Origin of the sequence: Halobacillus massiliensis, from assembly GCF_900166625.1 — a bacterium.
GTDB lineage: Bacteria > Bacillota > Bacilli > Bacillales > Halobacillaceae > Halobacillus_A > Halobacillus_A massiliensis.
In genome coordinates, this window is sequence record NZ_LT800499.1 from 1 (window position 1) to 56,248 (window position 56,248).

At 42.4% G+C, this 56,248-nt stretch carries 62 protein-coding genes, 2 tRNA genes, 1 rRNA gene, 1 other RNA gene, 1 riboswitch and 1 other annotated feature; of the genes, 33 read left to right on the forward strand and 33 right to left on the reverse strand.

Annotated elements, in window-relative coordinates:
* The 8 genes from B7E06_RS00085 to tadA form a co-directional block, all read right to left on the reverse strand.
* Positions 1–87, reverse strand: a 16S ribosomal RNA gene (locus B7E06_RS00085); the annotation flags it as partial.
* A 340-nt stretch (positions 88–427) separates the two neighbouring features.
* Positions 428–691, reverse strand: a complete 264-nt coding sequence (locus tag B7E06_RS00090) for a pro-sigmaK processing inhibitor BofA family protein (protein WP_082231930.1) — start codon at positions 689–691, stop codon at positions 428–430.
* Positions 692–775: 84 nt separating this feature from the next.
* Positions 776–991 (reverse strand): YaaL family protein, encoded by a 216-nt coding sequence (locus B7E06_RS00095; protein ID WP_082231931.1) that lies wholly within the window; start codon positions 989–991, stop codon positions 776–778.
* A 14-nt stretch (positions 992–1,005) separates the two neighbouring features.
* The gene (gene recR / locus B7E06_RS00100; protein ID WP_082231932.1) at positions 1,006–1,602 is read right to left on the reverse strand and encodes a recombination mediator RecR; all 597 of its coding nucleotides are present in this window, start codon (positions 1,600–1,602) and stop codon (positions 1,006–1,008) included.
* An 11-nt stretch (positions 1,603–1,613) separates the two neighbouring features.
* Positions 1,614–1,931 carry a YbaB/EbfC family nucleoid-associated protein gene (locus B7E06_RS00105; protein ID WP_082231933.1) on the reverse strand — a complete coding sequence of 106 codons (318 nt, stop codon included), beginning with the start codon at positions 1,929–1,931 and terminating at the stop codon, positions 1,614–1,616.
* An 18-nt stretch (positions 1,932–1,949) separates the two neighbouring features.
* Positions 1,950–3,656, reverse strand: coding sequence for a DNA polymerase III subunit gamma/tau (gene dnaX / locus B7E06_RS00110; RefSeq protein WP_082231934.1), 1,707 nt, complete (start codon positions 3,654–3,656; stop codon positions 1,950–1,952).
* 188 nt (positions 3,657–3,844) lie between these two features.
* An RNA gene (ffs, locus tag B7E06_RS00115) (signal recognition particle sRNA large type) lies at positions 3,845–4,110 on the reverse strand.
* A gap of 64 nt (positions 4,111–4,174) precedes the next feature.
* On the reverse strand, positions 4,175–4,645 hold the full coding sequence (gene tadA / locus B7E06_RS00120) for a tRNA adenosine(34) deaminase TadA (protein ID WP_082231935.1): 471 nt from the start codon (positions 4,643–4,645) through the stop codon (positions 4,175–4,177).
* Between the two features lie 89 nt (positions 4,646–4,734).
* Here tadA and B7E06_RS00125 point away from each other — a divergent pair, with 89 nt between their 5' ends.
* Positions 4,735–6,024 carry a glycoside hydrolase family 18 protein gene (locus B7E06_RS00125; protein WP_082231936.1) on the forward strand — a complete coding sequence of 430 codons (1,290 nt, stop codon included), beginning with the start codon at positions 4,735–4,737 and terminating at the stop codon, positions 6,022–6,024.
* Positions 6,025–6,059: 35 nt separating this feature from the next.
* On the opposite strand, the gene B7E06_RS00130 is transcribed toward B7E06_RS00125, so the two are convergent.
* From B7E06_RS00130 to acsA, 4 genes are all read right to left on the reverse strand, one after another.
* The gene (locus tag B7E06_RS00130; protein WP_082231937.1) at positions 6,060–6,824 is read right to left on the reverse strand and encodes a DUF3891 family protein; all 765 of its coding nucleotides are present in this window, start codon (positions 6,822–6,824) and stop codon (positions 6,060–6,062) included.
* Positions 6,825–6,959: 135 nt separating this feature from the next.
* On the reverse strand, positions 6,960–7,475 hold the full coding sequence (locus B7E06_RS00135; protein ID WP_082231938.1) for a type 1 glutamine amidotransferase domain-containing protein: 516 nt from the start codon (positions 7,473–7,475) through the stop codon (positions 6,960–6,962).
* A gap of 77 nt (positions 7,476–7,552) precedes the next feature.
* Complete coding sequence (locus B7E06_RS00140) at positions 7,553–8,866, reverse strand: lysine N(6)-hydroxylase/L-ornithine N(5)-oxygenase family protein (protein ID WP_082231939.1); 1,314 nt, start codon at positions 8,864–8,866, stop codon at positions 7,553–7,555.
* Positions 8,867–9,055: 189 nt separating this feature from the next.
* Positions 9,056–10,765 carry an acetate--CoA ligase gene (gene acsA / locus B7E06_RS00145; RefSeq protein WP_082231940.1) on the reverse strand — a complete coding sequence of 570 codons (1,710 nt, stop codon included), beginning with the start codon at positions 10,763–10,765 and terminating at the stop codon, positions 9,056–9,058.
* A gap of 245 nt (positions 10,766–11,010) precedes the next feature.
* A riboswitch (PreQ1 riboswitch) is annotated at positions 11,011–11,058 on the forward strand.
* Positions 11,059–11,138: 80 nt separating this feature from the next.
* On the opposite strand from acsA, the gene queF reads away from it, so the two are divergent.
* Entirely contained in the window at positions 11,139–11,636 is a 498-nt protein-coding gene (gene queF, locus B7E06_RS00150) for a preQ(1) synthase (protein WP_082231941.1), read from the forward strand.
* A 41-nt stretch (positions 11,637–11,677) separates the two neighbouring features.
* Here the strand turns inward: queF and aldA are convergent, their stop codons facing one another.
* The gene (gene aldA / locus B7E06_RS00155; RefSeq protein WP_082231942.1) at positions 11,678–13,129 is read right to left on the reverse strand and encodes an aldehyde dehydrogenase; all 1,452 of its coding nucleotides are present in this window, start codon (positions 13,127–13,129) and stop codon (positions 11,678–11,680) included.
* 129 nt (positions 13,130–13,258) lie between these two features.
* On the opposite strand from aldA, the gene B7E06_RS00160 reads away from it, so the two are divergent.
* Positions 13,259–13,447: a hypothetical protein gene (locus tag B7E06_RS00160; protein ID WP_082231943.1), complete on the forward strand. Its 189-nt coding sequence runs from the start codon at positions 13,259–13,261 to the stop codon at positions 13,445–13,447.
* A gap of 27 nt (positions 13,448–13,474) precedes the next feature.
* Here B7E06_RS00160 and B7E06_RS00165 read toward each other — a convergent pair whose 3' ends face one another.
* From B7E06_RS00165 to B7E06_RS00175, 3 genes are all read right to left on the reverse strand, one after another.
* The gene (locus B7E06_RS00165) at positions 13,475–13,726 is read right to left on the reverse strand and encodes a hypothetical protein (protein ID WP_082231944.1); all 252 of its coding nucleotides are present in this window, start codon (positions 13,724–13,726) and stop codon (positions 13,475–13,477) included.
* Between the two features lie 95 nt (positions 13,727–13,821).
* Positions 13,822–13,920, reverse strand: a complete 99-nt coding sequence (locus B7E06_RS00170) for a YjcZ family sporulation protein (RefSeq protein ID WP_082231945.1) — start codon at positions 13,918–13,920, stop codon at positions 13,822–13,824.
* Between the two features lie 84 nt (positions 13,921–14,004).
* Positions 14,005–14,661: a M50 family metallopeptidase gene (locus B7E06_RS00175; protein WP_082231946.1), complete on the reverse strand. Its 657-nt coding sequence runs from the start codon at positions 14,659–14,661 to the stop codon at positions 14,005–14,007.
* Between the two features lie 315 nt (positions 14,662–14,976).
* On the opposite strand from B7E06_RS00175, the gene B7E06_RS21635 reads away from it, so the two are divergent.
* The gene (locus B7E06_RS21635; RefSeq protein ID WP_179133905.1) at positions 14,977–15,153 is read left to right on the forward strand and encodes a hypothetical protein; all 177 of its coding nucleotides are present in this window, start codon (positions 14,977–14,979) and stop codon (positions 15,151–15,153) included.
* A complete protein-coding gene (locus B7E06_RS00180; protein ID WP_082231947.1) occupies positions 15,150–15,662 on the forward strand; it encodes a hypothetical protein in 513 nt (170 codons plus the stop codon). The genes B7E06_RS21635 and B7E06_RS00180 overlap by 4 nt, the downstream gene beginning before the upstream one ends.
* An 87-nt stretch (positions 15,663–15,749) precedes the next feature.
* On the opposite strand, the gene B7E06_RS00185 is transcribed toward B7E06_RS00180, so the two are convergent.
* Both B7E06_RS00185 and B7E06_RS00190 read right to left on the reverse strand, forming a co-directional pair.
* A complete protein-coding gene (locus B7E06_RS00185) occupies positions 15,750–16,040 on the reverse strand; it encodes a holin (protein WP_425432172.1) in 291 nt (96 codons plus the stop codon).
* A 183-nt stretch (positions 16,041–16,223) separates the two neighbouring features.
* A tRNA-Arg gene (locus B7E06_RS00190) sits at positions 16,224–16,296 on the reverse strand.
* 158 nt (positions 16,297–16,454) lie between these two features.
* Between B7E06_RS00190 and B7E06_RS00195 the strand changes: the two genes are divergently transcribed.
* Both B7E06_RS00195 and B7E06_RS00200 read left to right on the forward strand, forming a co-directional pair.
* On the forward strand, positions 16,455–17,096 hold the full coding sequence (locus tag B7E06_RS00195; protein WP_082231948.1) for a deoxynucleoside kinase: 642 nt from the start codon (positions 16,455–16,457) through the stop codon (positions 17,094–17,096).
* Positions 17,093–17,776: a deoxynucleoside kinase gene (locus B7E06_RS00200; RefSeq protein WP_082231949.1), complete on the forward strand. Its 684-nt coding sequence runs from the start codon at positions 17,093–17,095 to the stop codon at positions 17,774–17,776. The genes B7E06_RS00195 and B7E06_RS00200 overlap by 4 nt, the downstream gene beginning before the upstream one ends.
* Positions 17,777–17,900: 124 nt before the next feature.
* Here the strand turns inward: B7E06_RS00200 and B7E06_RS00205 are convergent.
* From B7E06_RS00205 to guaB, 6 genes are all read right to left on the reverse strand, one after another.
* Positions 17,901–17,993: transfer RNA gene (locus B7E06_RS00205), tRNA-Ser, on the reverse strand.
* 679 nt (positions 17,994–18,672) lie between these two features.
* Positions 18,673–19,947: a serine--tRNA ligase gene (gene serS / locus B7E06_RS00210; protein WP_082231950.1), complete on the reverse strand. Its 1,275-nt coding sequence runs from the start codon at positions 19,945–19,947 to the stop codon at positions 18,673–18,675.
* A 53-nt stretch (positions 19,948–20,000) separates the two neighbouring features.
* Positions 20,001–20,224, reverse strand: a binding site (T-box leader).
* Between the two features lie 37 nt (positions 20,225–20,261).
* Complete coding sequence (gene pdxT / locus B7E06_RS00215) at positions 20,262–20,852, reverse strand: pyridoxal 5'-phosphate synthase glutaminase subunit PdxT (protein ID WP_082231951.1); 591 nt, start codon at positions 20,850–20,852, stop codon at positions 20,262–20,264.
* Positions 20,853–20,931: 79 nt separating this feature from the next.
* Positions 20,932–21,816: a pyridoxal 5'-phosphate synthase lyase subunit PdxS gene (gene pdxS / locus B7E06_RS00220; RefSeq protein WP_082231952.1), complete on the reverse strand. Its 885-nt coding sequence runs from the start codon at positions 21,814–21,816 to the stop codon at positions 20,932–20,934.
* Between the two features lie 120 nt (positions 21,817–21,936).
* Positions 21,937–23,274: a serine hydrolase gene (locus B7E06_RS00225; protein ID WP_245807642.1), complete on the reverse strand. Its 1,338-nt coding sequence runs from the start codon at positions 23,272–23,274 to the stop codon at positions 21,937–21,939.
* Positions 23,275–23,380: 106 nt separating this feature from the next.
* Positions 23,381–24,850 carry an IMP dehydrogenase gene (gene guaB, locus B7E06_RS00230; RefSeq protein WP_082231953.1) on the reverse strand — a complete coding sequence of 490 codons (1,470 nt, stop codon included), beginning with the start codon at positions 24,848–24,850 and terminating at the stop codon, positions 23,381–23,383.
* 165 nt (positions 24,851–25,015) lie between these two features.
* On the opposite strand from guaB, the gene B7E06_RS00235 reads away from it, so the two are divergent.
* Positions 25,016–25,726 carry a YaaC family protein gene (locus B7E06_RS00235; protein WP_082231954.1) on the forward strand — a complete coding sequence of 237 codons (711 nt, stop codon included), beginning with the start codon at positions 25,016–25,018 and terminating at the stop codon, positions 25,724–25,726.
* 524 nt (positions 25,727–26,250) lie between these two features.
* On the opposite strand, the gene gyrA is transcribed toward B7E06_RS00235, so the two are convergent.
* The 7 genes from gyrA to dnaA all read right to left on the reverse strand — a co-directional run bounded on the left by gyrA (position 26,251) and on the right by dnaA (position 35,311).
* A complete protein-coding gene (gene gyrA / locus B7E06_RS00240) occupies positions 26,251–28,797 on the reverse strand; it encodes a DNA gyrase subunit A (RefSeq protein WP_082231955.1) in 2,547 nt (848 codons plus the stop codon).
* 37 nt (positions 28,798–28,834) lie between these two features.
* Entirely contained in the window at positions 28,835–30,757 is a 1,923-nt protein-coding gene (gene gyrB, locus B7E06_RS00245; protein ID WP_082231956.1) for a DNA topoisomerase (ATP-hydrolyzing) subunit B, read from the reverse strand.
* Positions 30,758–30,789: 32 nt separating this feature from the next.
* Positions 30,790–31,074 (reverse strand): extracellular matrix regulator RemB, encoded by a 285-nt coding sequence (gene remB, locus B7E06_RS00250; RefSeq protein ID WP_082231957.1) that lies wholly within the window; start codon positions 31,072–31,074, stop codon positions 30,790–30,792.
* Positions 31,075–31,083: 9 nt separating this feature from the next.
* Positions 31,084–32,202 carry a DNA replication/repair protein RecF gene (gene recF / locus B7E06_RS00255; RefSeq protein WP_082231958.1) on the reverse strand — a complete coding sequence of 373 codons (1,119 nt, stop codon included), beginning with the start codon at positions 32,200–32,202 and terminating at the stop codon, positions 31,084–31,086.
* Between the two features lie 18 nt (positions 32,203–32,220).
* Positions 32,221–32,442: a S4 domain-containing protein YaaA gene (gene yaaA, locus B7E06_RS00260; protein ID WP_082231959.1), complete on the reverse strand. Its 222-nt coding sequence runs from the start codon at positions 32,440–32,442 to the stop codon at positions 32,221–32,223.
* 204 nt (positions 32,443–32,646) lie between these two features.
* The gene (gene dnaN / locus B7E06_RS00265) at positions 32,647–33,786 is read right to left on the reverse strand and encodes a DNA polymerase III subunit beta (protein ID WP_082231960.1); all 1,140 of its coding nucleotides are present in this window, start codon (positions 33,784–33,786) and stop codon (positions 32,647–32,649) included.
* 169 nt (positions 33,787–33,955) lie between these two features.
* Entirely contained in the window at positions 33,956–35,311 is a 1,356-nt protein-coding gene (gene dnaA / locus B7E06_RS00270) for a chromosomal replication initiator protein DnaA (protein ID WP_082231961.1), read from the reverse strand.
* 1,126 nt (positions 35,312–36,437) lie between these two features.
* Between dnaA and rpmH the strand changes: the two genes are divergently transcribed.
* The 8 genes from rpmH to B7E06_RS00310 all read left to right on the forward strand — a co-directional run bounded on the left by rpmH (position 36,438) and on the right by B7E06_RS00310 (position 44,169).
* A complete protein-coding gene (rpmH, locus tag B7E06_RS00275) occupies positions 36,438–36,572 on the forward strand; it encodes a 50S ribosomal protein L34 (protein ID WP_080871878.1) in 135 nt (44 codons plus the stop codon).
* Positions 36,573–36,641: 69 nt separating this feature from the next.
* Positions 36,642–36,995 carry a ribonuclease P protein component gene (gene rnpA, locus B7E06_RS00280; RefSeq protein ID WP_082231962.1) on the forward strand — a complete coding sequence of 118 codons (354 nt, stop codon included), beginning with the start codon at positions 36,642–36,644 and terminating at the stop codon, positions 36,993–36,995.
* Positions 36,996–37,073: 78 nt separating this feature from the next.
* Positions 37,074–37,835 carry a YidC family membrane integrase SpoIIIJ gene (gene spoIIIJ / locus B7E06_RS00285; protein ID WP_082231963.1) on the forward strand — a complete coding sequence of 254 codons (762 nt, stop codon included), beginning with the start codon at positions 37,074–37,076 and terminating at the stop codon, positions 37,833–37,835.
* Positions 37,832–38,452 carry an RNA-binding cell elongation regulator Jag/EloR gene (gene jag, locus B7E06_RS00290; protein ID WP_082231964.1) on the forward strand — a complete coding sequence of 207 codons (621 nt, stop codon included), beginning with the start codon at positions 37,832–37,834 and terminating at the stop codon, positions 38,450–38,452. Before spoIIIJ ends, jag begins: the two co-directional genes overlap by 4 nt.
* Positions 38,453–38,694: 242 nt before the next feature.
* Positions 38,695–40,071 (forward strand): tRNA uridine-5-carboxymethylaminomethyl(34) synthesis GTPase MnmE, encoded by a 1,377-nt coding sequence (gene mnmE, locus B7E06_RS00295; protein ID WP_082231965.1) that lies wholly within the window; start codon positions 38,695–38,697, stop codon positions 40,069–40,071.
* A gap of 31 nt (positions 40,072–40,102) precedes the next feature.
* Entirely contained in the window at positions 40,103–41,992 is a 1,890-nt protein-coding gene (gene mnmG, locus B7E06_RS00300; RefSeq protein ID WP_082231966.1) for a tRNA uridine-5-carboxymethylaminomethyl(34) synthesis enzyme MnmG, read from the forward strand.
* A gap of 15 nt (positions 41,993–42,007) precedes the next feature.
* Complete coding sequence (gene rsmG / locus B7E06_RS00305) at positions 42,008–42,724, forward strand: 16S rRNA (guanine(527)-N(7))-methyltransferase RsmG (protein WP_082231967.1); 717 nt, start codon at positions 42,008–42,010, stop codon at positions 42,722–42,724.
* 947 nt (positions 42,725–43,671) lie between these two features.
* Positions 43,672–44,169 carry a metallophosphoesterase family protein gene (locus B7E06_RS00310; protein ID WP_082231968.1) on the forward strand — a complete coding sequence of 166 codons (498 nt, stop codon included), beginning with the start codon at positions 43,672–43,674 and terminating at the stop codon, positions 44,167–44,169.
* Here B7E06_RS00310 and nei read toward each other — a convergent pair.
* Together nei and B7E06_RS00320 are read right to left on the reverse strand one after the other, a co-directional pair.
* Positions 44,151–44,978 (reverse strand): endonuclease VIII, encoded by an 828-nt coding sequence (gene nei, locus B7E06_RS00315; RefSeq protein ID WP_082231969.1) that lies wholly within the window; start codon positions 44,976–44,978, stop codon positions 44,151–44,153. The two genes, B7E06_RS00310 and nei, sit on opposite strands and share 19 nt — an antisense overlap.
* A 144-nt stretch (positions 44,979–45,122) precedes the next feature.
* The gene (locus B7E06_RS00320) at positions 45,123–45,992 is read right to left on the reverse strand and encodes an SDR family oxidoreductase (RefSeq protein ID WP_082231970.1); all 870 of its coding nucleotides are present in this window, start codon (positions 45,990–45,992) and stop codon (positions 45,123–45,125) included.
* 295 nt (positions 45,993–46,287) lie between these two features.
* Here B7E06_RS00320 and gvpQ point away from each other — a divergent pair, with 295 nt between their 5' ends.
* From gvpQ to B7E06_RS00405, 17 genes are all read left to right on the forward strand, one after another.
* The gene (gene gvpQ, locus B7E06_RS00325) at positions 46,288–46,848 is read left to right on the forward strand and encodes a gas vesicle protein GvpQ (protein WP_082231971.1); all 561 of its coding nucleotides are present in this window, start codon (positions 46,288–46,290) and stop codon (positions 46,846–46,848) included.
* Between the two features lie 22 nt (positions 46,849–46,870).
* The gene (gene gvpA, locus B7E06_RS00330; RefSeq protein ID WP_082231972.1) at positions 46,871–47,167 is read left to right on the forward strand and encodes a gas vesicle structural protein GvpA; all 297 of its coding nucleotides are present in this window, start codon (positions 46,871–46,873) and stop codon (positions 47,165–47,167) included.
* A gap of 70 nt (positions 47,168–47,237) precedes the next feature.
* On the forward strand, positions 47,238–47,501 hold the full coding sequence (locus B7E06_RS00335; RefSeq protein WP_082231973.1) for a gas vesicle protein GvpO: 264 nt from the start codon (positions 47,238–47,240) through the stop codon (positions 47,499–47,501).
* 17 nt (positions 47,502–47,518) lie between these two features.
* Positions 47,519–48,439, forward strand: a complete 921-nt coding sequence (gene gvpN, locus B7E06_RS00340; RefSeq protein WP_082231974.1) for a gas vesicle protein GvpN — start codon at positions 47,519–47,521, stop codon at positions 48,437–48,439.
* A gap of 12 nt (positions 48,440–48,451) precedes the next feature.
* Positions 48,452–49,216, forward strand: coding sequence for a GvpL/GvpF family gas vesicle protein (locus tag B7E06_RS00345; RefSeq protein ID WP_082231975.1), 765 nt, complete (start codon positions 48,452–48,454; stop codon positions 49,214–49,216).
* Entirely contained in the window at positions 49,213–49,464 is a 252-nt protein-coding gene (locus B7E06_RS00350; RefSeq protein WP_082231976.1) for a gas vesicle protein GvpG, read from the forward strand. The genes B7E06_RS00345 and B7E06_RS00350 overlap by 4 nt, the downstream gene beginning before the upstream one ends.
* Before the next feature lie 22 nt (positions 49,465–49,486).
* A complete protein-coding gene (locus tag B7E06_RS00355) occupies positions 49,487–50,302 on the forward strand; it encodes a GvpL/GvpF family gas vesicle protein (protein WP_179133906.1) in 816 nt (271 codons plus the stop codon).
* Positions 50,303–50,305: 3 nt separating this feature from the next.
* A complete protein-coding gene (locus tag B7E06_RS00360) occupies positions 50,306–50,563 on the forward strand; it encodes a gas vesicle protein (RefSeq protein WP_082231978.1) in 258 nt (85 codons plus the stop codon).
* Positions 50,544–50,843, forward strand: a complete 300-nt coding sequence (locus B7E06_RS00365) for a gas vesicle protein K (protein ID WP_082231979.1) — start codon at positions 50,544–50,546, stop codon at positions 50,841–50,843. Before B7E06_RS00360 ends, B7E06_RS00365 begins: the two co-directional genes overlap by 20 nt.
* Positions 50,844–50,858: 15 nt before the next feature.
* Complete coding sequence (locus tag B7E06_RS00370; RefSeq protein ID WP_082231980.1) at positions 50,859–51,176, forward strand: gas vesicle protein; 318 nt, start codon at positions 50,859–50,861, stop codon at positions 51,174–51,176.
* Positions 51,177–51,195: 19 nt separating this feature from the next.
* Positions 51,196–52,728 (forward strand): hypothetical protein, encoded by a 1,533-nt coding sequence (locus B7E06_RS00375; RefSeq protein WP_082231981.1) that lies wholly within the window; start codon positions 51,196–51,198, stop codon positions 52,726–52,728.
* 30 nt (positions 52,729–52,758) lie between these two features.
* Positions 52,759–53,130: a gas vesicle accessory protein GvpU gene (gvpU, locus tag B7E06_RS00380; protein ID WP_082231982.1), complete on the forward strand. Its 372-nt coding sequence runs from the start codon at positions 52,759–52,761 to the stop codon at positions 53,128–53,130.
* A gap of 85 nt (positions 53,131–53,215) precedes the next feature.
* Positions 53,216–54,148 carry a DMT family transporter gene (locus B7E06_RS00385; RefSeq protein ID WP_082231983.1) on the forward strand — a complete coding sequence of 311 codons (933 nt, stop codon included), beginning with the start codon at positions 53,216–53,218 and terminating at the stop codon, positions 54,146–54,148.
* Between the two features lie 76 nt (positions 54,149–54,224).
* Positions 54,225–54,656, forward strand: coding sequence for a DUF948 domain-containing protein (locus B7E06_RS00390; protein ID WP_082231984.1), 432 nt, complete (start codon positions 54,225–54,227; stop codon positions 54,654–54,656).
* 34 nt (positions 54,657–54,690) lie between these two features.
* Positions 54,691–55,140 (forward strand): DUF948 domain-containing protein, encoded by a 450-nt coding sequence (locus tag B7E06_RS00395; protein WP_082231985.1) that lies wholly within the window; start codon positions 54,691–54,693, stop codon positions 55,138–55,140.
* A complete protein-coding gene (locus tag B7E06_RS00400) occupies positions 55,137–55,409 on the forward strand; it encodes a hypothetical protein (RefSeq protein ID WP_082231986.1) in 273 nt (90 codons plus the stop codon). Before B7E06_RS00395 ends, B7E06_RS00400 begins: the two co-directional genes overlap by 4 nt.
* 52 nt (positions 55,410–55,461) lie before the next feature.
* Positions 55,462–56,013 carry a YtxH domain-containing protein gene (locus B7E06_RS00405; RefSeq protein ID WP_082231987.1) on the forward strand — a complete coding sequence of 184 codons (552 nt, stop codon included), beginning with the start codon at positions 55,462–55,464 and terminating at the stop codon, positions 56,011–56,013.
* The last annotated feature ends 235 nt before the right edge of the window (positions 56,014–56,248 follow it).

Consider the following 56,248-nt stretch of genomic DNA (forward strand, 5'->3'; position numbering starts at 1 on the left):
GGGATCGGTTAGCTTCCTGCGCTCGACTTGCATGTATTAGGCACGCCGCCAGCGTTCGTCCTGAGCCAGGATCAAACTCTCCAAAAAGTAGTTTGACTTGCTCATTTGCACACCGAATGTGCTTCTTGAAAATTCGATCTATATAATATAGAAAGAAATGTTTTGACGTACTGGTTGGTTCGTTCAGTTTTCAAAGATCAAATATTGTTTTCGTTGTTCGCCTCAAATTGGCGACTTAATTAATATATCACGGTAGCTTGTTTAAGTCAACAACTTTTTTCGTGATATTTTTTTGCTGTGCCGCTTTCGTTATGGCGACAAGAAATAATATACCATGGGTAAAAAATGAATGCAATACTTTTCGTGTATTTTTTTGAAGTTTTTTATGAACAAATGAAAAGACCGAGCTCAGAGTGAGCCCAGCCTCTTAAAGCACCCATATATGAATCGCCACTAATGACAGGACACCGGGAATTCCTAAAACGGCAGATGCAATGGTAGTGAAGCCGTTGATTGGTATGTGAAGACCGAACTCGGAGCCAAATAAGTTGATGAAAAATAATAAAATGACGGCAATCGCTATTTTCATAAAAGCCTGTCCCATCCATTTAATCGGTGATGCCGGCATTCCTACGATTAATAATAAAGGAATCGCCAAAGCGAGTAAAAGAACTACAAGCACCGGATCCATAAAAAACCCCCTGTCCTAAAATAACTTCTCTTAATAGAAGGTTATGTTTAAGAACAGAGGGATAGTACCTTTATTATGATTTATTTAAGATAGTGCATTGAGTTTTCGATACCTGGCTTCTCTCAGCAGATAAAAATACTTAGCTTTAGCAAGGGATAAATCAAGCAATCCTTCTTCACTGGGCTCAATACTATGCTCGATAATATTCTCCAGTGTCTCCCAATCATGCTTCAGCTTTTTAATATCTGTTAAAATCTGCTGATCCAATTCTTTTTTCGGAGACTTTCTTTTTGTTAACACGGCCATCACCCTTTTTACAAGTCTCTCCGGCCTTCCAGGGCTTTCGATAGTGTTACTTCATCGGCATATTCCAAATCTCCGCCAACTGGAAGTCCATGAGCGATTCTCGTCATTCGGATTCCTGATGGCTTCACCAGGCGGGAAATGTACATGGCTGTCGCTTCCCCTTCAATATTCGGATTCGTCGCCAAAATCAGTTCTTCTACTTCTTCATCTTTTAATCGGTTAATTAAGCTTGATACGTTGATATCTTCTGGACCGATGCCGTCCATTGGAGAAATTGCTCCATGGAGAACATGATATTTACCGCTGAATTCTTTCATTTTCTCCATGGCGATTACATCCTTAGGGTCCTGGACGACACAAATTATACTCTGGTCGCGGGACTCATCCTGACAGATTGAACAAGGATCTGAGTCGGTGATGTTTCCGCAGTTCGAGCAGTGAGTCAGTTCCCGCTTGGCGTTGACGAGCGACCGGCCAAATTCTAATACATCATCCTCTTCCATCTCGAGGACGAAAAAAGCCAGGCGGACAGCTGTTTTAGGTCCGATCCCTGGCAGCTTAGTAAAACTATCAATCAGTTTTGATATTGGTTCTGGGTAATACATGGAAACTCCTCCTAGAACATTCCTCCAGGCATACCTTTCGTGAATTGTCCCATAGTATCATTTGTTTTGTCATCTACTTGTCGAATAACATCATTTGTAGCTGTTAAAATTAAATCCTGCAGCATTTCCACATCATCTGGATCTACCACTTCTTCATTAATTTCCACATCTGTAATTTCCTTTTTCCCGTTTGCGATTACTTTAACCATTCCGCCTCCGGCAGTGCCTTCAAACGTCATTTCATAAAGCTCTTCTTGAGCCTTCATCATTTTCTTTTGCATTTTCTGCATCTGTTTCATCATATTGTTCATGTTTCCTCCACCACGCATGGTAAGTTCCTCCTTTATTTAATCCTGAATTTCGATCAGGTCATCACCGGCCAGCTTTCGTGCTTCAGAGATCAGAGGATCTTCTTCTTTTTCCTCGCCTGCAGGTGAATCTCCTGTTTCATCTTTAGTATTTTTTTGTTTCTTAACATACTCTTCACGCAGCTCTTTCCACTTCTCATAAGGAATCGGAATGATCGCTAATGGTTTACCGATAAATTCCGCAAGCAGCGGTTCAATGGTCTGTTGATGTTCAAGCGCCAGAGAGCAGTGAATATCATAACGGAACGCTAAAATTAAAGCCTGGGATGACGCAGCACTCGGCTTACTGTTTAATAGTGTCGCATGTGCAGGAGCATTCGTCTGCTTCAGCCGCTCCATAAAATTCGGCCACTGGTTTTGCACCTGTACGAGATCATCCTTAGAAGCATCGTTTAATATATTGCGAATCCGTTCATATGGAACATTATAACCGTTTCGGCTGGATCTTGCAGGTGTGCGCTTCTGCTTCGGAGTCTCCTGAGCTGCTGTACCTTGTGATGCCGGCGGGTTTGCTTTTAGCTGAGCAAGCTCCTGTTCAAGTTGTGTCAGCTTATTCGACAGCTGCTGTACCGCTTCGCTATCGGCTCCCCCGGTTGAAGCAGGCGGGGTATCGACAATATTTAAAATAGCGATTTCTATAAAAACTTTAGGACTTGTCGTCCACTTCATTTCCTGCTGGCACTTGTTCAGTTCACGAATGGTCTGCTGAACCCACCCTGCATTCAGTTCCTGTGCCATACCCTTGAACATTTCATCAGGGATAGCACGCTCAAGATGATGCTCGAGGTCCGGAGCACTCTGATATAAGAGCAGATCACGCAGATAATAAATGAGGTCAAATACGAACCGCCCTGGGTCTTTCCCCTGCTGAATGAGTTCATCAACTGCGGATAGTGCGTTATTTATCTTTTTTTCATGTAAAGCCTGAATAATCTCAGCCAGTTTCGCCTGGGAAACAGATCCGGTAACGGCCAGGACATCCTCGTCGGTCACCTTGTCTTCACTGTATGAAATCGCCTGATCCAGAAGGCTTAACGCGTCACGCATTCCTCCTTCTGCAGACAAAGCAACAATCTCCAGGGCTTCACGGGCAACGTCTACACCTTCAGCTGCTATAATTTTCTCCATTCGGTCAACCATAGCCTGCTGGGTGATTCGTTTAAAATCAAATCGCTGGCATCGTGAAATAATAGTCAGCGGAATTTTATGCGGTTCTGTCGTTGCTAAAATAAAGATCACATGCTTAGGCGGCTCTTCTAATGTTTTTAACAGCGCATTAAAGGCGCCCATTGAAAGCATATGGACTTCATCGATAATATACACTTTATAAGAAACAGCACTAGGTGCATATTTCACTTTATCTCGAATTTCCCGTATTTGTTCCACACCATTATTAGAAGCCGCATCGATTTCGATCACATCGGAAATGCTGCCATCCTGAATTCCAAGACAAGCGGAACATTCGTTGCATGGCTCCTTAATGGGAGCCTTCTCACAGTTGACCGTCTTGGCGAAAATCTTCGCTGCGCTTGTTTTTCCAGTACCTCGCGGACCGGAAAACAAATAAGCATGTGAGAATTTGTCCTGTTCAATCGCATTCTGCAATGTACGGGTGATATGCGTCTGACCTACTACGTCTTCAAAGTTTTTCGGGCGCCAAACACGATAAAGTGCTTGATAGCTCATACATCCGCTCTCCCTTTTTAGTCTCGTATCTATTATAACCGAATCAAGGGGTCGTGGAAACCATGAGAAAGACTCTGTTCATTTACAAAATTCGACTCAGTCCTTTTATATTTGATACTTATTTCGACCCCTATAAAAAAGAACCGCTATGATAAAAATCATAACGGTTCTTACTCAACATATGTATGCCGTGCACCCACTGTCGATGGCTCGATCCCGAGCGTTACCCATGTTCATGGCTCGACCCAGGCACTCCCGCGGCACACGAGATGATCAGCTTACTGCTGCTTCCTTCCGGATCTGACAGGGTTCACTGGTTCCCGTTGCGCAGGACCTGAGTGTCAACACCCCTCTCATGGGGCAGGCCTCGAAATCGAACCACCTCGAGTGGGAATTAGGCCTCGCTGTAGCGGATTGCGAGTACAGGGCACCGCTAATTCCCCGCTTAGCACGGTATTTCTTAGTATAGCGAGTTTTACCGAAAATTGCAATCATAAAATTTATCACGCAATACACATTTATTTCTTTTTCTTCATTTTTCGCAGCTCTTTGAAAAAAGAAGTGAGCAAGGCACCGCATTCACTCTCCAGCACACCGGCTCTCACTTCGCACTGATGGTTAAATCTTTCCTCTTGAAGCAGATTCATCAAAGTTCCGGCACAGCCGGCTTTCGGATCAGCAGCTCCATACACGACCGTCGGAATCCGTGACTGCACGATCGCTCCTGCACACATTGGACAAGGTTCAAGCGTTACATACAAGGTACAGTCTTCCAATCTCCAGCTTCCAATCACCTGATTTGCTTTTTCAATCGCTATAAATTCAGCGTGGGATGAGGCAAGCTGAGAAGATTCCCGCAAGTTATATCCCCGGGCAATCACTTCATCATTATGTACAATCACAGCTCCAATAGGAACTTCTCCAAGTTCTTCAGCCTTTCCGGCTTCTGCGATCGCTAATTCCATATAGTATTGATCTTTTTCTTCCATAAAAAAACCTCCTCCCTTTTTTTATCAATTCCGTATAAATAAACTAAGACGCCTCATATATTCAATATAGTGAGGAAGGAGTGTCGTACATGCAGATACACGTAGTCCAGCAGGGGGAAACCGTTTATGCCATTGCAAACCTATATGAAGTGACGCCAAATAGCATTATTGAAGCAAACGAGCTTGAAACCCCTGGTCAGTTAGTTGTCGGCCAGGCGCTCGTCATTCCAATTGAAGGCCAGTTTTATTTTGTTCAGCCCGGTGACAGCTTATACGAAATCGCCCAAAGGTTCAATACAACAGTTGAACAGCTGATTCAGCTAAACCAGCTTCAGCCCGGGGCCATGCTGCCTGTTGGATACAGGCTTTATATTCCCCAGCAGCCAAAAACCAATATTACTTCAAACGCGTATATTGAGCCATTTGGCGGAGAGGTATCGGAAGCTTTGCGGACCGCTGCGGAAAGAAGAGCTCCATATTTAACATACCTGGCTCCTTTCAGCTACCGCATAACAACGGACGCTTCTCTGCAGGCACCTCCGCTGGATAATTTCAAAGCAATTGCCCAGGCGAACAGTGCAGCTTTAATGATGGTTGTTACCAACTTAACAGATGAAGGGTTCAGTGATGAACTCGGCCGTCAGATTCTAACAGATGAACAGTTCCAGAATACGCTGCTCGATAATATTGTCGCTACTGCAAAAGAAGTAGGGTTCCTTGATATCCACTTTGACCTGGAATTCCTGCCTTCAAACTTAAGGGAAAATTATAATCGGTTTTTAAGGAAAGCAAAACAGCGGCTGACAAATGAAGGACTGCTGTTATCTACAGCGCTTGCTCCAAAAACGAGCGGTGAGCAGGTGGGGCAATGGTATGAGGCGCATGATTATGCGGCCCATGGGGAAATTGTAGATTTTGTTGTCTTAATGACCTATGAATGGGGCTACAGCGGAGGTCCTGCTATGGCTGTTTCGCCCCTTGACCAAGTGCGGCGTGTTGTCGATTATGCCGTGACGGTCATTCCGCCTCAAAAGATAATGCTCGGTCAGAATTTATATGGCTACGACTGGACACTGCCTTTTGTGCAGGGAGGCGAGTTTGCAAGAGCCATCAGCCCACAGCAAGCCATTCAGATCGCCAGGGAAAATAATGTGGCAATATCTTATGACGAGAAAGCTCAAGCCCCGTTTTTCACCTATACAGATACAGAAGGAAAAGAACATGAAGTGTGGTTTGAAGATGCCCGCTCCATTCAGGCAAAATTTAATTTAATTAAAGAACTGAATTTAAAAGGCATCAGCTATTGGAAGCTCGGCCTTTCTTTCCCGCAGAATTGGCAGCTGTTAAACGCACTGTTTAATATTGAGAAAAACAGGTAGCCCTGTAAAGACGGCCTTTTAGAAGGCTGTCTTTTTTATTCAGGGATAAACCTGACTTCCCGTTCTAGAACCTCTGCATCCTGATAAGCAGACTTCAAGCCTTTACTTTCAATATCAGCTTTTGACACAACACGATAAGGAATGTGAACACTGAACTCGTGTTCAAACGGAAAAGGATGTAAAGATACATGTTTCTTATCCGCCCAGCGAGGCATAATTCCATCTGGTGCTATATCAAATGTCTGCCGAAAACCATCTTTAAACCATGAAATTTCATTTTCTTTATTAATTCCCGGCTCCTGCATACAAATATATAGCGATAAATCGTCACAGAACTGCAGCCTCTCAAAATGAAGCTGATAAATATCATGCGGAACTTCCATCTTCATTTTCTCCGACAGCTTACGGCAGCGCTCATTTTCTTCCTCCAGGAACTGAACAACTCTCGGATCCTCACTGTCTTTTGAAAAGAAAGATTGGTAATGGCTGCTGCACAGTATGCCTGCATAATACGAGCGGTCCGCTGTTTCCTGTATCCCACGCTGATAGGCCTTTAGTTTTTCGTTTACTGGATAATCAATAAACGAATACGGACGCTGCTTTTCTTCATTCCATATCGGCTCTTCATCTAAAGGGATCCAGGCCCGGTCATGCTGAGAAATGGCCCAATCTGCCTCTTCACGCAGTTTAGAACGAAGCAAAAACTTGTTCTTCCAGTGAAGTACGATCTCTCCAGAGACGAGAGCGTGATCGTGTTGTGCAATCATGATGAATTGGTTTTCCTGCTCGTTTACAATCATCCTTAACACCCCTGCAAAACATAGTTACTACATATAGTATAGTAGAAATTTCCTTCTTTCTCCATAAATAAAAAACAAAAAGCCGCCAAGGACACTGATCCTTAGCGGCTTGCTTCCTTATAGGCAAGGATAGATTTATTGACTTAGTAATTTTGCAGCTTCATTGTTAAACGCTGGAATATCATCAGGCTGGCGGCTGGTAACAAGCTGATCACCACAAACGACCACTTCCTGATCTTTAAAGTTAACCCCTGCATATTCCATATCAACAGCAATCGATTTGAATCCGGTAGCTGTTCTGCCTTCCAGTGTTTTTGCAGTAATGAGAAGCTGTGGTCCGTGGCAGATCGCAAATACGGGCTTCTTCTCATCCATAAAGTGCTTCGCAAATTTAACGAATTTTTCATCTCCGCGCAGCTGATCGGGAGAGAAACCTCCTGGAATAAATAAGGCATCAAAATCCTGTGGCTGCACATCATCTATGGACTTATCAATTGTTACAGTAGTCTGACCCTGCTTGCCTTTAACCTGTTTACCGGCTTCCCATTCAATCGTCGTAACCTGATGGCCCTGTGTAGAAAAAGCATCTACGGGCTGAGTATACTCCACATCTTCAAACATATCTGTCATAACACATGCAATCTTACTCATATCTGTACCACTCCTTGAATGAATTGTTTAATATCGTCACAGAGGTTATGTTCCCGTACATACCAAAATTAAACATTTCATTGCTGCGAGTAATCCTGCATCGAAAATGTTTGAAACGCAGCCTGTTCGTGATTTTTATATATCTCTTTTCCAGCAACCGTATTAATGATGTGGACATTTCGGTGGACAGATAAGCCTAAATTCGTCGCTCCTGCTCCATGTGAAGAAACGAGATTCGTTAATGTAAAAAAGCGATGATTGTGGGGCTCCTGAAAGACGAGCTCGTAATCACGAGTCACTTTGTACGATTTTTCCTCTTCCCAGATAATTTTTTCTTTAAAACGATCCATAAACCAATCCGGGATATTAGGCTTATAACCTGTCGCCAAAATAACTTTTTCCGTTTTATAGGTGTAGTTCATCTCTTCCTGCCACTGCTGGCAGTGAAGAAGGTAGTCATTTTCATTCTTTTCAATGGAGTTTACTTCAGTCATTGGATTAATGGTGACCCGGCTTGGCTTTCCGCCTGCTGTTTTATGATAGAGATTTTTATAAAGGCGGGTGAGAGTGTCAGGGTCAATTCCTTTTCGCAAAGCTCCAAGCGTCTCAAGGTTTTTCTGCCGGTGTTCAAAGCTTAAGGAATGATAATAATCGACATATTCCGGTGTAAAAAATTCCTGGGCAAACTTCGCCTGATCAAGCTGAAAAAGCCCTCCCGTCCTTGATAAAAGAGTAAGATGCATATCATTCCTTCTCTGCTCTTCCAGAAGATCGAGGAAGATTTCAAGTGCGCTCTGACCCGAACCTACTACGGTTACATGCCTGGCATCGAGAAGCTGCTCTCTTTCCTCCATATATCTGCTAGTATGGATCACATCGTCTTCAGGGAATCCTTCCATTCCATCCAGAATGAGAGGTTCACTCCCCGTCCCCATGACCACATGTTTTGCCCAGTGACTTTGCTTTTCATTCGTCTTTAAATTATCAGTCACAACCTCATACAATTCTTCATTTTCGTGGTCGATCACATCCACGACCCGGTGATTGAAATAAAGACCATCTATTTGGTCTGCTGCCCACTGCAGGTAATGATTGTACTCCTGTCGTGGAATTTTAAACTGCTGGTAAAAGAAAAAAGGAATCATTCGATTGTGCTCATATAAGTAATTCATAAATGTATAAGGGCTTTTCGGATCAGCAAAGGTAGCTAAGTCAGCCATAAAAGGAGTCTGCAGATCCATTTTTTCTATTAGCATTCCCGGATGCCAGTTGAATTCAGGGGTTTCGTCAAAAAATGCTCCGTTTAGTTCTGTCTGGTCCAATAAAGCGGCCAAGCCAAGATTATACGGCCCTATTCCGATACCGATCACATCATATACTTGTTTTGACACGTCTTTCACTTCCTTTGGTTCTGCTTCTCTTAGTATGTGCTAATTCTAGGATTTGTTCAGATGCTTTCCCCTAATAGTAGCACATAAGACCCAGCAACTCGGAGTATATGTTTCACGTGAAACGGTTGAATGTGCAGGCGAAAAAAATAAGACTGCCCGGTTATCCTCCCGGCAGCCTAATTTCCTTTATTATTCTTCTAGTGTTGAAGTATCTCCTGTTGGAAGACCAAGCTCCCACGACTTGAGAAGACGGCGCATAATCTTACCGCTTCGCGTCTTAGGAATCGTATCCCGGATCTCGATTTCACGCGGTGCGGCATGAGCACTCAACCCTTTTTTCACGAATTGGCGAATTTCTTCAAGCAGTTCATCAGACTCTGTGTAGCCTTCACGCAGCGTAATGAATGCCTTAATGATTTCTCCTCGCTCAGGGTCAGGCTTACCGATAACACCTGCTTCTCCGACAGCTTCATGTTCAATAAGCTTACTTTCAACTTCAAATGGCCCTACACGCTCACCAGATGTGTTGATCACATCATCCAGGCGGCCCTGGAACCAGAAATAGCCATCTTCATCTTTATAAGCGCTGTCCCCGGATACATACCAGCCATTAATAAAATAGCTTTCGTATTTACCTGGGTTGTTCCATACAGCTCTCATCATAGACGGCCATCCTTCTTTAATGGCAAGGTTCCCCATTTGATTAGCAGGAAGCTCATTGCCTTCGTTATCTACAATATCTGCTTCAATTCCAGGGAAAGGTTTACCCATGGAACCTGGGCGGATGTCAACAGATGGATAGTTACAGATTAGCATTCCGCCTGTTTCGGTCATCCACCATGTGTCATGAATTCTTAAGTCAAAGGCTTTAAGTCCCCATGTGACAACTTCAGGGTTCAGCGGCTCACCGACACTGAGAATATGTCTTAAGGAGGATAGATCATACTGTTTTGCTGCATCTTCCCCTGCACTCAGCATCTTCCTGAAAGCTGTCGGAGCTGAATACCATACGCTCACATTTTGATCAGCGATTGTGCCATACCAGTCATCCGGACTGAAGCGGCCGCCGCGGACGACGTTCGTTACTCCATTAAGCCAAGGGGCGAAAATCCCGTAGCTTGTACCGGTAACCCAACCTGGGTCAGCTGTACACCAATACACATCATCTTCTTTTAAGTCCAGCACCCACTTACCTGTCTGGTAGTGCTGAAGCATCGCATTATGAACATGATAAACACCTTTTGGTTTTCCAGTAGAGCCGGATGTATAGTGAAGCAGCATTCCATCTTCAAGATCCACCCACTCGATATCAAACTCTTCAGAAGCAAAAGCCATTTCTTCATCATAGCTGATATGCTTCCCAGGGTCAGAGGCTCCAACTAGAATAATTTTCTCCAGATTAGGAAGCTCATCCTGAGGCACCCTGTCTAATAAATCAGGTGTCGTAATCAGAACTTTCGCTTCACTGTCTTCCAGGCGGTCACGAACAGCCTGCTCCATAAAGGCTTCAAACAGCGGTCCTGCGATCGCGCCGGTTTTTAAGATTCCTAGAAAAGAAGCATAAAACTCCGGACTTCTATGCATAAATAAAAAGACACGGTCGCCTTTATTTACATCATGTTTCTTTAAAACGTTCGCAAACTGATTACTGCGTCGTTTCAGTTGATCAAACGTCAGCACTTCTTCACGATTAGGGGCTGTATAGATGAGGGCTGCCTGGTCCTTTTTCTCAGGGTTTTCTGCATGCTTATCCACGGCTTCATAAGCAATATTAATATTCCCTGTCTCGCTCCAGCTGAAGGACGACTTCACTTCATCCCACTTGAAATTTTTGTATGTTTCTTCGTAGTTTTCTAAGTTGTGTTTTCCCGCTCTTGCTGTGATTGGTTGCATATCCATTAAATCACCTCATCGAAGATTTTTGTAAACGGTTTCTAACACTCTCTGAAAACGACCCTGCTTTAAGCATGCTTTTGCAGAGCGATTCTCATTTTTTTCAAAAAATTTCGTGAATTACTTCCTATTTTAGTAGAAAACGCTTCATTTTTAAAGTAAAACAGCTATTTTTTTACAGAATTAGTTCTAATTCCACCTTCTTTCATTGACTTTTCTAAGCTCTACTCCCTATAATAAAAATGCTTAAACTTAAAGAGGTTCTTAGCAATAAACCCTCTATAAAAAACTAAGGCAAAAAGCGAAATGTCTTATCACCGCTTCCTTAGGAGGCGGTTTTTTTATTGCTGCCCATTCTTTCACAACAGGAGGTCTTCAAGTGCCAGGACGAAAAGATGAACAATTGACAGATTTGAGCCTGCTTGGGAATCAAAATAACGACTATTCTTTTGAATATGATCCAGCCGTTTTAGAAACCTTTGATAACCACCACCCCAATAGGGATTATTTTGTAAAATTTAACTGCCCGGAATTTACGACGTTATGTCCAAAGACCCGCCAGCCGGATTTTGCTACTATTTATATCAGCTATATTCCTGATGTTAAAATGGTAGAGAGTAAATCATTAAAGCTATACCTTTTCAGCTTCCGCAACCACGGGGATTTTCACGAAGACAGTGTCAATACGATTATGAATGACCTGATCGAGTTAATGGATCCTCGCTATATTGAAGTTTGGGGAAAATTCACCCCAAGAGGCGGTATTTCCATAGATCCTTATTGTAACTATGGAAAACACGGCACTACATTTGAAAAAATGGCGGATTATCGGATGATGAACCATGACTTATATCCAGAAACAATCAATAATCGCTAATATGTAAATCCCCTCCTTAAACACCAGGAGGGGATTTCTTTTTACTGCTTATCTTTTTTAAACTGCATGTAGACAGCTTGTGTTACTAAGAAATCTTCCATTCCATGTTTTCCATCCGTGCCGCCAAGTCCTGATTTACGCATACCGGCATGATAGCCTTGTACAGCTTCAAAATTCTCGCGGTTAACAAATGTTTCACCAAACTTAAGTTCATCGACGACGCGCATCGCTTCATTTAAGTCTTCAGTATAAACAGAGGAAGAAAGACCATATTCCGTATCATTACCTCTTTCAATCGCTTCATCAAGTGTTTTAAAAGTGGTTACCGGTACGACCGGGCCGAAAATTTCCTCCTGTATGATTGTTGAATCCTGCTCCACATCCGTAATGATTGTAGGTTTGAAGAAATAACCTTTCTCCACATCTGCACGTTCCCCGCCGGCAACGACAGTAGCTCCTTCACTCACAGCTTGTTTTACCATATTTTCTACTTCTTCAAGTCGATCCTTGCTGACTAGAGGACCGACATCAACCTCTTTGTCGTTATTAGGATCGCCTATTTTCACAGATTCAAATGATTCTTTCAAACGATTGATAAACTCATCCGCAATGCTTTCATGCACATATACCCTCTCCGCATTCGTACAGGCCTGTCCATTGTTCGCCAGACGGGAGGTCTTAATGCTTTCTACGGCTACATCTAAGTCGGCATTAGCCGTAACAATCGCCGGAGCTTTACCGCCAAGCTCTAAGTTTACTTTCGTAATGTTTTGAGCGGCTGCTTCCATTACTTTTGTCCCTGCAGTGACACTTCCTGTCATCGTAACCATCGCTACTTTTTTATGGGAAGCAAGTGCATTTCCAATTTCAGAACCAGTACCTGTCACCACGTTGTAAACACCTTTAGGCAGTTCATCCATTTCATCGATCAGTTTGGTAAATTCCATTGCTGTATTTGGTGTCTGCTGGCTTGGCTTTAATACAATTGTACAGCCTGTTACAAGGGCTGTTGCTACTTTTCTAGCCAGAATAAATACAGGGAAATTCCAAGGCACAATTCCGGCTACAACTCCAATTGGTTTCTTATGAATATAAATATGTTCATTCGGGCGATCGCTCGGCACGATATCTCCTTCAATACGGCGCGCCCACTCTGACATGTAACGGAAGAAATCAATGGCCAAATCCACTTCACCGCTGGCTAGTTCATAATCTTTCCCCTGTTCCTCCTGCAGCAGCTCAATGAATATTTCACGCTTTTCTTCCATTCGGTCTCCCAATTTACGGACAATCTTGCCTCTTTCAATATTTGGCGTGTGTTCCCAGCCTTTTTGCGCATCAAAAGCAGCCTGGACAGCACGGTCGACGTCTTCTTTTGTAGCTTTTGGCGTTTGTGAAATGACTTCTTCAGTCGATGGATTCACAATATCCAGCCACTCATCACCAGTTGAATCGGTATATTCACCGTTAATGTATAATTTATGAGTAATCATTGAAATTCCTCCTTGCATGATTTCCTACGCAGGACTAATTCCTCTTATTGCCGGTTATTAAACTAATGAACTCGCTGATTTCATAACTGTCGATAGTTCCGTTATAATAGGCGAGAAAGGAGGTCTTGTATGAAAAGTGAAAGTCGCATGTTCTATATACTTAGCGCTGTCGGGATCGCAAATATGATAGCTGCCTTTCTACTCTCCGTCACCGTCAACGACCCTATGGTGGCTGTCGTGCTGTTTACTTCTGGAGTTCTGTTAATTGTTGGAGGATGGGCAGACCGCAGGGAACGAAGGAAAAGGAAAAAAAAATAAAAAGCCTCTTCCTTAATGAAGAGACTTTTACCATTCCAATATATATCCTTTAACTTCTTTAGAATCCCCTTCTCCTGCCTTTTGCCGGGCTTGAAAATAAGGGTCTTCCTGATTTAGTTGATAAGTTACGGATTCCGGCTCTAAATAAAGCTTGTACTCTAGATCGGTCACTTTATTCAATGAAATTCCCGGCACGGTTTCCTGATTCTTCTCCTCATCAATTAATAAAATATCGATATTATCGTACCCGTAGCTTTTTAGTTTTTCTTTTAAATTCATAGTATCCCCTCCAAAAGTTTCCCATTGTTTAATCCTATACCCTCCTCATTTTTCAGCAAAACCAAAAAAAAAAGCGAGGAAAGCTCCCCCGCTTTTTAATAAAAGCCACCGCCTACGTAAGACGCACCAATGATAACCAGCAAAATGAACAAAACAACTAGTAAGGCGAAACCTCCGCCGTATCCTCCGCTCATCATCTAACCCCCTCTCATAACTTTCTTTACTACAATATGTAAGATTGAAACGAAAGGGAGGGCTATAGCGGAATTTTTTAATTTTTATGGAAGAAAAATTCTTTGCAAAGACAATGAGGCGAAATAAAGGGCTTGAGCAAAAAACAATACACCCCATATTAACGCAGGGATAAAACCGGTTAGTGCCGCCAGGTTCGCAGCGTCTCCCGCCTGCTGAGGAGAATAAAAGCTAATCCACATAATCTCAAAGGCACTGGTCACCGCTTCAATCAATACAAGTGAAGCAATAAACACAAGCATATATTGAATCAGTGTCTGATTGCCGGAGCGAAGCAGCCAGATAAACAAAGCTCCAAAAGTAATGATCCAAAATAAGCCATATCCGTTTCGCACCCAGAAAAGCAGATTTATAATTAAAAAGCCTAGCAAAAGATAAATCATCCAGCGATAGTTACCCTTTGAAATCAAATAAAAAAATAAGTAACTGACAAAAGAAGCGAATACATAGCCGGATATACTAGTTAAAAATTGACTGAACCAGGAAGAATGACCCGTCATCGTTACACCTGACGTATTAGGAAATAAAGAAATGTTTCTTACATGCCCACCGGTCATTAACGCCATAAGTGAATGACCTGTTTCATGAATCATTGTATTAACCATAGCGAAGTATTTTCCGATAATCGGTGCCTGAGTTAAAATAAAAGCCAAAATTAAGCTTACAATTATTTGTAATTTCATAAAAAGTCCTCACCTTGCATTTTTTAGATGGTTGACCTTTTCTATATACGAAACATCTCCTCTTATTGTTTCATTTTTCTAATGCTTCATAAAACCATTAATTACTTTGTTGAACTTTGAAGAATTTTGAAAATGGCCATTAAATTCCCCGCATATGTACCATTATTTCCGGGGAAATATTTACTGATTATTCTTAAAGCTTACTCCCCCATGTTAATAAGGGGTATAAGTCCTCCTTTTTTGGAAAGTATTGATAATAATTTATGAATTCGTTACCCTTATAGAAGACAGGCGGGCTGTGTGGAGGTGTCCTGTGTGAAGAAAATGTACATAATTAGATTTTTTCAATGGCTGGGGATTGCTTTTTCCATTGTAATGATCATCATCGGACTGATCATTGCCTATTTATTTGTAGCCGATATTCTTTATGAAGAGGAAGATAAGCCATTTGATGAACGTGAAGAAGCCGTTTATGAGGAGGGAAACCGGTGAATACCGTATGGAAATGGTCAATAAGCATTATTGTTATTATCCTCCTGCTAATAGGAGCGGCATTTTTTTCTTATATTAAAATTACGAGTGAAAAGAGCCAAGAAGCCAGCATGGAAGAGATTAAGGAAACCTTCAAACCCGCTTCAGAGGCTGCGGGAAATGATGAATCTATGAATTTCGAAGGCTCAGTCCAGGATTTTGTAAATGAAGCCCACAATTTTTATAACGAGACTGTGGGGTGGGGCCGTGATGGTTCCTTAGATGAGGACTTGCACCTGGAATTTGCTGACTTAATTCAGCGTTATTTCGACAGTCATTCGACAGACCCTATTCGGTCAGAAGATATTGCATCTATTAACGAATTAGCGGGCTCCCTATCAAAAAGTCCGGATTTTCGAAAGAAAGTTGTTCAACTTCACCGATACTTTCACGATTTGGATATCGCGGTCAATGACTATAAAGATTTCGATAAAATATGGGGTGTTACTAAAACGTTAGAAGACGAATAATCCCCTGCCTTTTTGGAGGCAGGGGATTTTTTATATAAACAGCAGAGTCATCTGCTGAGTAGTTATAGAAAGAGGGAGAAATGCAAATCATTTTTCTTTTTTCGAAGATTTTGTATATCCTTCCCTTCGATTGACGATTTCAAAAAGACCTGTGCCTGATAAGCCGGCACCTGCTCCCGCCCATAAACGCAGCATGAGTTCCATATCCGTCAGTGGGTAGGCTAAGGACCCGAGTACAAGCCCAGCCCCTAAACTGATCAATGGGACATAGTTTTTCGGCAGATCAATTGTCCGCTTTAAAACTTCTACCATCCCCACGACAAAAGGACTTAATAAGGTAGCAAACAGTAACACTTGGTTCATCAACTCATTCTCCACAGGAAACACCTCCCTGCTGCCTGAAAAAGTTGGACGAAATCCATTTCACTCTTTCTATAGTAATAGAATACGAAGCTAGTCTATGATGAGTGATGGCATATACCACGAGAAGGAAAAATTATTTCATATGTAAAAGAGCCGTTTAGATAGAAAGTCTATCCAAACGGCTCTTTAGTCATTAAACGCCCCCGGCAGGATTCGAACCTGCGACACACGGTTTAGGAAACCGATGCTCTATCCCCTGAGCTACGGGGGCACATGAATCATATTATACAAAAATTGGCGCTGAATGAAAAGAGATTTAACTGCAAAAATCCGAACCGAGCAGTTACTTCCTATCACTTCGTATGGTAAAATGGTATCTGTCTGTCAAAAGGAATCGAAATTTGTTTGTATTTGTAAGGAGGAGAAGAGATGGAACCATTGCCTTTTATCGCCGTAGAAGGTCCAATTGGAGTAGGCAAAACGTCTCTGTCTAAAAAGCTGGCCTCCCACTTTGATTTTCATCTATTAAAGGAAATCGTTGAGGAAAACCCGTTTTTAGGCAAATTTTATGAGAATATTGATGAATGGAGCTTCCAGACGGAAATGTTCTTTCTGTGTAACCGTGTTAAACAGCTGGAGGACATTGATCAATATTACTTAAAGCAAGGAAAACCAGTCGTAGCTGATTACCATGTCTCTAAAAATATGATCTTTGCCCGCCGCACGCTGAGACAGGATCAGTTTGATAAATATAGCCAAATCTTTCATATTCTCACAGATGATATGCCAAAGCCGAATGTTGTGATTTATCTGCAGGCAAGTCTGGATACACTGCTTGAGCGGATCAAAATGCGAAATCGAGAAGTTGAAGAAAACATTCAGCCTTCTTATCTAGAGCAGCTGTCCCGTGATTATGAGGAATTCATGAGTCACTTTGAAGCCACTCATCCTGACATACCGGTTATTCGTATTAATGGAGATGAACTGGACTTTGTCAGACAACAGCAGGACTTAGAGTATATCGTTGAGCAAGTGAGAGATCATTTAAATAAAGGAGAAGTCATCAAATGAATGCAAGAGAACGTCACGGCATCCCGCATGACAGTGTCATCACAATTGCAGGGACAGTAGGGGTCGGAAAATCGACGATGACCCAATCACTGGCAAATGCACTGCAATTTAGAACATCATTGGAAAAAGTAGAAACAAACCCGTATTTAGATAAATTTTATAGTGATTTTGAACGTTGGAGCTTCCATCTTCAGGTTTATTTTCTGGCGGAGCGTTTTAAAGAGCAGAAGAAAATCTTTGATTATGGCGGAGGATTTGTGCAGGACCGTTCCATTTATGAGGATACCGGTATCTTTGCAAAAATGCATTACGAAAAAGGCACGATGTCAGAAACGGATTATAACACATATACGAGCCTTTTTGACGCCATGGTTATGACCCCATATTTTCCTCATCCCGACCTGCTCATATACTTGGAGGGCTCGTTTGATGATATCATCGAGCGCATTCAAATGCGTGGACGTACAATGGAGCAGCAGACACCGATTGACTATTGGAAAGAGATGTACGATCGCTATGAAAACTGGATCGATAATTTTAATTCTTGTCCTGTACTGCGCCTAAACATTGCAGATTATGATCTTTTAACCAATGAAGAGAGCATAGAGCCGATCTTAGACAAAATCGGGCACTTTATCCAACAGTCACGTAAATGGCGTTCAAGCCGCCAGCTGACATAATGAACCCCCCTTCTCGTTTTGACCGGAAGGGGGTTTTTGCGTAGAAAAAAACCGTTACACATCGTGTAACGGCTTCATGCTCTATAATCTCCAAATTATATGCGCGTTCATTTAAATAATTAAATGGCGGAGGAGGAGGGATTCGAACCCCCGCGGGCCGTGAAGCCCCTGGCGGTTTTCAAGACCGCTCCCTTCAGCCGGACTTGGGTACTCCTCCGCGTGACCGACAATAGATAATATATCATGGGCAGATTCTTCCGTCAATAATTTTGTCGACTTTTTTTGTGATTTTTCTTTGGTCTGCAACACGGAATGTTCCGTTTACTGTATTAGGAGGGACGAGGCTGGGAAATAGCTCGCTTTTAAGCGGGGAGCCGGTGAGCTAGCTCGTTGCACTCGCGGATCTCACCTCTGGCTCAATCTCCCTGCAGGAGTCTCGCCATTTCCCAGTCTCTTTAACTTTTATAGTGAAAACGGAACGCTATGTTTCTAGGAATCTCTTCTACATTTGTCCTCACGTAAGGGTTCCGTTACTCCTAATAAACGCAAAGGGCCAGGGAAACGGCGAGACTCCTATGGGAGGATAGAACAGGGTGAGATCCCGAAGGCTTTAGCCTGAGGAAGCTCACCGTTCGCCCATGGAAAGCGAGTTGTTTCCCCTGGCCCGCTTTTCTATATCCAAGTAAACGGAACAGGAGTCTCCTTTTTTGAGAATTAAATATGAAAGGATAGAACAGGTGAGATCCCGGAAGGCTTTATAGCCTGAGGAGGCTCACCGTTCGCCCTCGGAAAGCGAGCTGTTTCCCCAAGCCCGGTTACCTAAGTTAGGGAATGGAATCCTTTTTATTAAGTATATATAAAAAAGTCCGAGCCTAAGCCCGGACTTTTGTCAGCGATTATTTAATAACTTCTTTTCCTCCCATATATGGACGAAGCACTTCAGGGACGATAACTGAGCCGTCTTCCTGCTGATAGTTTTCGAGGATCGCAGCTACTGTACGGCCGATAGCCAGTCCGGATCCATTTAAAGTATGGACAAACTCCGGCTTGCCTTTTTCTTCGCGGCGGAAACGAATACCTGCCCGGCGCGCCTGGAACGCTTCAAAGTTAGAGCAGGAGCTGATTTCACGGTACGTATCGTTGCTTGGGATCCACACTTCGATATCGTACTTTTTAGCAGCTGTGAAGCCTAGATCTCCTGTACACATACTCATTACCCTGTACGGCAATTTAAGCAGCTGTAAGACCTTTTCAGCGTGTCCTGTCAGCGTTTCAAGTACTTCATAAGAATCTTCCGGCTTCACGAGCTGTACAAGCTCTACTTTATTAAACTGGTGCTGGCGGATAAGACCGCGGGTATCGCGTCCTGCAGATCCGGCTTCAGAGCGGAAATTTGTGCTGAACGCAACAAATTTTTGCGGCAGGTTCTCAGATTTTAAAATCTCTTCACGATAATAGTTGGTTACAGGTACTTCAGCAGTCGGGACGAGGAAATAATCCCAGCCTTCCACCTTAAAAGCATCTTCTTCGAATTTTGGCAGCTGTCCTGTTCCTGTCATGGATGTACGATTAACCATCTGTGGAGGAAGCATTTCCTGATAGCCGTGCTCGTCCGCGTGAAGATCCATCATAAAGTTAAGCAAAGCTCGCTCTAAGCGGGCGCCTAATCCTTTATAGAAAACAAATCGGCTTCCGGTTACTTTTCCAGCGCGTTCAAAGTCTACGATATCCAAATCGGCCGCTACGTCCCAGTGGGCTTTTGCTTCAAAATCAAATGCAGGAACCTCTCCCCATGTACGGGCTTCAATATTGTCTTCTTCATCTTCTCCGACAGGAACACTTTCATGCGGAATGTTAGGAATAGATAAGAGCATTGTATCGAGGCGTTCCTCCACCTGCCTGAGCTCATCATCTAATTCTTTAATGCGGTCGCCGACCTGACGCATTTCTTTAATTTTATCATCGGCATCTTCTTTGTTCTTTTTCAGCTGGGAGATTTCTTTAGAGACGTCATTTCTTCTGGCTTTCAGTTCTTCTGATTCCTGGATCAGCTCACGGCGTCTTACATCAAGTTCTTCAAAAGCATCGAGCTCAGAAAGATCTTCTCCCCGGTTTTGCAGCTTTTGTTTAACTTCTTCAAAGTTTTGTCGTAAGTATTTTAAGTCCAACATTAAAAGTTCCTCCTTTTTTTAAAAATTAAAAAACTCCCGCCCCCTTATGAAAATAAAGGGACGAGAGCTTGGTTATAAATTCCCGCGATACCACCCTGGTTGGAGATACTTATTGATCTCCCGGCTTTACTCATAACGGTGAGAACCGGTCGGCCTTACTCAACGTTCAGGCAGACAACTCAAGGATGGATTCACTATTTTCTAACGTCAGTTTACACCAGCCACTGACTCTCTTTAGAAAGAAAGAATAGCTACTACTTCCTATCATCGTGTTGGCTTTTTAGTTCTTGCCAATAAATATAGACGATCTGATGTTAAGATGCAAGTGATTTTTTAGACATTTCCACCATTTTTACGAAATGCTCCGTAATTCGGTGGTCATCAGTAAGCTCAGGATGGAACGAGCAGGCGAGTAAATGTCCCTGCTGAGCAGCTACGATATTTCCTTCATATGTCGCAAGCACCTCAGTATTTTCACCTACACCTTCTATATAGGGTGCACGAATAAAGACGGCATTATACTGATCGGCGATTCCTTTAATATCAAGGGGCGTTTCAAAGCTTTCTCGCTGACGGCCAAAAGCATTGCGGCGGACACGGATATCCATTAAACCTAAGTGCACATCATAAGAGCCATCAATTTCAGATGCCAGCAGAATCAATCCTGCACATGTACCGAAAATTGGTTTTCCCAGCTTGCCAAATTGATGGAGCGGCTCAAGAAAATTATATTTATCGATTAAACGGCGGATTGTTGTACTCTCCCCGCCCGGAATGATTAACCCATCGATTTCATCTAACTGTTCCACTCTTTTGACGATAACAGCTTCTGCTCCTGATGCTTCTACAGAACGGATATGTTCACGAAAAGCACCTTGAAGTCCTAAAACGCCAATCGTAGTCATGATGCATTTCTCCTTTTATTTATGCTTGTTGTCTAAACTCAAAGGTGCTAGCTTAACAGGGCTTTTCCGCTTTTCTGCCTTAGTGGCTTCTGTCCTGCATGCGCTGATCTGGAGTGAGGGTGTTCATTTCAAGACCTTTCATAGCTGTGCCAAGACCTTTGGAAATTTCAGCAATTAATTTATAGTCATCGTAATGTGTTGTTGCTTCAACGATCGCACGGGCAAATTTTGCAGGGTTGTCTGATTTGAAGATACCAGATCCTACGAATACACCGTCTGCTCCTAATTGCATCATTAGAGAAGCGTCTGATGGTGTGGCGATTCCGCCTGCAGCAAAGTTAACGACCGGAAGACGTCCTTCTTCACGGATTTCTAATAGAAGATCGAATGGTGCTCCGTTTTCTTTAGCATATACCATTACTTCATCATCAGACATGCTTTGAAGCTGACGGATCTGCGATTGAACTTTACGCATATGGCTTACGGCTTCTACGATATTTCCTGTACCAGGCTCTCCTTTTGTACGTAGCATAGAAGCTCCTTCACGAATACGGCGTGTCGCTTCTCCAAGGTCACGGCAGCCGCAGACAAATGGAACAGTATAATCATCTTTTTTAATGTGATAGATCTCATCCGCTGGAGTCAGTACTTCACTCTCATCGATATAGTCTACTCCCATTGACTCAAGAACACGCGCTTCTGTAATGTGGCCGATACGTGCTTTAGCCATAACTGGAATAGAAACGGCATTCATTACTTCTTCAACAATTGTCGGGTCTGCCATACGGGCAACCCCGCCCGCTGCGCGGATATCTGATGGAACACGCTCTAGAGCCATAACGGCTACAGCGCCTGCTTCCTCTGCGATTTTTGCCTGTTCTGCATTTACGACGTCCATGATTACGCCGCCTTTTTGCATTTCTGCCATACCGCGTTTAACGCGGTCAGTACCTATTTGAGACATAAGTGTTTCCTCCCTGGATTGATCTATATTTGGTGTTGCTTTATTTCTATCAGTTATTTCACCTATCTATTGTACCTCATTCATGCATTAAATCCTACCATTTGAATTGGATTTTTTATGTTAAAACCAGCCGTTTACCATATTTACGGCATTGTTGAAAATATCTCCAAAAAAGTCACCGACAGCGCCGATCGTGAGCATGAACCAATTGGCTTTTTCGACACCTGAAGTCGTTACCACGTCTACTTCTGTACGAAGGGGCTCACCTGTCTGAAGATCGTCATAAGACTGCTCTCCATTGTAAACGAGCTCGGCAGTACCTACTTTTTCACCTTTTTCAAAAGGCGCCTCTAAATTGCCACTTTTATCTAAAGCCTCTTTGGATAAATTCACTTTTACTTCATACTGCTTCTCCTCGCCTTTTTTAACAGGGGCTGTAATCGGAGCGGCAGTTTCAAGCTCTACAGAAGATTCCTTTCCTTTTGAAACCTTTACAGTGGAATTTTGATCCACCTGGTGGCCAGCCGGGAAAAGTTCCTTCTGTTCAAACTGTTCAAACCCGTAATCAAGCAGTTTTTTAGTTTCTTCAAAGCGAGCTTCTTCACTATTTGTCTTCATTACCACTGAAATTAGACGCTGGCCGTTACGTTCAGCCGTTCCTGTAAAGCAGAAGCCGGCTAAATCTGTAAAACCTGTTTTTAGTCCATCAAGCCCTTCATAGCCGAAATCTGCTAAATAGCCGGGCATACCTGGAAGCATCCAGTTATAATTATTTATTTCCTTTCCCCCAAAAGTAAAGGAAGTCATAGAAGAGATTTCTAACGCTTCAGGAAAGTCATTTACAAGATGGTAAGCAAGGATTGCAGCTGAACGAGCAGACAGCAGGTTAGTCCCGTCAGGATCTGTTCCTTCTGGATGATTCCCGCTTAAATCTTTATTTTCAAGTCCTGTAGCATTGACGAATTGGTAATCCGGCATTCCCAGCTCTTCCGCTTTTTCATTCATCCTTTTGACGAATTCACCTTCAGACCCGGCTACTAATTCAGCTAAGGCAATCGATGTACCATTGTCAGAATTAATCGCCATGGCTTCATATAATTCTCGTACCGTATAATCCTGGTTCTGTGTTAACCCTACCCCGGAAAACGTAGAGTTAGCCGATATGCTATATGGATAATTGCTTATTTGAGTCGTATCTTCCCAGGAAATTTCACCTGAATTAATTGCTTCTAATACGAGATACTCTGTCATCATCTTTGCCATACTAGCTGGAGGCAGCGTCAAATCAGAATCTTTCTCGTACAAAATTTTGCCTGAATCGGCATCTACTAAGATCGCGGAATCTGCTTTGATATCTACAGTAGCCGCATATGTAGATTCAGGGCTTCCAAAAACGGTAATCATGCATAAAACCAGGACCATCCCCAGGGCCCACGATGCGCGTAATCTTTCTTTCAAATCTCTCAACCTCCATGGAAAATAGTATGCATCTTTGTTATTTTACCATATGACTTCATAAAAAAATAGACAGGGAAAAGTCCCTGTCTATGTTTATTTTTCCGGGTTAAACGGAGTAATTTGGAGCTTCTTTTGTAATTTGTACATCGTGCGGGTGACTTTCTCTTAAGCCGGCACCTGTAATTCTAGTAAACTTAGCGTCATTGCGAAGTTCTTCGATTCCTTTCGTCCCACAGTATCCCATACCTGAACGAAGACCTCCAAGCAGCTGATGAATGGAATCACTAAGTGGTCCTTTATAAGGCATACGGCCTTCAATGCCTTCAGGGACAAGTTTTTTCGATTCTGAATCATTTTGGAAGTAACGGTCTTTAGAGCCGGACTCCATTGCTCCTACAGATCCCATGCCGCGGTAAACTTTAAAGCGGCGCCCCTGATAAATTTCTGTCTCGCCTGGACTTTCTGTTACACCTGCAAGCAGGCTGCCAAGCATAACAGCATGCGCACCTGCAGCTATCGCTTTTACAATATCACCTGAATATTTAATACCACCGTCAGCAATCACAGGAATATTGTGTTTAGAAGCTTCCAAAGCACAGTCATAAACAGCCGTAATCTGCGGTACACCAACTCCGGCTACTACCCGTGTCGTACAAATAGATCCTGGTCCGATCCCTACTTTTACTACATCTGCACCCGCTTCAATCAGTTCACGAGTCGCTTCAGGAGTGGCCACGTTCCCTGCAATAATATTGATGTTTGGATACTTGTCACGAATTCGCTTCACTTGGTCAATAACACCTTGTGAGTGACCGTGAGCCGTGTCGACAACGAGAGCGTCGACGTTGGCTTCAACAAGCTTATCGATACGAGTCATAGCATCTGCCGTTACACCAACAGCAGCGGCTACGAGAAGGCGGCCCTGCTCATCTTTTGCAGCCATTGGAAACTCGATTACTTTCTCGATATCTTTGATCGTAATCAAGCCTTTGAGTACACCATTATCATCTACCATTGGAAGCTTTTCAATTTTATATTCCTGAAGAATTTTTTCAGCTTCTTCAAGGGTTGTACCCACAGGAGCTGTTACGAGGTTATCTTTCGTCATAACTTCGTTGATCTCACGGGAATAATCATCCATAAATCTCAAGTCACGATTGGTGATGATGCCAACAAGCTTTTGATCCTCAATGTTATTTACAATCGGTACACCGGAAATACGGAACTTGCCCATTAAATGTTCTGCGTCAAATACCTGATGCTCTGGTGTTAGGAAAAAAGGATTAGTAATAACGCCGCTTTCTGATCTTTTCACACGGTCTACATGCTCCGCCTGTTCTTCAATTGACATGTTCTTATGAATGACACCTAATCCGCCCTGGCGTGCCATCCCAATGGCCATAGGTGCTTCTGTTACTGTATCCATCCCTGCGCTCATAATCGGTACATTCAGCTTCAGTGTAGGGGAAAGCTGTGTCGCAAGGGAAACATCCCTTGGAAGTACATCCGATTTAGCAGGAACTAAAAGAACGTCGTCAAAGGTCAGGCCTTCTTTTGTAAACTTGTCCTCTCGCATGCTTGATCCTCTCCTTAAATAGTTTATTTAAATATGGGTAAAGTAAGTGGGTAATGGTTTTATCAATTTTTCTTATTGTTATTTACAATACGACAATGATCTGCCTTTTTCAAGAACAAAAAACATCTTCCTCGTTGTAAAAAATAGGAAAGGAGTCCTGTGTAAATGAACGAAAGAGATGCTTTCCTAACATACTTAAATGCTGTTTCCCATGCTCGGAATTATCTCCACTCCCGTTATGAGCGAATTCAGGCAGACGATGCTAAGACCTTAGCCTACCAAAATGTCGAGCGATTTATGTATGGACTCAGACTTGGCGAAGAATATTTTGTAGCCGCCGAGCAGACGCCCTTAAGCGTTCAGCCGCTTCTTTACTATTACAGTCTGACCCATTTTTTAAAAAGCTGTATTTTAACAATCGATCCTACTTATCCTTCTTCTGTAAAAGTACTGGCCCACGGGCTTTCTACCCGTAAACGTAAAAAGCAGCATTATCGATTTTTAGAAGACGAAATTCGAATTCAGCCTCATGGGCTGTTTCCTTATGCTTCAAAGTGTCTCTTTCGCAAGAATGAGCTTCCGACAAAAGTTTCGATGAGTGAGTTGTTAGAACCGCTGCCTTTTATGAAGCCGATTTTTCAGTATAAATCAATGGCTGTTGAGAAGAGTACGGAAATTCTGCCTAAGTTAATGGCTGAGTTTGCGATTCTTTATAATTTGAGTATGCTTGTGCGCTATGAAGATGAGTGGTGGGGAGAGATGGAACAGCTTCGCGACAGGGAAGACTATGTCTTTATTAAATACTATCTTGAAAAAATGCCGGAGGAGATTCCTCAGCTTATTTCTTCCTGGCTGTATGAGCATGTAATTGATTAGGAGTTACCTTGCTATTCCATATTGAATAACGAAAGAACTGTTCGTAAGAGAATAAGACTGTTCTGTTTCCTGTATAAAGAGGAAAGAGGCTGGGAAATGACTCGCTTTCCGCGGGGAGCCGATGAGCTAGCTCGTTACACTCGCGGATCTCATCTTGGCTCTATCTCCCTGCAGGAGTCTCGCCATTTCCCACCCTCTTTACCATTTGTTATAAACAGAACGCTGTAGTTTCAGTAATCTCTCTTAAGGAAATAGTCTTTTCTTACTCAGCGTTCCGTTACTCCTAATAATCTCAAAGGGCCGGGGGAAACGGCGAGACTCCTATGGGAGAGAAGAACAGGGTGAGATCCTGGAGGGCTTAAAGCCCGAGGAAGCTCACCATTCGCCCATGGAAAGCTAGTCTTTCCCCAGGCCCGGCTCCCTATCCTAAAGTAAACGGAACACCGCTTCTCTTCACAAAGCACCCCAAAGGAATTAAACAACAAAAAGCCGCTCTCCTTTTAAATTAGAGAGCGGCTTAATAATTATTCTTCTTCGTTATTTAAATCGTCAGCGCTATCTGCTTCTGTGGAAACAGAACCTTCATTCGAAGATTCGGCAGCTTCGATGGCTTCTTCAATGATCTCTTCTTCTTCTTTTTCAGATTCGATCCGTGCCACGGTTGCTACTTCTTCATCTTCCTGAAGACGAATTAATCGTACCCCTTGCGTATTTCGTCCTGTTTCAGAAATGGTTTCTACAGGCATCCGAATCAGCACTCCATGTGCGGTAATGATCATGGCGTCTTCTTCGCCGGTAACGGCTTTTGTGGCAACTACATGCCCATTTTTCTCTGTGAGGTTACAAGTAATAATCCCTTTACCGCCCCGGTTAGTCAGGCGATAGTCCTCAGCAGGCGTCCGCTTTCCGAAGCCTTTGCTCGTAACGGTAAGCACCTGAAGATTGTCATCAATAATTTCCATGGAAACGACTTTATCATCAGAGCGAAGGGAGATCCCTTTCACCCCGGCAGCTGTACGTCCCATCTTACGAATCTGGGACTCGTTAAAGCGAATAACGTATCCATTTTTCGTACCGATCATTATATCCTGTTCGCCATCTGTCAGCTTAACAGAAATCAGTTCATCATCTTCACGAAGACCAAGGGCAATAAGTCCGCCGCGGCGAATGTTTGCGAACTGTGAAATGCTTGTCCGCTTCGTGATACCGTTTCGAGTCGTAAACACGAAGTACCAGTCATCTGCGAATTCTTCCACAGCAATTACAGCATTGATCCATTCATCACGATCGATCTCCAGCATATTAATGATCGGGATACCCTTCGCTGTCCGGCTGAACTCGGGCACTTCATAGCCTTTAGCTTTATAGACTTTCCCTTTGTTAGAAAAGAACAGCAGGGTGTTATGAGTAGACGTGGACAATAAATGTTCTACGAAGTCTTCTTCATGTGTGCCCATTCCCTGCACGCCTCGTCCGCCTCTTCGCTGAGAACGGTACGTCGTGGCGGGCAGACGCTTAATATAGCCCTGGTGAGTCAGTGTAACGATAACTGTTTCTTCCGGAATTAAATCTTCATCCTCAATGAAATCAGTGCCGCCGAGGACAATCTCTGTACGGCGTTCGTCGTTATACTGTTCTTTCACTTCCAGAAGTTCTTCACGAATAATTTCAAGAACTTTCTCTTCATCTGCTAAAATCGCTTTTAATTCAGCAATCAGCTTCACTAAGTCCTGGTATTCTTCTTCAATTTTTTCCCGCTCTAAGCCTGTTAAGCGCTGCAGACGCATATCAAGAATGGCCTGTGCCTGCTTATCGGAAAGACCGAAACGCTCGATAAGGCCGTTGCGGGCAATTTCTGTAGTCTGGGAACCGCGAATGAGTTGAATGACTTCATCCAGATGGTCTAAAGCAATACGCAGCCCTTCTAAAATGTGGGCTCTTGCTTCCGCTTTTCGAAGCTCATAGGCCGTACGGCGTTTAATGACCACTTTTTGGTGTTCCAGGTAGTATTCAAGACACTGCTTTAAGTTCAGAACTTTAGGCTGGCCATCAACTAATGCCAGCATATTGATACCAAACGTTGTCTGTAATGCCGTCATTTTATAGAGATTGTTTAACAGTACGTTAGGGTTTGCATCGCGGCGGAGTTCAATAACGACACGCATTCCGTTACGGTCGGATTCATCTCTTAGATCTGTAATGCCGTCGATTTTCTTATCACGGGCCAATTCAGCTATTTTTTCAACGAGACGGGCTTTGTTCACCTGATAAGGAAGCTCTGTCACAATCAAAGTAGATTTTCCGTTGGCATGCTCTTCGATGTCAACTTTGGCCCTGATGGTAATAGATCCTTTCCCAGTTTCATAGGCTTTTCTAATACCGCTTAGTCCGAGAATCTGCCCGTGAGTTGGGAAGTCAGGTCCATAAATATATTCTTCCATCAATTCCTGGATCGTAATGTCTGGATTCTTACTAACAGCAAGAACTCCATCGATAACTTCTCCAAGCTGATGAGGAGGAATATTTGTCGCCATACCTACAGCGATTCCTGCACCTCCATTTACAAGAAGGTTAGGGAATCTCGATGGAAGAACGAGCGGTTCTTTTTCCGTACCATCGTAGTTATCGCCATAATCTATCGTGTCTTTGTTGATATCACGCAGGATTTCCATGGAAATCTTGGACATGCGGGCTTCTGTATAACGCATGGCTGCTGCGGAGTCTCCATCGACAGAACCAAAGTTTCCGTGACCATCGACAAGCATGTAGCGATAAGCAAAATTCTGAGCCATCCGAACCATCGTATCGTAAACGGCAGAATCACCGTGCGGGTGATACTTACCGATAACTTCCCCAACGATACGTGCGGATTTTTTATAAGCTTTATCAGAGTGCATGCCTAAGTCGTGCATGGCATATAATATTCGCCGGTGTACCGGTTTTAAACCATCTCGTACATCTGGAAGTGCACGAGCGACGATTACACTCATCGCATAATCTAGAAAGGAAGTTCTCATCTCATTGCTTATATTGACTTCCTCTACGCGAGGGCGTTCAGGTTGATCAACCATTCCAATTACCTCCTAGTTACCAGTTCGCTTCTATTTCTTATATATCTAAGTTTTTCACGTATTGAGCGTTTTCCTGAATAAAGTTTCTTCGCGGTTCTACTTTATCACCCATTAAAATGTCAAACGTCTCATCGGCACTTATCGCGTCTTCAAGATTCACCTGCAGAAGTGTCCGTGTTTCTGGATCCATTGTTGTTTCCCACAGCTGCTCGGGATTCATTTCTCCAAGACCTTTGTAACGCTGAACGTTTGGTTTTGGCGATGCCGGAATTTCCTTAAGCAAAGCTTCAAGCTGCCGATCACTATACGTATAGTTCACGGATTTACCCTGCTTAATTTGATAAAGCGGCGGCTGAGCAATATAAATATAACCGTATTCGATCAATGGGCGCATATACCGGTAGAAGAAAGTAAGCAGCAATGTACGAATATGCGCTCCATCCACATCGGCGTCTGTCATAATTACAATTTTATGGTAACGGGCTTTGGATATATCAAATTCTTCTCCAATTCCTGTCCCAAGAGCGGTAATAATTGTACGAACTTCATTATTCGATAAAATTTTATCAAGTCGTGCTTTTTCTACATTTATGATCTTTCCTCGAAGTGGCAGGATGGCCTGAAAATGACGGTCCCGCCCCTGCTTGGCAGATCCGCCGGCAGAGTCACCCTCAACGATATAAAGTTCTGATATTTTGGCATCTTTAGAAGAACAGTCCGCCAATTTACCCGGCAAATTGGAAACTTCCAGTGCATTTTTCCGGCGTGTCAGTTCCCGTGCTTTTTTGGCAGCCATACGGGCACGTGATGCCATAAGTCCTTTTTCTACTACTTTTTTCGCCATATCCGGGTTCTCGAACATAAACCGTGACAAAGCTTCGGAAAAAAGCGAGTCCGTAATTGTGCGGGCTTCACTGTTACCAAGCTTAGTTTTCGTCTGTCCTTCAAACTGTGGATTCGGGTGCTTAATAGAAATGATCGCTGTCAAACCTTCACGGACATCGTCCCCCGTTAAGTTTGGATCTGTTTCCTTAAACATATTATTTTTTCTGGCATAGTCATTAATCACACGTGTCAAACCTGTCTTAAAGCCTGATTCATGGGTTCCCCCTTCATACGTGTGAATATTATTGGCATATGAATAAAGATTGCTTGCGAATCCATCGTTATACTGCATTGCAATCTCAATAGAGATTCCGTCCTGTTCATCCTCGATAAACAGAGCTTCATGAATGGGATCACGCGTACGGTTCATATGTTCCACGTAAGAGAGAATCCCGCCTTCATAATAATATTTCTGTATTTCACGATCACTGCGTTTATCTTCAAGAGTAATAGTTAACCCTTTATTTAGAAAAGCCAGCTCACGAATACGACTGGCTAACGTATCGTAGTTATATTCCTGAGTTTCAGAAAAAACTTCAGGATCAGGTGTAAATGTAACTTTTGTTCCTGTAATATCCGTATCGCCGATTACTTCAAGATCAGCTTGAGGAACACCACGGTGATATTTCTGGTAGTGGACTTTACCGTCACGGTGAACGAAAATTTCAAGTTTCGAGGAAAGGGCATTAACGACAGAAGCCCCTACACCGTGAAGACCGCCGGAAACTTTATATCCGCCTCCGCCGAATTTACCGCCTGCGTGCAGTACAGTCATGATTACTTCAACCGCTGGACGCCCCTGCTTCTCATGCATACCAACCGGGACACCCCTGCCGTTATCGATAACGGTAATGCTGTTGTCCTCTTCAATGATTACTTGAATATAATCACAGTATCCGGCCATCGCTTCATCAATACTGTTATCCACGATCTCCCAGACAAGGTGGTGAAGGCCTCTTTCGTTTGTTGATCCGATATACATTCCCGGACGCTTACGCACAGCCTCTAAGCCTTCAAGTACCTGTATCTGATTTTCATCATACGCCTGTTGTTCCTGTAAAATTTCTTCTTTCATGGTACTTCACCTACATTTCTAAAGGATATAAATTATTGCTCCAAATCCTCTGTATAATCTTCTAATCTATTTAAAGTCGAAATCATATTCGCCCGTTTTTTCAAAGTGTAGACCGATAAAGGACTAAAATAAATATAATCTTTAGTAATGACAATTGCTTTTGGTTCATGCTCTTGAGCTTCCACGACTTTTTTGTTTTTGCGCTGGTTAAAAATCATCTCCTCAATTATCGAAGAAGAACTTAACAGCGTATGATCAATAATACTTACTACATCCTTGGAATGGATGACATGGTCATCTCCAATGTGTATAAACAACTTGCCACCTCATTTCTGGACATCAATTGCGCCGTCCGTAACGTGAAAAATCTCGGCTTCTTTAAGGGCTTCGTGCTCAATGCCTTCAATACTCGTTGTGGAGACAAATGTCTGCACTTTCCCCTGAATGGTGTGAAGCAGATGGGATTGGCGATAGTCATCAAGCTCACTGAGTACATCATCCAATAGTAAAATCGGGTACTCCCCAACTTCACTGTGAATCAATTCTATTTCAGCAAGTTTTAAAGAAAGGGCCGTCGTACGCTGCTGGCCCTGTGATCCGTAGGTTTGAACGTCCTTCCCATTGACGAAAAAAACTAAATCATCTCGGTGCGGACCGGCAAGCGTTGTACCTCTTTCCACTTCTTTTGACTCGATTTCACGAAACTTTTCTTCAAAGCTTGTTCTTATTGTTTCCAAATCCATTTCCTCTGATACTTTGACACTAGCATCATAGGCAATTTCCAAGTCCTCAAGATTACGGCTGATTCCTTTATGGATGGGGGCAGCCCATGATCTGAGCAGGCGAAGAAACTTAAAGCGCCGTTCTACAATCGTTACAGCATGCTCAATCAGCTGGTCTGTCAATACATAGAGCATCGTTCGATCAGCTTTCGGTTTGCGCTGCAGCTCTTTTAATAAGTGATTTCTCTGCTTTAGAACCTTTTGAAATTGACCTAAATGGTAGATATAGCGAGGCTGTATCTGGCCGATTTCCATATCAATAAACCGACGACGCACCTGAGGACTGCCTTTTACCAGGTTCAAATCCTCAGGTGCAAACATGACGACATTAAGCGCGCCGATATAGTCGCTTAGTCTTTTTTGCTCTATATGATTGAGCTTCGCCTTCTTCCCTTTTTTTGAAAATACAATTTCCAAAGGGAATTTGCGATTACGCTTAAACACACTACCTTTTATTTTAGCATACTCTGCGTCCCATTGAATGAGTTCTTTATCACGGGGGGTTCGATGGGATCGGGTAAAAGCCAGTGCGTAGATGGCTTCCATTAAATTGGTCTTACCCTGGGCATTTTCACCAATAATAACGTTAATGGTATGGTCAAATGTTAATGAGAGTTGGTCATAGTTGCGATATGACCTTAACGACAGCTCTTGAATGTGCATAGTATTTGAAGAAGCCGCCTATTCTTCACGTACGACTTCAAAAACTCCAAACTCAGGAATTTCTACGACATCTCCCAGGTAAAGCTTTCGTCCACGTCTCTGCTCCCGCTCACCATTTACGTAAACATCAAATTCAGCTAAGAAAACTTTCACCATACCGCCGGACTCTACGACATTGCTTAATTTTAAAAATTGTCCAAGCGGAATGTATTCAGTATTTATTTCAATACGTTCACTCATAAATTCACCCTATTTTTCATGGTTTGTCTTATCTCTCTATTTTACTAAAGATATCGCTTTAAGGAAAGCAAACCAAAGAATATAACATAAATCGGTAATAATGTATGCATTTTCTCTACAAAAAGAAAAAAACCGCCATGATTTTCGATCATAACGGCTTTTTAAATTGTTTTCATACTATCAGCTTTTTAATCGCTGGTGAAATTAATACGTTCTGACCGGCAGGATAAGCTGAAGAATTTGATCATCATCTACTGGACGGATAAGAAATGGACGCATGGCGCCCGTAAATTCTATTTTCACTTGTTCATCATTGATCGCTTTTAAAGCATCCATCATGTACTTCGCACTGAAAGAGATTTTTAACTCTTCTCCCTCAATAGACTCTGCGACTATTTCTTCTACTACATTCCCAACCTCCGGTGAGTTCCCGTTAATTTCAATTTGATGGCCTTCCTGTGTAATAAGACGTACCACATTGTTACGGTTCTCTTTCGCAAGGAGGGAGGCACGGTCAATCGATTGCAGAAGATCTTTTGCATCAATGATCATAACCGTTTTGCTCTGATCAGGAATTAACCGGGAAGTTTCCGGATAATTGCCGTCTAACAAACGAGATAAGAAATACAAATGCTTCGTTCTAAATAAAACCTGATTCTCCGTTACACTGATCTCAATTGGTTCATCAGAGTCGGAAAGAATTTTATTTAGTTCCGTCAGGCTTTTACCTGGAATAACGACAGCAGGAATTTCTCCTTGTGTTTCACGCTTTAATGGAATCTTTCTTGATGCAAGACGGTGGCTGTCTGTTGCCGTGAAATGAAGCAGCTCATCACTCAGTTGAACGTGAACTCCTGTCAAAATCGGGCGCGTTTCTGAAGAAGAAACAGCAAACACTGTCTGACGAATTAAATTTTTTAGAAGATCAGTTGGAAGTTCAAAACTGTCCTCAGTATGTAATTGAGGCAGCTGGGGATACTCTTCTGCATCCTGTCCATTCAGATGAAATTCTGCTTTTCCGGATTTAATTGTAACGTTTCGTTTATCATCGCTTTCAATATCGACATTTTTCTGTGGAAGCTTGCGTACAATATCAGGGAAATACTTAGCCTGCAAAACTATGCTTCCTGTCTCAATGTTTTCTACATACACGATTCCATCTTCCTCTGCAGGAATAAAAGATTCAATAGAAATATCTGAATCACTTCCCGTCAGCTTTACTCCGTCTGATGTAGCTTCCAACTTAATTCCTGTAAGAATTGGAATAGTGGTTCGTGAAGAGATGGCTTTCATTACATTTTGGACACTTTCCATTAACTGATCTCTTTGAATCGTAAATTTCATGGGAGATATTCCTCCTGTATATATTAATTATTTTTATTTAAAAAATAGTAATAGAAGTAATAGGGCCTGTGGATTTGTGGATAACCGTTTCGCACGCTTGTTTTGGCTAGTTATCCACATGTGGATAGGCTGTTGATGTATCTGATACTATTATCCACACTATTCAGGGTTAGTGAGCTTTCAACTGTTCGGTAATCTCATCAATTTCTCTTTGCAGCTGCTGATCTGTTGCAATCATTTTAGAAATCTTTTCATGGGCATGAATAACGGTTGTATGATCACGTCCTCCAAACTCCTCACCAATTTTAGGGAGAGAGAAATCGGTAAGCTCTCTTGAAAGATACATAGCAATCTGACGCGGGAATGCTATGGATTTGGTCCGTTTCTTCGCAGGGAAATCTTCCAGGCGCACATTATATTTTTCTCCTACCATCTCCTGAATGGATTCTATCGTTATTTTACGAGGCTTGGAGCTTGGAATAATGTCTTTTAATGCTTCTGCAGCCAGGGAAGCGTTGATATCGTGATTAATTAAAGAAGAGTAAGCAACAACACGAATTAAAGCCCCTTCTAATTCACGAATGTTTGTATCGATTTGATTAGCGATGTACAGCATTACTTCATTAGGGATATCAAGCCCTTCTGCTTTAGCTTTCTTCCGTAAGATTGCAATCCGTGTTTCTAAGTCAGGTGGCGTAATATCTGTAATGAGTCCCCATTCAAATCGGGAGCGCAGTCTATCCTCCAGTGTGGGAATTTCCTTAGGGGGACGGTCACTTGAGATCACGATCTGCTTGCTTTCTTCATGAAGCGTATTAAACGTATGGAAAAACTCTTCCTGTGTTTGTTCTTTTCCGGCAAGGAATTGAATATCATCTATGAGAAGAACGTCGACACTTCGATATTTATTTCGAAAATTGACAGCTTTATTGTCACGAATTGAGTTAATAAATTCATTAGTAAATTTCTCAGAAGATAAATAGACCACCTTGGCATTTGGATTATGATCCAGGACATAGTGTCCTATGGCATGCATAAGGTGGGTTTTTCCAAGTCCGACTCCCCCGTAAATAAACAGCGGGTTATACGCTTTAGCCGGAGCTTCTGCGACTGCTAATGATGCGGCATGAGCGAATCGGTTTCCAGAACCGATAACAAATGTGTCGAAAGTATATTTGGAATTCAGCATACTTTGAGGAGACTCTTCGCCGCCGTTATTTCTCATATCAGGCATTTTCTTATCCGAAAGCTTCACATCATCCAGGGAATCATCCTTGGTCTCTGGAATGATAAACCTGGTGGTAAGCTCGGCCCCTGTCACTTCACTTAATGTTTCTCTTATTAATCCTTCGTACTGGTTCTCCAGCCAGTCTCTGGCAAATTCATTTGGAGCTACAATGGTTAACGTATTTTCCTGCAGAGAATCAGCTTTAGTAGCTTTCAGCCATGTTTCAAAACTCGGCTTACTGATTTTTTCTTTCATATTCTCCAGCGTGTTGTCCCATAATTCGTGTATATTCTCCAAAATATCACCCCTTTCTCCTAAAAAGGAAAACAAAAAAGCCTTTCGTTCTTTTTTCCGAACGTAACCAAAAGATCGAAAGGTGATTGTACAATATTTGTATAACGTGCATATGTGATTTTTTACCCACTGGAATGTGGACGCATTTTCCCTATTAAACTAGTTCTAGTAAGAGGTTATTTTCATTATCCACACTACTGTTGATAACCTTTCAAACAACCATGTTAATAAATGTCCACATGTTATCCACAGATTGTGAATAATTTTACGTGGGTTCATCTTTATTCCAGAGTTAAACACAAATATAATACCAGATAAAATTACTTCATGCAATGGTCTTATGTAACTTATCCACAGACTCTACACCTTGTAGATAGTTTTTTTCCACAGTACTAGATTTTGTGATTAACCTGTCGATATTTGTTGTGGATAGTCTGATTCGCTCGTTTTAATTATACACAAGGGGTGTGGATGTTCGCTAAAAAAGAAAGATTACGAGGGTTTAAGTGTTATGTAACAGAAGCTGTTATATAACTGTCGGGGTTTTCTTGAGAATAAGGTAGTATGAAAATGAAATGGTAAAAAGAGAAATGCGGCTGGGAAATGACTCCCTTTCCGCGGTGAGCTAGCTCGCGTTACTCGCGGATCTCACCCTGGCTCTATCTCCCTGCAGGAGTCTCGCCATTTCCCAGCCTCTTAATCGTTAGTAGTGGAAACGGAACGCTGTAGGTTCATTAAACGTTCTGGTGGTAGAGATTTTCTCTTATATAATGTTCCGTTACGCCTAAAAATATAAAGGGCCGGGGGAAACAGCGAGACTCCTATGGGAGAAAAGAACAGGGTGAGATCCCGCAGGGCTAAAAGCCCGAGGAAGCTCAGCGTTCGCTCATGGAAAGCGAGTTGTTTCCCCAGGACCGGCTCTCTATTTTAAAGAAAACGGAACACGTCTCTTATCGCATTATTAGAAACTCTTAACTGGACGCTACGAACAAATATCATCAATAGTAAATAGCTTATTATTTAAAAGAATGCATTGACACAAATTCACAGATTGATTATAATTATCGGGACTGCCTTTTAGATATCGTTTTTGTATTCGATAGCAAACTACCTCAGGAGGTGTATATATATGAAACGTACATTTCAACCAAATAACCGTAAGCGTAAGAAAGTACACGGCTTCCGTGCGCGTATGAGCACTAAGAACGGTCGTCACGTACTAGCTCGTCGTCGCCGTAAAGGAAGAAAAGTATTATCAGCCTAGGCCACTGAACCAATCAGTGGTCTTTTTTCTAGTTAAAGAATAATCGAAGGATTTTAGGAGCTTGATTCCATGAAGAAAACTTACCGAATTAAAAAGAATGAAGAATTTCAACAGGTTTTTCAACATGGTGAGTCGTTCGCCAATCGTCAGCTTGTTCTTTATTACTTAAAAAAGAAAGATCAGCCACACTTTCGAATCGGTTTATCGGTAAGTAAGAAGATTGGAAACGCCGTAATGAGAAATCAAATCAAACGATACTTAAGACAAGCCTTTCACGAATTGGAAACTCAAATTAAGCCTGACTACGATTTTGTGATTATTGCGAGAAAACCAACCCATAAAATGGGTTTTCATGAAATAAAAAGCAGCTTGACCCACGTTTTATATAAATCACGGCTTCTCGATAAGAAGATGAGAAACTGACAAATTATATAGGCACGTCTTATAGAAAAGTGCTACACTATTCTATAGTGAAATGTGAAAGTGTAAGGAGGAAGTACGTTGCGTAAAAAATGGATAGCATTACTTGCTATGACAGGTATGCTGACCTTCCTAACCGGGTGTATGGATGTCAACAAAGAGATCACCTCGGAAAGTACAGGTTTTTGGAATGAATATATCGTTTATCCGTTATCACAAACATTACAATTTTTTGCTGATTCTACAAATGGAAGCTACGGATTAGCTATCATAATCGTTACGATTATTATTCGTCTTATTCTTCTGCCGTTAAACGTTAAACAGCTGAAAAGCTCTAAAGCAATGCAGGACATTCAGCCGCAATTGCAGGAGCTTCGTCAAAAATACAGTTCTAAAGATGCTCAAACACAGCAGAAGCTTCAGCAGGAAACAATGCAGCTTTTCCAGAAAAATGGAGTCAATCCACTGGCCGGATGTCTTCCGATTATTGTGCAAATGCCGGTGTTAATTGGTTTCTACCATGCGATTATGCGTACAGAAACCATTCAGAGCCATAGTTTTCTTTGGATGGAGCTTGGCTCACCGGATCCGTTTCTTGCGATCCTCACGGCGGCCACAACGTTCCTTCAGCAGAAGCTGATGATGGCTGGAAACACTGCGGCTCAAAACCCGCAGATGCAGATGATGCTTTACGTAATGCCGTTAATGATCGGTACATTTGCATTCTTTTTCCCATCTGCGCTGGCTGTATACTGGATCGTGGGTAACCTTGTAATGATCCTGCAGACATTGTTTATTCGTAAACCAATGATGAAAGAGCAGACAGGAGGCGCGAGCAAGTGAAGCAGATGACTGCTACTGGCAATACAATTGATGAAGCGGTCCAATCAGCACTAGATCAGTTACAAACATCAAAGGACCAAGTTAACGTTGAAGTCATTGATGAAGGTAAAAAAGGTTTTCTAGGAGTATTTGGTACGAAACCAGCTATTGTGAAAGTCTCTATTGTAAAAGATCCTGTGCAGGAAGCCGAGTCATTTGTTAAAGAAGTAGCAGCACAAATGGGGGCGCCTGTCGAAGTTACCACTAAACTAGATGGAAAACATTTATTTATGGAATTAGAAGGCGAGAAAATTGCCATGTTAATCGGCAAGCGGGGACAAACCCTCAATTCTCTGCAATATCTTGTACAGCTTGCGGTCAACCGTGAATCTGATCAGTTTTACAACGTGCTTCTGGATGCGGAAAATTACCGGTCCAGAAGGCGGGAAACGTTAGAAACCCTGGCGAACCGTTTAGCAGAAAAAGCGATCAGAACGGGAGAGTCGGTTCATTTAGAGCCTATGCCTTCCTATGAAAGAAAGGTCATTCATTCGGCTCTGCAGAATCATTCAAAAGTAGAAACAGATTCAGCTGGAAATGATCCGAAACGCCATATTGTGATTCATCCTATTCGTTAAACATTCGTTTATGTGAGCTGGCCCACACCGGGCCGGCTCTTTTTATTTTTGATAGATCATAGAGAATCAGGACTTCAGCCAGTCTTTGCATTTTTGAAAAAAAGTTATCAACATGTGGATAATATGAAAAGATCCCCTTTCCAAATATACCTTTCATGTGTTAATCTATTATGTTAGTGAGTTTAAATTTTACCACCTTGTGGATAACTATATACTACTAAATTTTAAGGAGGTGACCGCGTGTGGAAATGGATACGATTACTGCCATATCAACTCCAATGGGAGAAGGGGCCATTGCTATCGTTCGATTAAGCGGTCCGGAGGCTGTGGACAATGCAGCAAAGCTTTTTAAAGGAAAAGATTTAAATGAAGCGGATTCTCATACGATGCACTATGGAAAACTGATTGACCCGGAATCCGGTGAAGTAGCCGAAGAAGTAATGGTCTCTGTCATGCGTGCACCGAAGACGTTTACGAGAGAAGATGTTGTGGAGATTAACTGTCATGGAGGGCTCGTCTCAGTCAATCGAGTGCTCGAGCTAATATTGGCAAACGGGGCAAGACTAGCAGAGCCAGGCGAATTTACGAAACGTGCCTTTATGAATGGGAGAATTGACCTTTCCCAGGCGGAAGCCGTCATGGATCTAATCCGTGCGAAAACGGATCGGGCGATGAACGTGGCTTTAAAACAAATGGATGGACGTTTATCTCATCTCATCCAGAACCTTCGTCAAAAGCTGCTTGAAACGCTTGCCCATGTGGAAGTGAATATCGATTACCCGGAATATGACGACGTGGAAGAAATGTCGAATGAGATGATGCGAGAGAAAACGAGAGAGGTTCATACAGAGATTGAGAAACTTCTCGAAACCGCTCGTCAGGGTAAAATTCTTCGTGAGGGGTTAGGAACAGCCATTATCGGACGTCCAAACGTAGGGAAATCTTCTCTTATGAATGCCCTTGTTCACGAAAATAAAGCAATTGTTACGGAAATTCCAGGTACAACGCGCGATGTTATCGAAGAATATGTAAATGTCCGCGGTGTTCCTTTACGACTGATAGATACAGCTGGGATCCGCGAAACCGAAGATATTGTTGAACGTATTGGGGTGGAGCGTTCTCGCCAAGTATTAAAAGAAGCCGATCTGATCCTCCTTGTGTTAAACTATGGAGATGAGCTCACTGATGAAGATCGGAAGCTTTTTGAAGCCGTTAACGATCTGAATATCATCGTTATTGTTAATAAAATGGATCTCGATCCGAAGCTTGATCTTGAGGAAGTGAAGAGATTAACTGGAGATCACCCCGTCGTGTCGACAGCCCTTATTCGGGAAGAAGGCATTGATCAGCTTGAGAAAGCGATCGCTGATACCTTCTTTGAAGGTGATCTTGATGCCGGAGACATGACCTATGTGTCCAATGTCCGTCATGTGCAGCTTTTAAAGCAGGCGAAGCAGGCATTAGAAGATGCACAGGAAGGCATGGAAATGGGAGTACCGATCGATGTCGTCCAGATTGATGTCACCCGTACATGGGAGCTGCTGGGCGAGATTATTGGTGATGCTGTCCATGAAAGTTTAATTGATCAGCTGTTTGCACAGTTTTGCTTAGGGAAATAACTATATTGAATATAAAGGAGAGACAACCAAAATGACTTACGATGCAGGGCATTACGATGTAATTGTTATTGGTGCCGGTCATGCTGGAGTGGAAGCTGGTTTAGCGGCCGCGAAACGCGGGGCAAAAACCTTAATGCTTACACTGAATTTAGATTTGGTTGCTTTTATGCCGTGTAACCCGTCAATTGGCGGTCCGGCAAAAGGAATAGTTGTACGTGAAATTGACGCGCTTGGAGGAGCAATGGGGAAAGTTATTGATAAAACCCATATCCAGATGCGATTGTTAAATACAAGAAAAGGCCCGGCTGTCCGTGCGCTTCGTGCACAGGCAGACAAGCCGCTCTATATAAAAGAAATGAAACGTCTTCTTGAAAGCCAGGAGAACCTGACCCTTCGCCAGGGAATGGTAGAGAAGCTTCTTGTAGAAGACGATCAGGTAAAAGGTGTAGTAACGGAAACGAAAGCGGCTTACTATGCACCGACAGTTATCGTAACGACAGGAACGTTTATGCGCGGCCGTGTAATCATTGGGGATCTTTCCTATGAAAGCGGTCCGAACAACCAGAGAACTTCTGTTTCTCTTTCTGAACAGCTTGAAGAGCTTGGAATTGAAATGGTCCGTTTTAAAACAGGTACGCCGATGCGTGTGAACAGCCGTACCATTGACTATTCCAAAACAGAAATCCAGCCCGGTGAAGAAGAACCGCGTTTCTTTTCATATGAAACAACTGAATATATTACCGACCAGATTCCTTGCTGGCTCACTTACACAAACGAACACACCCACAAAGTCATTAATGATAATCTAGGTCTGTCTGCGATGTATTCTGGAATGATCAAAGGAACCGGGCCGCGTTATTGCCCATCTATTGAAGATAAAATTGTGCGGTTTAACGATAAACCGCGCCACCAGATTTTCTTAGAGCCGGAAGGACGCGACACAGAAGAGGTCTATGTACAGGGAATGTCTACATCCCTGCCTGAATATGTCCAAAAAGAAATGATGGAAACAGTACCCGGACTTGAAAATGCTGAAATTATGCGGGCCGGCTATGCGATAGAGTATGATTCCATCGTGCCTACCAATCTATGGCCAACACTTGAGACGAAAAAAATCAGCGGCTTGTTTACAGCCGGTCAGCTGAATGGAACGTCCGGCTACGAGGAAGCGGCAGGACAAGGAATTATGGCCGGAATTAATGCGGCAGCTAAAGCGCTGGACTTAGAGCCGCTAATCCTTGACCGTTCCCAGGGGTATATCGGGGTTATGATCGATGACCTTGTTACAAAAGGAACATCCGAGCCTTACCGTCTGCTTACATCTCGTGCCGAATTCCGACTGATGCTGCGTCACGATAACGCTGACTTAAGACTTACAGAAATCGGGCACCGTATCGGAACCATTTCCGATGAGCGTTTTGCACGCTTTGAAGAGAAGAAACGCCTGATTGAAGAAGAAAAAGAGCGTCTAAACAAACTTATTTTAAAACCGACAGAAGAGGTGCAGGAAGTTGTGGAAGCAGCGGGAGGCAGTCTGTTAAAAGATGCCATCCGCGCCATTGATCTTATGCGCCGTCCTGAAATGAAATATGAAGCGATCGAAAAATTATCGCCAAGCGAAAAACAACTGGACGATGATGTAAAAGAACAAGTGGAAATTCAAATTAAGTATGCAGGATATATTAAGAAAGCTCTTGATCAGATCGAGAAAATGCGTAAAATGGATGCAAAATCGATTCCAGAAGATATTGACTATGGTCAAATCAATGGATTGGCAACAGAAGCACGTGAACGTCTGAAAAAAGTACGTCCGCTTTCTGTCGGTCAGGCCTCCCGTGTATCTGGTGTAAACCCTGCCGATGTTTCCATTCTGCTCGTTTATATCGAACAAGGAAAAATTGCAAAAGTATCAGGCGAATAAAGAAAGGACGGACCTATGGATAGAAATACCTTTCTCGAGGCGTTAAAAAAACAAGGGATACAACTTAATGATCAACAGCAGGAGCAGTTTCACAAATACTACGAAATTTTAGTGGAGTGGAATGAGAAAATGAATTTGACCGCCATTACCGATGAAGAAGGCGTGTACTTGAAGCATTTCTACGATTCGTTAACGGCTGCTTTCTATCATGATTTCACAAAACCGCTGCGGATGTGTGATGTAGGGGCGGGGGCCGGTTTTCCAAGTCTGCCGCTGAAAATTGTATTCCCTGAATTGAAAGTTACGATTGTCGATTCATTGAAGAAACGAATCACCTTTTTGAATCACTTAGCCCATGAATTAGGGTTGAAAGATGTCGCATTTTATCATGACCGTGCAGAGAATTTTGGAAAGAACCCTAATTTTCGAGAAGGGTATGACCTGGTTATGGCCCGTGCTGTGGCCAGAATGTCTGTCCTAAGCGAGCTCTGCCTTCCACTTACAGCCAAAGGAGGAACCTTTATGGCCATGAAGGGACCAAACCTGGCAGAGGAAATGGAGGATGCACAGCTAGCCATCCAGACCGTAGGCGGAGAAATTCAAGAGGTATTCACATTTGAGCTGCCTGAAGAGGGCAGTGAGCGTAACATCGCTTTAATTGAAAAACGCCGCAAAACACCTAAAAAATACCCGCGTAAAGCGGGAACACCAAATAAAGAACCTATACAATAAGCTGCCATTTTTATGGCAGCTTTTTTTATTAGGTTAAGAAGCACGAGGGGGATGATATTTTTTTCTTTCGACGTGTCTAAGCTCATATAAATAAGGGTATTATCCATAGTAAGCTAGCTCCTTTCGTAATGTAGCTCTGATAGGGTATAGGGTCTTATATCCCATTAACCTACGACTTTACGAGTAAGGATCTAGCTTTTTCGTTCATAATAACTCAGGCTTTTCTTCCATAGAGATTTTCCGGCTAGGTTCCGATTAACTTTATGAAGAGAACAGGGCCGGGGGAAACAGCTTGCTTTTTTGGGTAAAAAATGAGCTTTCTCGGGATTTGACCTCTAGTATCTTCCCTATGTTCTATGCGGCTAGGATCCGTTTACCTTAATGAAGAGAGCCGGGACTGGGGAAAGACTCGCTTTCCATGGGCGAACGGTGAGCTTCCTCGGGCTTTTAGCCCTCCGGGATCTCACCCTGTTCTATCCTCCCATAGGAGTCCCGCCGTTTCCCCTGGCCCTTTATGTTTTTTTCAGTAACGGAACCTTAACTTAAGAGGAATGGTGTAGAGTCGAAGCATAGTGTTCCGTTTACACCATCAACGGTAAAGAGGCTGGGAAATGGCGAGACTCCTGCAGGGAGATAGAGCCATGGTGAGATCCGCGAGTGTAACGAGCTAGCTCATCGGCTCCCCGCGGAAAGCGAGCTATTTCCCAGCCTCGTTCCTATTTACTATAATAACGGTATTTTCTTTTTTTCCCTTCTCAGAAATAAGGAAAGAAAGGGAAATGGGGAGCTTCCTGCGGCAGGGAGAGAAAGAGCCATGGTAAGATCAGCCAGTGTAACGAGCTAGCTCACCAGTTCTCCGCGGAAAGGGAGTCATCTCCCAGCCGCTTTTCTCTTTTTACCGTAAACGGAAACATAACATCAAATCTAAATTTCAGGAGGAGATAAATATGCAGCTCGTAATCCTCTCAGATACTCATATGCCCAAAAAAGCAAAACAACTGCCCAAAAGGCTGGTCAAGGAATTACAAGAAGCCGATCTCATTATCCATGCCGGTGATTGGCAGACGCTTGATGTCTATGAAGAGCTGAAGCAGTATGGCAGGGTGGAAGGAGTGTACGGGAACGTGGATGGAGAAGACATTACAAAAGTTTTTCCACGCTCTCAAATTCTTGAGCTTAATGATTACCGAGTTGGCTTAGTCCATGGACATGGGGATAAAAAAACGACCGAAAAGCGTGTGATTGAGGAGTTTGAAGGTGAAGAAATCGATCTTATCATATTCGGTCACTCTCATCTGCCGCTTTTACGATTTGTAAAAAAAACCTTGCTCTTTAACCCCGGGTCTGCGACAGACAAACGAAGGCTTTCTCATTACTCTTTTGGAAAAATAAGCATCAATGACGGCATTCACGCCGAGCATATTTTTTATGACTCCTTCGATTGACAGGTAGGACAGTAATAACAGCGGCGTGATCCTGCTTTTATTTTAATGATTTCTGACCCGTCCACACGGCAGGGCTGTCCTTCACGGTTAAAAACCCAGTGTCTGTACTCATTCCGTTTAGCTCCTTTTGCCTTTAGCCGATGTGCTAATTCAAGGTCTGTTGTAATTCCTTGATGTTTGTAAGAGCGCCACATAAGCTCTATACAGGCGTTTGCGGCTTTCTTTAACTGGTTTTCCGAGCAGTCTATCGGCCTTAATTCCGGGTGAATGCCGGCTGTAAATAAAATTTCACTCCTTAAGTAATTTCCCACTCCCGCAATAAATCCCTGGTCTAATAAAAGAGCCGTCCATCGTCTGCGGTGAAAACGAGAGCTTTTAAAACGATCCACTAGCTCTTCTTCCGTCACGTGATCATTTAATAAGTCCGGGCCTGCTTTGACGATGAAAGGGTGAAGCTCGACTTCTTCGTCACGTAAAACTTCTATATCAGAAGCACTGTAAAGCAGTGCGGATTTTTTCTCATTATGTATGGCAAAACGAAGCTGGCGGTTTGTCTTTGGATAATTATAGGGATTTCTAACATACCACTTTCCGTAAAGCTGATTATGAGAATAGACGGTATATCCGTTATTAAAGCGGATCAGCATGGCTTTTCCTTTTGTTTCTACTTTGAGGACTTCTGAGCCTCTAAATAATGTCTCATAGTCTTTAAAATGATCAAATGCAAAAAACACTTCAAGGACAGGTTTGTCCAATAGAGCCTTTTCTACTTGATCGGCTGCCTTTCGAATTTCTGGTCCTTCGGGCATTTAAGCTTCACTTCTTTCTACTTTATTTATATTGATATTGTAAAAGGTAACAAAGGCTGGACAAAAAGCAAGCTGCATGCTTTTCTTTGCCGTAAAAAAGCACCTGCTGTAGTATTCAGCAGGTGCTTTTGTTTATAAGCTGTATTAGCTTGTCATCAGCATACCGCCGTTAATGTGAATGAATTGGCCGGTAATATACGTAGAGTCATCAGAAGCTAACAGTACATAGCTTCCCACATGCTCTACAGGCTGGCCAGGACGTCCCATAGGCGTTTGTGTGCCGAACTCTTCTACTTTATCTTCATCAAATGAAGCTGGGATCAGCGGTGTCCAAATCGGACCTGGTGCTACTCCGTTTACACGGATTCCTTTATCGACTAACTGGGCGGCCATTGATCTCGTAAAGGCTACGACCGCTCCTTTTGTTGCTGTGTAATCGACAAGCTGAGGATTTCCTTTATACGGATTAATAGAAGCCGTATTGATGATCGCACTTCCTCGTTTTAAATGGGGAATAGCCGCTTTTGTCATATAAAACACAGAGAAAATATTTGTTTTAAATGTTCTTTCCAGCTGTTCTGCGGAAATCTCGGTAAGGTCATCGGTTGGATGCTGCTCTGCCGCGTTATTAACGAGAATATCGAGTTTGCCAAGTTCATTTACTGTTTGTTCCACAGCATCTCGGCATACAGATTCTTCCCCAACATCTCCTGGAATTAATATCGCACGACGTCCTTCTTCTTCAATTTTTTGCTTCGTATATTCGGCATCTTCATGCTCATCTAAATAAGAAATAGCAACATCGGCGCCTTCCTTCGCATAACCAATCGCTACGGAACGTCCGATTCCACTGTCCCCTCCAGTAATTAAGGCAACTTTTCCTTTTAATTTATTTCCACTTGTATAATCCTCATCTGCCTGCAGCGGCAGAGGTTCCATTTCATTTTCATAACCAGGCTGTCGGTCCTGTACCTGTCCAGGCTGTCCATCGGTCTGTCTATCCATGCGGCTCATATATAAATACCTCCTTGAAAAATTGCTTTCACAAACAATAGATTCCACCTGGGTAAATTTTCAAACTTTGGAAGCGTATTTATTATGTTAAAAAAAGGATGTAATGCAATTTAATACATCTGCCTCAGGCGGTTTCAAATACTAGTAAAAAAGGGTATGGAAGAAGTATGCCTTCAGGTGTGAAATATCTCCTAATTTAAAAAAAACCTTTCTAATATAGGTTTTAAGTTTTTATACATGGGAAGGTGTTATAAAAGCCTGGATCCCAATGCTTGAAAAAAAGTAGGTGATGAACATGAGTCGTAAAGAAAATGAACACGACGATTCATCAGATAATATCTTCGAAAAAGTTGAAGGGGGTGTTAAGAAGTCAGCAAGAGCCGTCAAAAAGCAGTGGCCCCGTGTTAAAAGAGTAGCGAAGAAGTCAGATGATCCATCAGATGTTAAAGAAAATGTGGAAGATGAAGTAAAAGATGAAATTGGAGACCAGGTGAAGAAGCAGTTTAAAACCAAGCTTCAGTCTGGCGCAAGTAACTTACAGAATAATCTCCAGGAGAAGAAGGAAGAAAACGCAGAAAAAGTTCACAGCAAAGCAGAAGATGCTAAAGAGAAATTGCAGGATAACTTACTGGAATTTAGAGAAGGTGTTAAATCCTTCAAGGAATCTGGAGAAGAGCTTCAGGAGAAGATAAGTGGAAATGCGCCTACCGGTGACAAGAGTAATAAGAAGAATGGAACAAAGGTAAAAAACAGCAGTGATATTAAAAGTGCGAATGATTTAAAAAGCTATGATCAAGTAAAAGGCCCTAATGATATTAAAGGGGTTTCAAATATTAAATCTTACTTTAGTGATTAATTGAAAGGAGCATGATCGAATAATGGCTATTCAAAAATCAACTGATAGTTCAAGCTTGGCAGAGGTAATTGACCGTATTTTAGATAAAGGTATTGTTATTGATGCTTATGCACGTATTTCAGTAGTAGGTATTGAACTTATAACGATTGAGGCACGCGTTGTAATTGCCAGTGTGGATACTTGGTTGCGTTATGCTGAGGCTGTCGGCCTTCTTCGCGATGAAGTGGAAGATGAAGGTCTGGGCGGCCGCTTGAGTGAAGATACTTCCCAGTCATCTCAAGGATCCCAGCAGAATGAACGCGCTCAATTTAATATTTAAACAAAAAAGAGGGCTGGAGTTCAACCTCTAGCCCTCTCATTTAATGTTTAGGATAGTGAGGGATTAGCTTATGAAAATTATGGACAATGTGACGAATTTTTTTAAAGACCATATTGCTCCGCCTCATAAAGTCATTTCCGTAAAAAAGCGGGAAGAGGAAGAAGGCTGGAGAGTGCTTGTGGAAGTCGTTGAAGAGAGAGAATATATGCGTAAATACGCCCATGATGAAATGGTTGGATTGTATGAAGTGTTTGTGGGCAGTGATAAAGAAGTTGAGGAATTCAACCGGATCAGCTTGAGGTTCCGCAGTGATTTGGAAGAACAGGAACAATAATATAGGGAGGGGAGAGCATGTCAACATTAAAACCCACCAGGCTTTCGCCTGACACACCGCAAAACGTGTACGACCATCCCTATTTTAAAAACCTGATTAAGCGGTCACAAAGGTATTTAGCCGCAGGATACCCTGTTCATTATACAGGTCCTTCAGGGATAGGGAAGACGACACTTGCCCTCCATCTTGCTAAAAAGCGCAATCGTCCTGTTCTGCTAATTAACGGCAATAAAGACTTATCTAACGAGGACTTAATTGGAGCTTATACAGGCTACCGGAGGAAAAAACTGAATGACAATTTTGTTAGAACCGTTCGAAAGATTGAGGAAAGTGTTTCGGAAGAGTGGGTAAACGGCCGTTTGTATGAAGCAGTCAAAGAAGGATATACGGTAGTTTATGACGAATTCACCCGTTCCCAGCCGGAAACTAACAACTTATTTCTTTCTATTTTAGAAGAAGGTATTCTTCCTCTCTATGGAACGAAGCGTACGGAATCCTATATAGATGTACACCCTGATTTCTCCATTATCTTTACGAGTAATCCAGCGGAGTACGCAGGAGTATATCAATCCCAGGATGCCCTGCTCGACCGAATGATTACACTGTCTCTTCACTCAATGGATGAAGAAGCGGAAATTGCGGTCGTTGCAAGCAGAACTTCCTTGAGTAAGGAAAAATCAGAAAAAATTGTAAAATTCGTAAACCGAGTCCGGGAAATAGTTGAAGGAGCAGATGGAGAGGAAAATTTAAGCTTAAGAGCCTCTCTTATGATAGCGGAAGTCGTCCGCAAATATAACTTGAAAGTAAAAGGCAGCAGTGAAGAATTCCAGGATATCTGTCTTGATATCACACTTTATCCGCTGCAGATGGGAACCCATTTTTCCGTACCATTTGAGGAATTAAAAGAACAGGTTTTAGAAGAATGCAGAAAGGTATAGGGGGATTTTAAAATGACTCAGGAAACAGGAATTTATATTTTCTGCAGTATTCAGACAGAAGAAAAGAAAGAATTGGAACCGATTGAATTTGAAGGAGAAACACGTGAAGTTTTCACTATTCATTATAAAGATGCCGCAATGATTGCTGCAGAAGTTCCGATGAAAATTTATCAACCGACTCGAGATAACTTAATGCTTCACCAGAAAGTAATTTCAAACGTGATGGAAACATCCGACACGGTTGTGCCGATCAGTTTTGGAAATGTTTTTAACTCTTCTGAAGATGTGGAAGTTCTCATTGAGAACCTTTACCCGCAGCTGTCTAAGCTGTTCCCTGAGATTAAAAACAAAATTGAAGTCGGCTTGAAAGTGGTTGGTAAAAAAGAATGGCTTGAGGAACAGGTTTCTCAAAATGAAAAAATGATGAAACAGAAAAGCAAGGTTTCTCAAAAATCAAAGGATGCCGGCTATTTTGACCGTATTGAAATAGGAGAAATGGCGCGCAAGTTCTTTACTTCCCTTCAGGATGAGGTCGAACAGGATATTCATGAGCCTCTGCTTAAGCTGTCAGCATCCGCAAAAGCGAATGAGCCAATTGGGGAGAAGATGCTGTTAAACGGCGCCTATTTGATTGACCGTGAGAAAGAAGAGCAATTTGATAAGAAGGTTAATGAACTTCACGATAAGTGGCAGGATAAAGTTGAATTTAAGTATACCGGCCCTTGGCCTGCTTACAACTTTATCAATATTAAACTAAAGGTGGAGGAACCAACATGATCTTTAAGTTATTCACTTCACCGTTCAGTCTTATAAAAAAAGTCGGGGAACATGTGAAAGAAGAAGTGGATAAGGAATTTTATGATATAGAGCACATTCAGCAAAAACTCATTCATCTGCAAATGATGTATGAATTAGAAGAAGTGTCAGAAGAAGTCTATAAAGAACAGGAAGAAGAGCTCCTCCAGCGTTATGAAACTGCAAAGAGATTAGAAATGGAGGAGTGGCAGGAATTAACGAAGAGATAATGGACAGGGGAGAATGGCGGTAATGAGTAAATATCTTTATTTATACGGCATTATGATGACGCCACAAAATGAGACAAAACCTTTCTCTTCCATGAAAGGGATAGACAATGAGCATGAGGTGCAAATCAAGGTGTTCGATGAGTTGTCTGCTGTCATCTGTCATGTGGATGAATCAGAATACGGGGAAGAAGTCTTAGAAGAAAAAACAGACCAGATGGAATGGGTACAGGAAAAGGCCTTTCATCATCATGAAATGTTAATGAAGCTGAATGAAGAAATAACGATTATACCGATGAAGTTTTGCACGATTTATCAAAGCGAAAATAATTTGGGAAAGATGATAAACGATCACAAATCACAAATGCTGTCGCTTTTGGAACAGCTTGACGATAAAGAAGAATGGAACTTGAAAATATATTGTGATCGCGAAAAGTTAACAAAACAGGTCGCTGATCACAATTTAAATATAAAAGAAAAGCGAGAAGAAATTGCCCAAATGTCAAAAGGGCGGCAATATTTAGAATCAAGAAAATTAGATCAGTATATAGAGCAGGAAGCTGAGAGAGAACAGGATCAGTTTGGCTCGGCCCTTCATGAAAAATTAACCCAATGGAGTGCTCAGGACACAGTTAAAAAAAATTGGAAGCGTGATGTCACAGGACGAGAAGAAGAAATGTGCTGGAACAGTGCCTATCTTGTCCCTTTGAAGGATGTGGAAAATTTTTTGGAGATTATTTCGGAAGCGAACAAAAAGAATGAGGATTCCGGCTATATTCTCGAAATCACTGGTCCGTGGCCGGCATATCATTTCGTAAATTTAATGCAAAGCGAGGCGTAAGCAATGTCGCATAGAGAAAACTTTAAAAATAAAGAAGTTGGCTTAATCGATATTCTTGATACGGTCCTCGATAAAGGCGTAGCCATTAAAGGAGATCTGATTATTTCCATTGCCGGCGTAGATTTAGTTTATCTGGATCTGCGAGTGCTTATATCCTCTGTAGAAACCCTCGTGCAGTCGAAAATGGAGACAGATTCGATCTCTTCCAAACGTTTTGATCAAGAGAAGGAGGATTTAACGTATGTCACAGAGCAGTCTTAAGCATCAGCCTCCCAAAAGCGGAAGAATCAGTCTTGACCCTCAAGGTGCGGAGCAAGGATTAGCACAGCTCGTTTTAACAGTTATTGAGCTGTTAAGGCAGCTTGTCGAACGTCAGGCTATCCGCCGAGTAGATGGAGGCACACTAACCGAAGAAGAAATCGAAAACTTAGGCTTAGCCCTTATGAACCTGGAAGTGAAGATGGATGAGCTTAAGGAAATCTTTGAGCTTGAAGATGAAGATTTAAACATCGACCTTGGCCCTCTGGGAAATTTACTATAGAAAGGAAGGTCAACAATGGCTATAGAACATCCGACACAGTCGTCAAACCTTGTAGATGTATTGGAAACTGTTCTTGATAAAGGGGTTGTCATCGCAGGTGATATCCGAGTAGGAATCGCCGATGTCGAGCTCTTAACAATTAAAATTCGCCTGATCGTTGCTTCCGTAGATAAAGCGAAAGAAATTGGTATGGACTGGTGGGAAAACGATCCTTATCTCAGTTCAAAAGCAGCTGAACAAAATAACGATCAGCTGGAAAAAGAAAACAAAGAACTGCAAAAACGTATCGAACAGTTAGAGAAAAAATCCGGACAGTCAAATGGTATTGTATAACTTTTAAGGAGTGAAGGAAATGGGAGAGAAATCACGTAAGGGTATGTTTACTAGAGCAATTGTAGGAGGTCTAGTCGGAACGGCAGCGGGGATTTTCATGAAGCCGAGCAAGTCTGATAACTCCGATAAGGAAGAGGAAGGAACAGAAAAATCCTCCTCTTCCTTAAAGGATAAAGGAAAAAAAGCTGGGGTTAAAGCAAGTGAAAGCTTTAGAAAAGCAAAAATTAAAACGAAAGAAAAAGCCGGAAATGCTGCTAGCAAAACGAAAAGTACAGCCGGCAAGCTGAGAAACAAAAACAAGAAACAGGAAGAAGAAGAAAATTCTTCTGAGGACGTAAACGATGAATTAAACATGCAGGAAGAAGAAGAAGAAGACTATTACGATGGTCAGCCACAAGCTGAAGAAGAAGATCAGGAAACAGACGAACAGGAAACAGACGAACAGGAAGAAACTGAAGATGAGGCTGCTGCATCAGAAGAAGAAACGGAATCAGAAGAAGAGGATACAGAATCTGATGAAGAAGAAGCTGCCGCTTCTAAAAACGTAGATTCCGATAAGCAAGAGGAGAAATCCTCTGAGAAGCCAGAGGGCAAGTCAGAAGAAGAAGATACAAAATCTGACGAAGACCAGGGCGAGGAAGAAGCTGCTGCGTCTAAAGAGGAAGATTCTGATAAGCAAGAGGAAAAATCCTCTAAGAAGCCAGAGAGCAAGTCAAAAAAAGAAGAAACAGAATCTGACGAAGACCAGGGCGAGGAAGAAGCCGCTGCGTCTAAAGAGGAAGATTCTGATAAGCAAGAGGAAAAATCCTCTAAGAAGCCAGAGAGCAAGTCAAAAGAAGAAGAAACAGAATCTGACGAAGACCAGGGCGAGGAAGAAGCCGCTGCGTCCAAAGAGGAAGATTCTGATAAGCAAGAGGAGAAGTCCTCTAAAAAGCCAGAGAGCAAGTCAAAAGAAGAAGAAACAGAAACTGACGTTGATGAAGAGCAAGGCAAGGAAGAAGCTGCTGCGTCCAAAGAAGAAGAATCTGATAAGCAAGAGAAGAAATCCTCTAAGAAGCCAGAGAGCAAGTTAGAAGAAGAAGAAACAGACGAAGACAAGAGCGAAGAAGAAGCTGCTGCGTCTAAAGAAGAAGATTCTGATAAGCAAGAGGAGAAATCCTCTGAGAAGCCGGAGAACAAGTCAGAGGAAGAGGATAAAGACTCCGATGAAGAAGATTCTGACTCTGAAGATGGTGAGGCCAGTGATGAGGCTGCCGCTACGGTAGAAGCCGAGCCGAAAACAGATAAGAAGGAATCCACAGAGCAAAAAGGCAGCTCTGAAGGAAAAGAAGAAGGAAACAAAGACAAGAACAAAAATAAAAATAAAAACAGAAATCAAAGCAATAAGAAATCTAATTCTTCTAGAAACAAGTCTTCTTCCAAAAAGTCTAAGAATGAGGAAAAAGATAATACACCTAAAGCAGATACGAGCAATAAATCTAACAATCCATCAAAATCAAATAATAATAAACCGAAAACCACCCTTTCTAACAATGATGACACGAACAAATAGAAGACAAAGGGTTTAAAGGAGGGCTATGTAATGGATGATATTTTGCAGACGTATGTAAAAGCAGCGAACAACCATGATTTTTCGTTAGATATTACTCTTAATGTAAATGGAGCTCTTATTTCAGGCACGACGATGTCTGCGAAGGAGTATTTAAATTCTATATCCGATGTCTTTGAAGATGGAAACGATGTCTCCCAGGCGATTGGAGAGAAGTTAAATCAAGCAGCAGAGTCAGCTAGTGGGAATTCTAGTAAAGATGTCTCCTTTATTCATTTGAGAAATACACGCATTTTTAATGGAGATGCTGATTCCACACCATCAGAAGGAGATTTTTACTGGCGGGGCAAGATCGATAAAGTGGACGGCTTCTTCCTTGGAAGAATTGCATCTGAAGAAGAATAGACATCAAAAGGAAGCGGTGAAGCGGCCGCTTCCTTTTTGATTTATACTTACATATAGAGACGTTTGATAAAGGAGGGGGCAGGATATGTATCCATATATCCTGATGACATTTGTTGTCATTATGTATGCGGGAAATATCCTTGTGGGGAAAGCAATTAATGAACTTCCGCCGTTTACGATTACTTTCTTTCGACTGCTCGTTGCTTTTCTCGTATTACTGCCGATTGGCTATCGCAGCGTCCGGGAGAATAAGTCCGTCTTTTTGAAGAATAAAAAGGTGGTCTTACTTCTTTCTATATCAGGAATTGCTTTTTTTAATACGTTCATTTATGGATCTCTGCAGTTTACCTCTTCCACGAATGTAGCGATTTTGGAATCAGCTATTCCCGCAGTAACGGTGATATTAAGCATATTTCTTTTAAAAGAGAAGCTGTTCCGCATCCAATGGGCGGGTGTTTTGATATCCCTCATAGGTGCCTTATGGGTAATTCTTGATGGCCAGATCCTTAATATAGCCCAAATTGACTGGAATGTGGGAGATTTCATTATGATTGGGGCCATTCTGTCGTGGGCGTATTATTCAGTGATTGTAAAGATTCATATGTTCCGTTTTCCTCCATACGCTGCTGTCCTTGTCATTACAGGTACAGCACTGGTTCTTCTATTACCGGCTGTTTTAATAGAGTGGGTGGCTGTTGGCTTTCCTAATTTAAATCAGTCCGCCTATTGGGCAGGGTTATTATACTTAGGGATTTTTCCGTCGTTCATCGCTCTAATTCTTTATAACCGTGCAGTCGAGTTATTAAGTGCATCCAAAGCGGCAATCTTTCTTAATCTTCTACCTGTTTTCACAATGGCGGGAGCTGCTCTCTGGCTGGATGAATCCATCAGGGGAATGCATATTGTCGGTACATGCATTGTCATCAGCGGTGTTCTTTTAACGACAAGAGGAGGAAAGCAGCTAACTAAGGAAAAAGTCTCAGATTTAAAAGCAGTCTCAGAGGGTAAGACAAAATAAAGGTACAAGTCCAGCATTTTCAGGTTTTGTCCCTTCATGAAAGGGTATCTTTTCATATAAGGAGGAATGATCTACCATGTCCCTTACGGCAATCAGTTTACTAATCATTGCAGTATCTTTTGCGATCCTCACCATCTTTGTCGTTAAAGTATTAAAAGCGGCTTCAAAGACGATGGAACGAGTGGCCGGCACTCTGGAAAGCGTCGAAGGCAAAGTGGATGGAATTACGAAAGAATCGGAACAACTGCTGCAAAAATCGAATTCGCTCGCAGATGATGTCCAACATAAAAGTGAATCTCTGGACAGCTTGTTTGATTCACTCCAAAATGTCGGAACATCCGTGGGTAATGTGAGTGATTCTATGAATACTCTCACACAAAGTCTCAATAAAGAATCTCACCGTCAGTCTGACAACATCGCTCAGTTTATGAGGTGGGGAGATACAGCCATTAATCTGTACACGAAGTGGAAATTAAGAAAACAGACAGTAGGCCGCCCAGCTAAATAGCTGGGGGCACTTTATAAGGAAAAGAGGTTTTGCAATGGATTATCTAGGAATTGGAGTACTAATTATAGGCATCGCCTTTGCCATCGTTTCCATATTTTTAATGAAAGCATTAAACAATTTGGCTAATGTCTTAAAAGGCGTTGACCGCACGGTAGAAAAACTTCCCGATCAGCTGGATGGGGTGATGGCCCAGACGACGGAAGTTTTAAATAACAGCAATGATACGTTAGCTGATGTAAATGTAAAAATACGTGCCCTAAGTCCACTGTTTTACATTGTTGGGGACATTGGTGAGTCTTCCCGCCAGTTAACCTCTTCTCTAGTAGACGTTACGAAGTCCATGAAGAAGAGCACATCGACGGGAGAGGCTAAAGTGAAAGAAAGAGATGTTAAAGGGCTTTATGGCGCTGTAGCCCTCGGTTATTACCTTACACAAAGACGAAAAGCCGTAAAAGAAGCGGCTGCAGCTGGTAAAAAAGAATGAGCCACACGATTAAAGAGCGCAAACAGCCCAATAATCTCATGACGGCGATTGCATTTATTGTGAGTTTTTTGGCAGGCGCCTATCTGCGTTCAACACTTGCAAAGGACGATCCTTCTGTTCGCGATACTGCGAAAACTTATATGAAGGATAAATACAATCAGAAAACAGGCAGACTGCAAGAAGAAGGTAAGCAGAGATATCAGAGCTTTCAGCAAAAGAAGCAAAGCTTAAAGTCAGAAGCAAGAAAAGATGCTATTACCCAAAATTAACTAAAAAAATCAGGAAGATTCCTATTAAAGGAATCGAAGGGAGATCATAATTATGACAAACCAACTACCAGAAAACCAAACAGAGAAGACTGAACTGACAGATCAGAACAAGAATAAATCCAAAAAAGGTAAATTAACATTAGCGATTACGGCAGGAGCGGTAGCTGGCGGTATTGCAGTAATGGCTACTCCTTCCGCTCGAAATAAAGTAAAAGAGAAATCTTCTTCAACAAGGAATTCTGTCAGCCAATATGTAGCTGATGTAAAAGCAGATCCTTCAGGTGCTAAAAATGACCTTATGCAGCGCATTCAAAAAACAGCTTCTATCACAAAAGAAGCACTGAATAAAATCCAGAATATTTTAGATGAACAAGGAAAAGACATTAAAGAAAAAGTGGAAGACGTAACAGAAGAATCACAGGATATCGTGTCTACAGCAAAAGAAGCTGGTGAAGAACTTAAAGATGTCGGTGAAAAAGTGAAAGAAGCTAAAGAAGAGCTTACTGATTCTGGAAAAGATGAAGCCGCTGCTTCTTCTGAAGCCGGAAAGAAAGACGATGATAACGATACAGACCATACAATTACTAAAACTCCTATTAACTAAATAAAATTCCAAATCCCTGGTCCAAATATGGTCCAGGGATTTTTCTTATGTCCAGCTGATAATTAAACGGGAAGAGAGTTCCGTTTACTATGTATTAGAAAAACGGGCCTGGGGAAACAGCTCGCTTTCCATGGGCGAACGCTGAGCTTCCTCAGGCTCAAGCCTTCCGGGATCTCACCCTGTTCTTCTCTCCATAGGAGTCTCACCGTTTCCCTAAGAGGCCTAAGGTAGAGTC

Bases quoted from the DNA above. Each gene is read 5' to 3' on its own strand.
- B7E06_RS00090 (WP_082231930.1), bottom strand. From the start codon at position 691: ATGGATCCGGTGCTTGTAGTTCTTTTACTCGCTTTGGCGATTCCTTTA.
- recR (WP_082231932.1), bottom strand. From the start codon at position 1,602: ATGTATTACCCAGAACCAATATCAAAACTGATTGATAGTTTTACTAAG.
- B7E06_RS00105 (WP_082231933.1), bottom strand. From the start codon at position 1,931: ATGCGTGGTGGAGGAAACATGAACAATATGATGAAACAGATGCAGAAA.
- dnaX (WP_082231934.1), bottom strand. From the start codon at position 3,656: ATGAGCTATCAAGCACTTTATCGTGTTTGGCGCCCGAAAAACTTTGAA.
- tadA (WP_082231935.1), bottom strand. From the start codon at position 4,645: ATGGAAGAAAAAGATCAATACTATATGGAATTAGCGATCGCAGAAGCC.
- B7E06_RS00125 (WP_082231936.1), top strand. From the start codon at position 4,735: ATGCAGATACACGTAGTCCAGCAGGGGGAAACCGTTTATGCCATTGCA.
- B7E06_RS00130 (WP_082231937.1), bottom strand. From the start codon at position 6,824: ATGATTGTAAACGAGCAGGAAAACCAATTCATCATGATTGCACAACAC.
- B7E06_RS00135 (WP_082231938.1), bottom strand. From the start codon at position 7,475: ATGAGTAAGATTGCATGTGTTATGACAGATATGTTTGAAGATGTGGAG.
- acsA (WP_082231940.1), bottom strand. From the start codon at position 10,765: ATGGATATGCAACCAATCACAGCAAGAGCGGGAAAACACAACTTAGAA.
- aldA (WP_082231942.1), bottom strand. From the start codon at position 13,129: ATGATTACTCATAAATTATACATTAACGGTGAATATACCGATTCAACT.
- B7E06_RS00160 (WP_082231943.1), top strand. From the start codon at position 13,259: ATGAAAAGTGAAAGTCGCATGTTCTATATACTTAGCGCTGTCGGGATC.
- B7E06_RS00165 (WP_082231944.1), bottom strand. From the start codon at position 13,726: ATGAATTTAAAAGAAAAACTAAAAAGCTACGGGTACGATAATATCGAT.
- B7E06_RS00170 (WP_082231945.1), bottom strand. From the start codon at position 13,920: ATGAGCGGAGGATACGGCGGAGGTTTCGCCTTACTAGTTGTTTTGTTC.
- B7E06_RS00175 (WP_082231946.1), bottom strand. From the start codon at position 14,661: ATGAAATTACAAATAATTGTAAGCTTAATTTTGGCTTTTATTTTAACT.
- B7E06_RS00195 (WP_082231948.1), top strand. From the start codon at position 16,455: ATGGAACCATTGCCTTTTATCGCCGTAGAAGGTCCAATTGGAGTAGGC.
- B7E06_RS00200 (WP_082231949.1), top strand. From the start codon at position 17,093: ATGAATGCAAGAGAACGTCACGGCATCCCGCATGACAGTGTCATCACA.
- serS (WP_082231950.1), bottom strand. From the start codon at position 19,947: ATGTTGGACTTAAAATACTTACGACAAAACTTTGAAGAAGTTAAACAA.
- pdxT (WP_082231951.1), bottom strand. From the start codon at position 20,852: ATGACTACGATTGGCGTTTTAGGACTTCAAGGTGCTTTTCGTGAACAT.
- pdxS (WP_082231952.1), bottom strand. From the start codon at position 21,816: ATGTCTCAAATAGGTACTGACCGCGTTAAACGCGGTATGGCAGAAATG.
- guaB (WP_082231953.1), bottom strand. From the start codon at position 24,850: ATGCGAGAGGACAAGTTTACAAAAGAAGGCCTGACCTTTGACGACGTT.
- B7E06_RS00235 (WP_082231954.1), top strand. From the start codon at position 25,016: ATGAACGAAAGAGATGCTTTCCTAACATACTTAAATGCTGTTTCCCAT.
- gyrA (WP_082231955.1), bottom strand. From the start codon at position 28,797: ATGGTTGATCAACCTGAACGCCCTCGCGTAGAGGAAGTCAATATAAGC.
- gyrB (WP_082231956.1), bottom strand. From the start codon at position 30,757: ATGAAAGAAGAAATTTTACAGGAACAACAGGCGTATGATGAAAATCAG.
- recF (WP_082231958.1), bottom strand. From the start codon at position 32,202: ATGCACATTCAAGAGCTGTCGTTAAGGTCATATCGCAACTATGACCAA.
- yaaA (WP_082231959.1), bottom strand. From the start codon at position 32,442: ATGAGTGAACGTATTGAAATAAATACTGAATACATTCCGCTTGGACAA.
- dnaN (WP_082231960.1), bottom strand. From the start codon at position 33,786: ATGAAATTTACGATTCAAAGAGATCAGTTAATGGAAAGTGTCCAAAAT.
- rpmH (WP_080871878.1), top strand. From the start codon at position 36,438: ATGAAACGTACATTTCAACCAAATAACCGTAAGCGTAAGAAAGTACAC.
- rnpA (WP_082231962.1), top strand. From the start codon at position 36,642: ATGAAGAAAACTTACCGAATTAAAAAGAATGAAGAATTTCAACAGGTT.
- mnmG (WP_082231966.1), top strand. From the start codon at position 40,103: ATGACTTACGATGCAGGGCATTACGATGTAATTGTTATTGGTGCCGGT.
- rsmG (WP_082231967.1), top strand. From the start codon at position 42,008: ATGGATAGAAATACCTTTCTCGAGGCGTTAAAAAAACAAGGGATACAA.
- B7E06_RS00310 (WP_082231968.1), top strand. From the start codon at position 43,672: ATGCAGCTCGTAATCCTCTCAGATACTCATATGCCCAAAAAAGCAAAA.
- nei (WP_082231969.1), bottom strand. From the start codon at position 44,978: ATGCCCGAAGGACCAGAAATTCGAAAGGCAGCCGATCAAGTAGAAAAG.
- B7E06_RS00320 (WP_082231970.1), bottom strand. From the start codon at position 45,992: ATGAGCCGCATGGATAGACAGACCGATGGACAGCCTGGACAGGTACAG.
- gvpQ (WP_082231971.1), top strand. From the start codon at position 46,288: ATGAGTCGTAAAGAAAATGAACACGACGATTCATCAGATAATATCTTC.
- gvpA (WP_082231972.1), top strand. From the start codon at position 46,871: ATGGCTATTCAAAAATCAACTGATAGTTCAAGCTTGGCAGAGGTAATT.
- B7E06_RS00335 (WP_082231973.1), top strand. From the start codon at position 47,238: ATGAAAATTATGGACAATGTGACGAATTTTTTTAAAGACCATATTGCT.
- gvpN (WP_082231974.1), top strand. From the start codon at position 47,519: ATGTCAACATTAAAACCCACCAGGCTTTCGCCTGACACACCGCAAAAC.
- B7E06_RS00345 (WP_082231975.1), top strand. From the start codon at position 48,452: ATGACTCAGGAAACAGGAATTTATATTTTCTGCAGTATTCAGACAGAA.
- B7E06_RS00350 (WP_082231976.1), top strand. From the start codon at position 49,213: ATGATCTTTAAGTTATTCACTTCACCGTTCAGTCTTATAAAAAAAGTC.
- B7E06_RS00355 (WP_179133906.1), top strand. From the start codon at position 49,487: ATGAGTAAATATCTTTATTTATACGGCATTATGATGACGCCACAAAAT.
- B7E06_RS00360 (WP_082231978.1), top strand. From the start codon at position 50,306: ATGTCGCATAGAGAAAACTTTAAAAATAAAGAAGTTGGCTTAATCGAT.
- B7E06_RS00365 (WP_082231979.1), top strand. From the start codon at position 50,544: ATGTCACAGAGCAGTCTTAAGCATCAGCCTCCCAAAAGCGGAAGAATC.
- B7E06_RS00370 (WP_082231980.1), top strand. From the start codon at position 50,859: ATGGCTATAGAACATCCGACACAGTCGTCAAACCTTGTAGATGTATTG.
- B7E06_RS00375 (WP_082231981.1), top strand. From the start codon at position 51,196: ATGGGAGAGAAATCACGTAAGGGTATGTTTACTAGAGCAATTGTAGGA.
- gvpU (WP_082231982.1), top strand. From the start codon at position 52,759: ATGGATGATATTTTGCAGACGTATGTAAAAGCAGCGAACAACCATGAT.
- B7E06_RS00385 (WP_082231983.1), top strand. From the start codon at position 53,216: ATGTATCCATATATCCTGATGACATTTGTTGTCATTATGTATGCGGGA.
- B7E06_RS00390 (WP_082231984.1), top strand. From the start codon at position 54,225: ATGTCCCTTACGGCAATCAGTTTACTAATCATTGCAGTATCTTTTGCG.
- B7E06_RS00395 (WP_082231985.1), top strand. From the start codon at position 54,691: ATGGATTATCTAGGAATTGGAGTACTAATTATAGGCATCGCCTTTGCC.
- B7E06_RS00400 (WP_082231986.1), top strand. From the start codon at position 55,137: ATGAGCCACACGATTAAAGAGCGCAAACAGCCCAATAATCTCATGACG.
- B7E06_RS00405 (WP_082231987.1), top strand. From the start codon at position 55,462: ATGACAAACCAACTACCAGAAAACCAAACAGAGAAGACTGAACTGACA.